This window comes from Granulicella pectinivorans (assembly GCF_900114625.1).
Lineage (GTDB): Bacteria > Acidobacteriota > Terriglobia > Terriglobales > Acidobacteriaceae > Edaphobacter > Edaphobacter pectinivorans.
The window spans coordinates 516509-574179 of sequence record NZ_FOZL01000002.1 but is presented as its reverse complement, the minus strand read 5'-3'; the positions used below and the strand labels follow the sequence as shown (position 1 = coordinate 574179).

48 protein-coding genes, 5 tRNA genes and 3 pseudogenes (1 of these 56 cut by a window edge) are annotated in these 57671 nt (G+C 60.5%); 36 read left to right on the top strand and 20 right to left on the bottom strand.

Annotated features, from left to right (window positions below):
- Nucleotides 1–112: 112 nt before the first annotated feature.
- The 9 genes and pseudogenes from BM400_RS22215 to BM400_RS20200 all read right to left on the bottom strand — a co-directional run bounded on the left by BM400_RS22215 (nt 113) and on the right by BM400_RS20200 (nt 8599).
- Nucleotides 113–979, bottom strand: a complete 867-nt coding sequence (locus BM400_RS22215) for a type II secretion system protein (protein WP_175529168.1) — start codon at nt 977–979, stop codon at nt 113–115.
- Nucleotides 976–1632: a hypothetical protein gene (locus BM400_RS20240; RefSeq protein ID WP_089843321.1), complete on the bottom strand. Its 657-nt coding sequence runs from the start codon at nt 1630–1632 to the stop codon at nt 976–978. Before BM400_RS20240 ends, BM400_RS22215 begins: the two co-directional genes overlap by 4 nt.
- A complete protein-coding gene (locus BM400_RS20235; protein ID WP_175529167.1) occupies nt 1629–2306 on the bottom strand; it encodes a hypothetical protein in 678 nt (225 codons plus the stop codon). The genes BM400_RS20240 and BM400_RS20235 overlap by 4 nt, the downstream gene beginning before the upstream one ends.
- Nucleotides 2303–2986 (bottom strand): fimbrial assembly protein, encoded by a 684-nt coding sequence (locus BM400_RS20230; protein ID WP_089843318.1) that lies wholly within the window; start codon nt 2984–2986, stop codon nt 2303–2305. Before BM400_RS20230 ends, BM400_RS20235 begins: the two co-directional genes overlap by 4 nt.
- Nucleotides 2986–3990 (bottom strand): type IV pilus biogenesis protein PilM, encoded by a 1005-nt coding sequence (locus BM400_RS20225; RefSeq protein ID WP_245782089.1) that lies wholly within the window; start codon nt 3988–3990, stop codon nt 2986–2988. The genes BM400_RS20230 and BM400_RS20225 overlap by 1 nt, the downstream gene beginning before the upstream one ends.
- A 326-nt stretch (nt 3991–4316) precedes the next feature.
- Complete coding sequence (locus BM400_RS20220; protein ID WP_089843313.1) at nt 4317–5945, bottom strand: GspE/PulE family protein; 1629 nt, start codon at nt 5943–5945, stop codon at nt 4317–4319.
- A 224-nt stretch (nt 5946–6169) separates the two neighbouring features.
- Nucleotides 6170–6712 (bottom strand): annotated as a pseudogene (locus tag BM400_RS22310) (BrnT family toxin); the annotation flags it as partial.
- A 48-nt stretch (nt 6713–6760) separates the two neighbouring features.
- Entirely contained in the window at nt 6761–7960 is a 1200-nt protein-coding gene (locus BM400_RS20205) for a type II secretion system F family protein (RefSeq protein ID WP_089843310.1), read from the bottom strand.
- 258 nt (nt 7961–8218) lie between these two features.
- Entirely contained in the window at nt 8219–8599 is a 381-nt protein-coding gene (locus BM400_RS20200; RefSeq protein ID WP_089843307.1) for a HesB/IscA family protein, read from the bottom strand.
- A gap of 298 nt (nt 8600–8897) precedes the next feature.
- Here BM400_RS20200 and BM400_RS20195 point away from each other — a divergent pair, with 298 nt between their 5' ends.
- Nucleotides 8898–9173 carry a hypothetical protein gene (locus tag BM400_RS20195; protein WP_089843304.1) on the top strand — a complete coding sequence of 92 codons (276 nt, stop codon included), beginning with the start codon at nt 8898–8900 and terminating at the stop codon, nt 9171–9173.
- A gap of 312 nt (nt 9174–9485) precedes the next feature.
- Entirely contained in the window at nt 9486–9761 is a 276-nt protein-coding gene (locus tag BM400_RS20190) for a hypothetical protein (protein ID WP_141224022.1), read from the top strand.
- A 98-nt stretch (nt 9762–9859) separates the two neighbouring features.
- On the opposite strand, the gene BM400_RS21805 is transcribed toward BM400_RS20190, so the two are convergent.
- A complete protein-coding gene (locus tag BM400_RS21805; RefSeq protein ID WP_141224021.1) occupies nt 9860–10048 on the bottom strand; it encodes a hypothetical protein in 189 nt (62 codons plus the stop codon).
- Nucleotides 10049–10205: 157 nt separating this feature from the next.
- Here BM400_RS21805 and BM400_RS20185 point away from each other — a divergent pair, with 157 nt between their 5' ends.
- Together BM400_RS20185 and BM400_RS20180 are read left to right on the top strand one after the other, a co-directional pair.
- Nucleotides 10206–10604 carry a hypothetical protein gene (locus tag BM400_RS20185; protein WP_089843299.1) on the top strand — a complete coding sequence of 133 codons (399 nt, stop codon included), beginning with the start codon at nt 10206–10208 and terminating at the stop codon, nt 10602–10604.
- Entirely contained in the window at nt 10588–11265 is a 678-nt protein-coding gene (locus BM400_RS20180; protein ID WP_089843296.1) for a TetR/AcrR family transcriptional regulator, read from the top strand. Before BM400_RS20185 ends, BM400_RS20180 begins: the two co-directional genes overlap by 17 nt.
- A gap of 344 nt (nt 11266–11609) precedes the next feature.
- On the opposite strand, the gene gnd is transcribed toward BM400_RS20180, so the two are convergent.
- The 4 genes from gnd to BM400_RS20160 all read right to left on the bottom strand — a co-directional run bounded on the left by gnd (nt 11610) and on the right by BM400_RS20160 (nt 17163).
- On the bottom strand, nt 11610–13070 hold the full coding sequence (gene gnd, locus BM400_RS20175) for a decarboxylating NADP(+)-dependent phosphogluconate dehydrogenase (protein WP_089843293.1): 1461 nt from the start codon (nt 13068–13070) through the stop codon (nt 11610–11612).
- 324 nt (nt 13071–13394) lie between these two features.
- Nucleotides 13395–14474, bottom strand: a complete 1080-nt coding sequence (locus BM400_RS20170; protein ID WP_089843290.1) for a WD40/YVTN/BNR-like repeat-containing protein — start codon at nt 14472–14474, stop codon at nt 13395–13397.
- 370 nt (nt 14475–14844) lie between these two features.
- Nucleotides 14845–16167, bottom strand: coding sequence for a PQQ-dependent sugar dehydrogenase (locus BM400_RS20165; protein ID WP_089843287.1), 1323 nt, complete (start codon nt 16165–16167; stop codon nt 14845–14847).
- A 297-nt stretch (nt 16168–16464) separates the two neighbouring features.
- Complete coding sequence (locus tag BM400_RS20160) at nt 16465–17163, bottom strand: hypothetical protein (protein ID WP_245782048.1); 699 nt, start codon at nt 17161–17163, stop codon at nt 16465–16467.
- 534 nt (nt 17164–17697) lie between these two features.
- Here BM400_RS20160 and BM400_RS20155 point away from each other — a divergent pair.
- From BM400_RS20155 to rplK, 10 genes are all read left to right on the top strand, one after another.
- Nucleotides 17698–17773, top strand: a tRNA-Thr gene (locus BM400_RS20155).
- 188 nt (nt 17774–17961) lie between these two features.
- Nucleotides 17962–18048, top strand: a tRNA-Tyr gene (locus BM400_RS20150).
- 259 nt (nt 18049–18307) lie between these two features.
- Nucleotides 18308–18382: transfer RNA gene (locus BM400_RS20140), tRNA-Thr, on the top strand.
- A gap of 22 nt (nt 18383–18404) precedes the next feature.
- Nucleotides 18405–18479: transfer RNA gene (locus BM400_RS20135), tRNA-Gly, on the top strand.
- Nucleotides 18480–18508: 29 nt separating this feature from the next.
- A complete protein-coding gene (locus BM400_RS20130; RefSeq protein WP_089843283.1) occupies nt 18509–18826 on the top strand; it encodes a hypothetical protein in 318 nt (105 codons plus the stop codon).
- 78 nt (nt 18827–18904) lie between these two features.
- Nucleotides 18905–20092, top strand: coding sequence for an elongation factor Tu (gene tuf, locus BM400_RS20125; protein WP_089842866.1), 1188 nt, complete (start codon nt 18905–18907; stop codon nt 20090–20092).
- Nucleotides 20093–20266: 174 nt separating this feature from the next.
- Nucleotides 20267–20342: transfer RNA gene (locus BM400_RS20120), tRNA-Trp, on the top strand.
- Between the two features lie 69 nt (nt 20343–20411).
- Entirely contained in the window at nt 20412–20672 is a 261-nt protein-coding gene (secE, locus tag BM400_RS20115; RefSeq protein WP_089843280.1) for a preprotein translocase subunit SecE, read from the top strand.
- Between the two features lie 79 nt (nt 20673–20751).
- Nucleotides 20752–21402, top strand: coding sequence for a transcription termination/antitermination protein NusG (gene nusG, locus BM400_RS20110; RefSeq protein ID WP_089843974.1), 651 nt, complete (start codon nt 20752–20754; stop codon nt 21400–21402).
- A gap of 68 nt (nt 21403–21470) precedes the next feature.
- A complete protein-coding gene (gene rplK / locus BM400_RS20105) occupies nt 21471–21905 on the top strand; it encodes a 50S ribosomal protein L11 (protein WP_089843277.1) in 435 nt (144 codons plus the stop codon).
- 357 nt (nt 21906–22262) lie between these two features.
- Here rplK and BM400_RS20100 read toward each other — a convergent pair whose 3' ends face one another.
- Nucleotides 22263–23357, bottom strand: a complete 1095-nt coding sequence (locus BM400_RS20100; RefSeq protein ID WP_089843274.1) for an SPL family radical SAM protein — start codon at nt 23355–23357, stop codon at nt 22263–22265.
- A gap of 105 nt (nt 23358–23462) precedes the next feature.
- Nucleotides 23463–23606: a hypothetical protein gene (locus tag BM400_RS22210; RefSeq protein WP_175529128.1), complete on the bottom strand. Its 144-nt coding sequence runs from the start codon at nt 23604–23606 to the stop codon at nt 23463–23465.
- Here BM400_RS22210 and BM400_RS23015 point away from each other — a divergent pair.
- Together BM400_RS23015 and BM400_RS22890 are read left to right on the top strand one after the other, a co-directional pair.
- Nucleotides 23587–23850, top strand: a pseudogene (locus BM400_RS23015) (Uma2 family endonuclease); the annotation flags it as partial. The gene BM400_RS22210 and the pseudogene BM400_RS23015 sit on opposite strands and share 20 nt — an antisense overlap.
- Before the next feature lie 76 nt (nt 23851–23926).
- A pseudogene (locus BM400_RS22890) lies at nt 23927–24106 on the top strand (Uma2 family endonuclease); the annotation flags it as partial.
- Here the strand turns inward: BM400_RS22890 and BM400_RS20090 are convergent.
- A complete protein-coding gene (locus BM400_RS20090) occupies nt 24103–25953 on the bottom strand; it encodes a hypothetical protein (protein WP_089843270.1) in 1851 nt (616 codons plus the stop codon). The pseudogene BM400_RS22890 and the gene BM400_RS20090 overlap by 4 nt on opposite strands.
- A 183-nt stretch (nt 25954–26136) precedes the next feature.
- Here BM400_RS20090 and rplA point away from each other — a divergent pair, with 183 nt between their 5' ends.
- From rplA to BM400_RS20060, 7 genes are all read left to right on the top strand, one after another.
- Entirely contained in the window at nt 26137–26847 is a 711-nt protein-coding gene (gene rplA, locus BM400_RS20085; protein WP_089843267.1) for a 50S ribosomal protein L1, read from the top strand.
- Nucleotides 26848–26932: 85 nt separating this feature from the next.
- Nucleotides 26933–27616 carry a 50S ribosomal protein L10 gene (gene rplJ / locus BM400_RS20080; protein ID WP_089843264.1) on the top strand — a complete coding sequence of 228 codons (684 nt, stop codon included), beginning with the start codon at nt 26933–26935 and terminating at the stop codon, nt 27614–27616.
- A gap of 150 nt (nt 27617–27766) precedes the next feature.
- Nucleotides 27767–28141: a 50S ribosomal protein L7/L12 gene (rplL, locus tag BM400_RS20075; RefSeq protein ID WP_089843261.1), complete on the top strand. Its 375-nt coding sequence runs from the start codon at nt 27767–27769 to the stop codon at nt 28139–28141.
- Nucleotides 28142–28862: 721 nt separating this feature from the next.
- Nucleotides 28863–33326, top strand: coding sequence for a DNA-directed RNA polymerase subunit beta (gene rpoB, locus BM400_RS20070; RefSeq protein ID WP_089843258.1), 4464 nt, complete (start codon nt 28863–28865; stop codon nt 33324–33326).
- A gap of 213 nt (nt 33327–33539) precedes the next feature.
- Nucleotides 33540–37730 carry a DNA-directed RNA polymerase subunit beta' gene (rpoC, locus tag BM400_RS20065; protein WP_089843254.1) on the top strand — a complete coding sequence of 1397 codons (4191 nt, stop codon included), beginning with the start codon at nt 33540–33542 and terminating at the stop codon, nt 37728–37730.
- 99 nt (nt 37731–37829) lie between these two features.
- Entirely contained in the window at nt 37830–38489 is a 660-nt protein-coding gene (locus tag BM400_RS21795; protein ID WP_141224018.1) for a hypothetical protein, read from the top strand.
- 146 nt (nt 38490–38635) lie between these two features.
- Complete coding sequence (locus tag BM400_RS20060; protein WP_089843253.1) at nt 38636–39058, top strand: helix-turn-helix domain-containing protein; 423 nt, start codon at nt 38636–38638, stop codon at nt 39056–39058.
- Between the two features lie 62 nt (nt 39059–39120).
- Here the strand turns inward: BM400_RS20060 and BM400_RS20055 are convergent, their stop codons facing one another.
- Nucleotides 39121–41616: a zinc-dependent metalloprotease gene (locus tag BM400_RS20055; RefSeq protein WP_089843250.1), complete on the bottom strand. Its 2496-nt coding sequence runs from the start codon at nt 41614–41616 to the stop codon at nt 39121–39123.
- Nucleotides 41617–41691: 75 nt separating this feature from the next.
- On the opposite strand from BM400_RS20055, the gene BM400_RS20050 reads away from it, so the two are divergent.
- The 7 genes from BM400_RS20050 (at nt 41692) to pyk (ending at nt 47680) form a co-directional block, all read left to right on the top strand.
- Nucleotides 41692–42114 carry a DUF6979 family protein gene (locus BM400_RS20050; protein WP_089843248.1) on the top strand — a complete coding sequence of 141 codons (423 nt, stop codon included), beginning with the start codon at nt 41692–41694 and terminating at the stop codon, nt 42112–42114.
- A 21-nt stretch (nt 42115–42135) separates the two neighbouring features.
- Entirely contained in the window at nt 42136–42324 is a 189-nt protein-coding gene (locus tag BM400_RS20045) for a hypothetical protein (protein WP_089843246.1), read from the top strand.
- Between the two features lie 30 nt (nt 42325–42354).
- Nucleotides 42355–43257: an alpha/beta hydrolase gene (locus tag BM400_RS20040; protein WP_089843243.1), complete on the top strand. Its 903-nt coding sequence runs from the start codon at nt 42355–42357 to the stop codon at nt 43255–43257.
- Between the two features lie 46 nt (nt 43258–43303).
- Entirely contained in the window at nt 43304–44476 is a 1173-nt protein-coding gene (locus tag BM400_RS20035) for a VWA domain-containing protein (RefSeq protein WP_089843240.1), read from the top strand.
- A gap of 80 nt (nt 44477–44556) precedes the next feature.
- Nucleotides 44557–45141, top strand: a complete 585-nt coding sequence (locus tag BM400_RS20030; protein ID WP_089843237.1) for a thioredoxin family protein — start codon at nt 44557–44559, stop codon at nt 45139–45141.
- On the top strand, nt 45129–46052 hold the full coding sequence (locus BM400_RS20025) for a YihY/virulence factor BrkB family protein (RefSeq protein ID WP_089843234.1): 924 nt from the start codon (nt 45129–45131) through the stop codon (nt 46050–46052). The genes BM400_RS20030 and BM400_RS20025 overlap by 13 nt, the downstream gene beginning before the upstream one ends.
- Before the next feature lie 110 nt (nt 46053–46162).
- Nucleotides 46163–47680 (top strand): pyruvate kinase, encoded by a 1518-nt coding sequence (pyk, locus tag BM400_RS20020; RefSeq protein ID WP_089843230.1) that lies wholly within the window; start codon nt 46163–46165, stop codon nt 47678–47680.
- Nucleotides 47681–47915: 235 nt separating this feature from the next.
- On the opposite strand, the gene BM400_RS20015 is transcribed toward pyk, so the two are convergent.
- Entirely contained in the window at nt 47916–49967 is a 2052-nt protein-coding gene (locus tag BM400_RS20015) for a hypothetical protein (RefSeq protein ID WP_089843227.1), read from the bottom strand.
- A gap of 338 nt (nt 49968–50305) precedes the next feature.
- Here BM400_RS20015 and mutL point away from each other — a divergent pair, with 338 nt between their 5' ends.
- From mutL to BM400_RS19985, 6 genes are all read left to right on the top strand, one after another.
- Nucleotides 50306–52330: a DNA mismatch repair endonuclease MutL gene (gene mutL, locus BM400_RS20010; protein WP_089843224.1), complete on the top strand. Its 2025-nt coding sequence runs from the start codon at nt 50306–50308 to the stop codon at nt 52328–52330.
- Nucleotides 52331–52455: 125 nt separating this feature from the next.
- Nucleotides 52456–54570 (top strand): DNA glycosylase AlkZ-like family protein, encoded by a 2115-nt coding sequence (locus BM400_RS20005; protein ID WP_089843221.1) that lies wholly within the window; start codon nt 52456–52458, stop codon nt 54568–54570.
- Between the two features lie 6 nt (nt 54571–54576).
- Nucleotides 54577–55263, top strand: coding sequence for a (d)CMP kinase (gene cmk, locus BM400_RS20000; protein WP_089843217.1), 687 nt, complete (start codon nt 54577–54579; stop codon nt 55261–55263).
- A 174-nt stretch (nt 55264–55437) separates the two neighbouring features.
- Complete coding sequence (locus tag BM400_RS19995; protein ID WP_013581125.1) at nt 55438–55638, top strand: cold-shock protein; 201 nt, start codon at nt 55438–55440, stop codon at nt 55636–55638.
- A gap of 509 nt (nt 55639–56147) precedes the next feature.
- The gene (locus BM400_RS19990; protein ID WP_175529165.1) at nt 56148–56933 is read left to right on the top strand and encodes a hypothetical protein; all 786 of its coding nucleotides are present in this window, start codon (nt 56148–56150) and stop codon (nt 56931–56933) included.
- A gap of 23 nt (nt 56934–56956) precedes the next feature.
- Nucleotides 56957–57370 carry an energy transducer TonB gene (locus BM400_RS19985; protein WP_089843212.1) on the top strand — a complete coding sequence of 138 codons (414 nt, stop codon included), beginning with the start codon at nt 56957–56959 and terminating at the stop codon, nt 57368–57370.
- Between the two features lie 109 nt (nt 57371–57479).
- Here BM400_RS19985 and BM400_RS19980 read toward each other — a convergent pair whose 3' ends face one another.
- Nucleotides 57480–57671, bottom strand: partial view of a hypothetical protein gene (locus tag BM400_RS19980; RefSeq protein WP_089843210.1) — the 3' portion only. Its footprint extends 663 nt past the window's final position; the window shows 192 of its 855 coding nt (coding positions 664–855); its start codon lies off the right edge, out of view; the stop codon is at nt 57480–57482.

Below are 57671 nucleotides of genomic sequence, written 5' to 3'. Positions count from 1 at the left end.
AAGAGGCTTTGTGTTTGCTCTGTGGTTGGTCATGCCCGAACGGAATTTGCTTCTGAATTAGGTCAGGGCTTCAGCCCCTGGGATACGGGTTTTCTCCCGTCCCAGGGGACGCTTACTGCGGCGTCGTCGACCCGGTCGCCCCAGTCGATCCCGTAGCGCCGCCCGATCCAAATCCACCGCCACTTCCAAACCCACCCGTAGCTCCGCCAATGCCTGTACCCGGCGTGCTGAACCCACTCCCCAGCCCACCGCCGCTCCCGCCCGATCCACCAATTCCCCCGCCAAACAGGCTCGACTTCGCCTTCAACTGCTCGATCCGCGGATCGTACAAAAACTCCCAGTCCTCATAGTTCGTCTGCTCGTTCAGCGTCAGAATCGATTCGCCCGTCTTCGAGCTCCCGAACCCCATAATCGGCCCACCGCCGCCCTGAAACGACGTTGCCGACTGGCTCCCGATCCCGCTGTTCCCAGCTCCCGAAGTCCCCCCCACCGTCTGCGACCCGCCCCCCAATGTACTCGACCCGAAGCTCGACCCCGACGAACCCGTCGACCCAAACGCCCCCGGATTGCTCGCCCCCGCAATCGTCTGCGATCCACCCAGCGACGACCCACCCAGCGAAGTCCCAATCCCAGCCAGCGGCTGCCCGAACAGCCCCTTCACCGTCGTCTTGTTCTCACCCGTGTGGATGATCCGCCAGTCCGCCTTCCCCGTCAGCGGATCCTCATACTTCCGCCGCAGAAACCGGATATTGTTCGACTTCTCCAACTGGTCCACCGACGTCGGATAGTGATTGAACTTGCGATAGTAAAGCTGAATCGCACGCACATACTGGTTCGCCCGGTGGACGGCCTCCAGCTCCTTCTCCCGTTGCAGATCCCGCGCCACCAGCGGAGCGGCAACGCTTAGAAACAGCAGCAGCACAAAGATCGCCACGATCAGCACGATCAGCGCAAACCCGTCCTCGCCCCTGCTCCTCACGGAGTCGCCTGCAGCGGAAGCGTCTGCCGGTTGTTATTCGACATATCCTCCACCTGGATCGAGTTCGGGCCAATGTCGACCACGCGATACTTCCTCTGCACAATATCGCCCCTCGACGCCAGGAACACGTCATCCCCATGCAATAGCATCGCCTGCCTGCTCCCGCTCGAACTCGTCACCATCCCAAAGAACTTCAGGTCGATCGGCGGCGGACCCTGCGGCACCGGCGCGTGATAAACCGGGGCGACAGCCGCAACCGGGCCGGTTCGGACCGGCGTCAGCACCTTCGGAATCGGAGCCATGTCGTCTACCTGCCCCGGTCCCGCGAAGATGTTCCGTCCGCTCCCCGTGTAGGTTACCGCTTCGGTCACCAGCATCGCCTGCATATGCAGCGTCGGGTCCAGCGCTCCGGCTGTGCTTCCAATCGTCTTCGCCGGAACGCCAGCCGCGGTTCCCGGTGCCACCGCAGTCTTCACCACCGGAGCGCTCGGAGCAACCGCCGCAACCGGGGCCGGAGTGGCAGGAGACGGCGCGCCCGAATCCGTCCACACGTAATAAAACACCCCAAGCATCAGTACGCCGGCCGCAACCGCAATCAGCTTGTTCCGCCGGTCCTCCGCATTCAGTTGGCTTGTCGTCTTGGAAGCACTCATCGCGCACCTCCCGTCGTGGCCTTCACGGTCGCCGCCTGCTGCTTCACAGCCTCTTTCGCCTCATCCGGGCTCTTGGGTCGCAGATACGTCGTCAGCCGCAGCCGCAGGTTCACCGTGCCGCTCTGCGCCCCGTTCAGCGCAATCGCATTCACCAGGAAGAACATCCGGTCCCGCTCCAGCGCATTGATAAACGTCACCAGCGACCGGTAGTCGCCCGTCAGGTTCGCGTCCATCATCACCTGCGTCAACTCGCCGCTCGACCCCTCCAGCACCGGAGCCTGCCCATACTGCACGCCCGAAAGTTTCACATGACCCTTCGACGAAAGCTCACCCAGCTCCGTCAGCATCTGCGAGTACGCCGAAGGCAACCGCTTCTTGTAAAACGTATCGGCCTCGCCCGTAGCCTCCATCAGCTTCGTATCCAGGCCCTCCAGCGGCAAAGCCCCCAACTGCGCCGTCGTCAGCAACACCTTCTGCTGCGCCACCGCATCGTCGTTCTGGCTATGGGCCTGCTGGTACGAAAGCCCCATATGCACGATCAGGTAAAGATTCACCAGTGCCAGCAAAGCCACGCCCGCAAAGTGCAGGTTCAGCACCGTCACCGCCCTGCGCGCCTGCTCGGCAATCTTCCGCGCGGAAGCCCCCCGCGCCGCCATCTCCAGCGTCACGCTCATGGCTTCACCACCTTTGCTGTCGTCTTGCCCGTCTTACTCGCCGGAACCGCCTCGGTCTCTCCGGCAGCGGCCACGGCAGGCATCGGCAGCGGGTTATACCCGCTCACAATATCGAACTCCACGCCCGACGCCGCATTCGGATCGATCATCCCCCGCGCATTGGTAGCCGTCGAGGCCTTCAGCCGCTCGCCCTTCAGCTCCGACCCCACAAACCGATGCGACAACTCCAGGTTCCTCACCAACTGCACCGCGCGATCGCGATCCCCGGTTACCTTCAACCGGATCGACACCGTGCCATCCTTGGCGATCGCCGGTTCGATGCTCGTCACCTGCAGCCCCGTCGGCAGCACCCGCTCCAGGTCCATCATCACGGAGGTCCAACTGAAACTCTTCTTCGCAAACAGGTCGTTCAGGAACTGAGACCGTGCCAGCACCGCCATATTCTGCGGCTGCCGCATCCTCGACTCGTTCTTCTGCCTCTCCTGCTGGAACGCCAGCGTCTTGCCGCGCAGGTCATCCATGCGCGACTGCGCCGCCTGGGCCTTGATGTTCAGGAAATGAAGCCCGAACCCCAGCCCGATTGCCAGCACCGCCAGCAGCCCCATCGTCAGCCGTAGCCGAAGAAACAGGGGACGCAACTCCACAAAGGGCTTGGTAGCCAGATTGACTGAGATCTGCATTAGCTTCGCAGCGCCCCCCGAACGCCTGCCACCCAGCCCCGTGGAACCGCCGCCGTACTCGCCGGCATCATCGCCGCCTCCACCATCTCACTCACCCTCAGCCCCGCCAGCGACGTATGACCCAGCAGAGCCGTCAGCGCCTGGCAACTCGTCACGCCCGCCACCATGATCCCCGTCGGTGCGCTCTCCAGCGTGTCCTCAAAATAAGCCGCCGCCACGCTCACCGCCTGCACAATCTCGGCCGGAGGCAGATTCACCGGAACCACCTCGTCCACACTCTCCAAAGCGGCGTCCGAAGCTCCCGGATGTTCCGGCAACGGCTCCTGCATCGCCCACTCTGCCGCACTCGCCTCCACATCCACCAGGGGCAGCGACATCGGATTCGCCAGCAGCTCCGACGGAATCTCCGACAGCACCGCCGGCACAAACTCCGGCTTCACCTCCACATGGATGTCGGTCCGCATATCCACCGACCGGTGCAACATCAGAATCCCCCCACGCACAATCGCCGTCGTCACCGCTTCCGGCCCGGCATTCACCACCAGCGCCGAAGTCTCGCTCTCGGCCAGCCCGGCCAGTACCGCGAGCGTGCTCGGCAGCACCGCGCCCGGCTCGAATCCCGCATCCCGCACAATGCCTTCGTACTCCGCCAGCACATCGCTCGGCATCGCCACAGCCATCACCCGCACCATCCCACGCGCGGTCGACATAATCTGATAGCTCACCGCCGCCTCATCCGAATCGAAAGGAAGCAGCTTTCGCAGCCGGAAACGCACCACCGGCAAAGCCTCCGCCTGCTTCGCGGGCAGGGAATCGAAGTCCAGCAGCAACACCCGCACCGAAGCGTCCGGCACCACCAGCGTCGTCTCCCGTCCCTTCTCCATCACCTTCTCAAGCGACTGCCTCACGGCCTCCACCACGGCCCTCCGATCGACAGCGGTGCCCGCCCGCAGCCCCGGCCGAAACGCCCCTTCGCTCAGCCCCACACGCGAGAGCGCGACCATCACGCCCACGGCGCCATCCTCGCACCGAGCGGCAACGACCCCCTCGGGCCGTATCTCGCAAGCCAACCGCGGCCGCGTTCCTAATGTCTTCGGCAGAAATCCCATTCCGTTCAGACTACCTAATCCCTTTCACTTCCGCCGTGCCCAAACCTACGCAAACTCTCGTCATCTCGACCGGAGCGAAGCGGAGTGGAGAGACCCCCGCATTTCGCTTTGCCGTCGTTCTTATTCTTGTTCTTGCCATTGCCTCTTTGGTTGTCATCCCCGAAGGGTATCTGCAGTTGCCATGCCGTTGTTCCTGCACTTGCCACTCCCTGCTCCCTGCCTTACCGCCCCGCCTCAATGAACGTGACCTTATTGATCTCCTTCAACGTCGTAATCCCAGCCCGAACCCGCTGCAACGCCGAGTCCCGCAGGAACAACATCCCCTTCTCCTTCGCCTTCTTGCGAATCTCGCTCCCCGGCTTCTTAGCCAGCAGCATCTCGCGAATCTCATCATCCAGCTCCAGCAGCTCATGAATCGCCGAGCGCCCCCGGAACCCCGTCCCGCCGCACTCCATGCATCCGGGCCCTTCGCGGAACTGGAACCCGGCCCAATCGGCCGGATTCAGCCCATTCTCTACCAGTTCCTCATCCGTATACGTCACAAACCGCGCACAAAAATCGCAAACCTGCCGCACCAGCCGCTGCGCCAGAATGCAGTTCAGCGCCGACACAAAGTTATAAGGCTCCACGCCCATGTTCAGAAAGCGTCCCAGCACATCGACCACGTTGTTCGCGTGGACAGTCGTAAACACCAGGTGACCCGTCAGCGCCGAGTTGATCGCAATCTGCGCCGTCTCCGCATCGCGGATCTCACCGACCAGAATCTTGTCCGGATCATGGCGCAGAATCGACCTGAGTCCACGCGCAAACGTAAGCCCCTTCTTCTCGTTCACCGGAATCTGCGTAATGCCGCGAATCTGGTACTCGACCGGGTCCTCGATCGTGATGATCTTGTCTTCCTCGCTCTTGATCTCGTTCAGCGCGGCATACAGCGTCGTCGTCTTACCCGAACCGGTAGGCCCCGTCACCAGCACCATCCCGTACGGCTCCTTGATGTACCGCCGAAACCGCCGCAGATCCTCCGGATCGAAGCCCACCACGTCCAGCGAAAGCTTCGTAAACTTCTCCGACATCGACTCCTTGTCGAGCACACGAAGCACCGCATTCTCGCCATGCACCGTAGGCATAATCGACACACGAAAATCGATCAGACGCCCCTTGTACCGCACCCGGAAACGTCCATCCTGCGGCACGCGCCGCTCCGCGATATCCAGCTCCGACATCACCTTGATACGCGAAAGAATCGTCTGGTGATGCTCCCGCGCAATCGGAGCCATCGCCTGTTGCAACACACCGTCGATGCGGTACTTCACCTGCAACGAGTCGTCGAACGTCTCCAGGTGAATATCCGAGGCGCGCCGCTCCAGCGCCGTAAAGATCGTCGTATCCACCAGCCGGATGATCGGCGAGATATCCTCATCCGCCGTCAGCTTCTGGATCGAGAGGTTCTCCTCCGCGTTCTCCTCGTTCGACAACACATCGAACGCCAGCCCCTCGCTCGCCTCATCGAGCACCCGCTGCGACTGCTCCGTCTTCTTCAGCAGGTCCGTAATCTGCGACAGCGTCGCAACCCGCGTCACCAGCCTCTGCCCCAGCAGCCCGGAGATCTCGTCCAGCACCATCAGCTTCGAAGGGTCCGAAACCGCAATCGCCAGCCGTCCATCCGCCTGCTCCAGCGGAACGAAGTTGTACCGGAACATCATGTCCACCGGCACGCTCTTGAACAGCTCATGCTGAATCTTGAAGTTCTTCAGGTCCACGAACTCCGCGTGATACCGCCGCGCCAGCGCCCGAGCCCGCTCCCCTTCATCGCCCATCTCCAAAATCGGAACCGCAATCGGTGTCGCCATACCTCTAAGACTCCCTTACTATCTGTCCGTCACCGCAGGAGCTGGCATTCGCAGGCCCCATTCGTACATACGGCTTTCCATTTCGGATCACTTCTACCATGACACCGGTCTGTTCCACTTCATCGAGTAACTGGTCACTTAGCTTTGGAAAGTCTTCATACTGGACTATCGTCATGGCCCGGTAAACCTCTCGCCTGCGGTTTCAAGACCTATCGAAAACGAGATCAAGCATTCTTCCGATGTGTCTCCGCATACTCTCGCAACACCGCATTCATCTTGCTGGGAGACGCATCGCCACTCTCGCGAAATAGCTCAAGCACATCGGCGTCCAGCAGAAGTACCTTGTCCCGAAAAGCCTTGCTTCGTACCTCGTCGAGAGGCAAACCCCACAGCCCAGGACGGATCGCACGATCTAAACTCTGCTCCGGAATATCGCTTAGATCGATATCCTTGTCGTTCATCGCATGCAGACGCGCTTCCTGTTCCGCGGTGAGGGTTGGCGGGTTCATCGGATCAAGGGTGAAGCTAACCATCCCAGTATTTTTTTCGCTCATAAGGTGTCGCCTTTCTCGCAGAAATGATGCGCGTCTTTTTTCGCGGAATGTGAATACAACTGCTATTTCCAACGTTCGAACATAGCCGACGGCCAACCAGCGTTCTTCACCATGATCGACCGTTGCGTCCGGCTCTTCCAGGTGTCTGGGGTCGTTGAACACAAGTGTAGCGAACGCAAACGAAATCCCGTGCTTCCGTTCATTGCTCTCGGCCTTCTCAGGATCCCTTCAAATTCCACGCCCCAAGCTTACTACCGCCCATTAAGTAGTCCCCCCCGAGGTCAGCGAGAAGATCGGCAGATAAAGCGCGATCAAAATAATGATCACCACCACACCCATCACCACCAGAATCGCCGGTTCGATCAGACTCATCGCAGTCGTCAGGTTCGTCTGCACATCCTCTTCAAAAAACTCCGCGACCGAGTTCAGCATCTGCGGCAGCGCACCGGTCGACTCGCCGACCTCGACCATCTCGACCGCCAGCTCCGGAAACACCTTCGTCGCCTGAAAGCTTGCCGAAAGCCCCTTGCCCTCCCGCACCGTCTCCACCGACTGATACACCGCGTTCGAAATCTGCTTGCTGTTGATCGACCGCGCCGCCGTCTCCAGCGAAGGCACAAGCGGCAACCCGCCCTTCAGCAGCGTCGACAGCGTCCTTGCAAACAGCCCCACCTGGTACTTCAGCCAGATCCCGCCCACCACCGGCAACCCAATCCTCACCCGATCCACCAGTGTGGCGCCCGCCTCCGTCTTGATCCAACGGATAAAGAAAAACACCGCCGCCGCCACCACCGCCAGCACATACAACCCATACTTCTGCGCGTTATCCCCCAGCCCCAGCAGAAACACCGTAATCCCCGGAAGCTTCGTCCCTAACTGCGAATACAGCTCTGCAAACCGAGGCACCACAAACGTAATCAGGAAGATAAACAGCCCGATCACCATCACAATCAAAATCGCCGGATACACCAGGCTCGCCTTCAGCTTCTTCGAAAACGTCAACGAAACCCGCTGAAAGTCCAAAAACCGCTGCAGGACCTCTTCCAGGTTTCCCGACCGCTCGCCCGCCAGCAGCGTCGTCGTGTACACCAGCGGAAACCCGCCCTGCGCCTCGAACGCCTGCGAGATCGACTCACCCGTCTTCACTCTTGCCGTCACATCCTCCAACTGTGCCCGAAAGTGCGGAATCTTCTGCCGCTTCGCCAGCAGCTCCAGCGACCCCAGAATCGGCAGCCCCGCCCGGATCAGCGTCAGAAACTGCTGGTTGAAGACCAGAAAGCTCTCCAGCTTCACCTTCTTCTGGTTCCCCTGCCCAGCCAGCACGCCGCGCGCCTTCACCGAGTAGACGTAGTACCCAGCCTGCGTAAACCGCGCGCGCAGCTCCTCCGCCGACGAGGCCGCATGCGTCTGCTCCTGCACCTTACCCCGTTCATCCGCCAGCTTGATGACAAACTCAGCCATAAAAAATCTCAGAACCTATCTAAAAATGCGGGTAAGGAAGCCGTGCCCCACCTTCGAAGCGGCTTCATCGCGGCGAAGGTGGGCTGAACCGCCACAGCCTCGAAAGAGAAATCCACAAGAGCCAGCCCGTCCATTTTAGACGGGCAACACACCCAATCCGCGCTCCCTCGCGCAAAACAAAAGGCCCCGCCCAAAATCGGGCGAAGCCTATGCCGTTCCTTTTCGGGAGCCTTAGGCTCCAGGACCTGAACTCTGCTCTTAGACGCTGAACGAAGATCCGCATCCGCACGTGCTCTTCACCGTGGGATTCTCGAACTTGAAGCCAGCCGCCTCAAGCGTCTCGACGTAATCCACCACGCAGCCATTCAGGTACATCGCCGACGTCGCGTCCACGAACACCTTCAGGTCCTCGAACTTCAGCACCTTGTCCATCATGCCGGCTGCATTCTCAAACGACATCGAGTACTGGAACCCCGAACATCCGCCGCCCACTACGCCAATCCGCAGACCAGCCGGAATCGGCTCCTGCGTCGCCATAATCTCACGCACCTTGCCAATCGCAGCCGGAGTCAGGCTCACGGGCGTCGTCGAGGTTGCGGGAGCATTTACCACTTCAGGGGTTACGGTTGCAGTCGCCATGGGGAACGTTCTCCTTCGAAGATCAAACTACGTGTAAGTGTATGCCCACCAGTCGTGCCGGAGCAAACTCCGACCAAACCAAACGCATATCGCCACTCATACAGATGCGGCACACCCGCCCACGGTCGCACGTTCATTACTTAAGTGTGCCAGGCTTGCGCCAAACCAAGGCTTATCGGCCAAATCGCGGGATACGATCAACCCGTAACCAATCCAATTGTTACCCGCGTAACCAGATTGGTGGCACCTTCCCGGGCTCGCACCACACAATTGTTGCACTTTTCGGAGGAATACGATCATGACCGCTGAAGCAGCGATGCTCACTCTATGGGGAGTCCTCACCGTCGGCTTCCTTGCCCTTCTGGCCTACACCGCCACCCTCACCCGCTATGAAGACGACCAGCTCTTCCTCAGCGGCCACGACCGCGACCGCGAAGTCTTCCAGCAGAAGCTGGTCCGCAACGTCCAGCGCGCCGAACCCATGCTGCGCGTCTTCGGCGGGGCCTCCGTGCTCCTCGGAACCCTGCTCGTCGCCATGTACACCTGGCAGGCCTGGGTCTACCTCCAGTCCTGAACGATGGCATAGCAAAACCGCTTTTGCCGTTGTAGAAAAGTGAGGCTTCAGCCCCACGTACCGGCTCTCCGCTCCAGCATCGGTCCCCCGCCCACCGAACCTGCCAAACTCCTCCCCCGAGGCACCCCATCCCCTGACAAGGATGGGGTTTTCATTCCCAGACAGACCCCACAAAAAAATCCGCCATTTTCTCAAGAAATTCCGTGCAAACCGCTCGAATCGCGGCGTATGATCCACCCGCTCCACCTTGACTCGCTTCTCGCGCAGCCAAAGCTGGGCGCACGCAATGGATTGTTCCGGAGGAACAAGATCATGACCACCGAAATCATCATGCTCGTCATCTGGGGAGCCGTCACTGCCGGATTCCTTGGTCTCCTCGCCTACAACGCCACCCTCACCCGCTACGAAGAGGATCAACTCTTCCTCAACGGCAACAACCACGCCGAGGAGGAGTTCCAGAACAACATCGTCAAGAACGTCAAACGCACGCAGCCCGCGTTGCGAGCCTTTGGAGGAGCCTCTGCGCTGCTCGGAGCCGTCATCGTAGGCATGTACACCTGGCAGGCCTGGCAGCGCCTCCACTTTTAGCCGTTCGCAAAGCCTCGTGTCTCTTCGGGAGCTCTCCCGTTGGTCGAGCATCCAACTCCACGCCGGCCAGCGGGAGGCCCACGCGAAGCAGTCGCACGTCACAAAGTGACCGCCGCCCGCGCAGGGCGCCCGTCCGGCAGGACACTCTTCGAGCCGCCCGTCCCACCATGGCCTCCGTGACCGGCCTCGTTGTGGGGGCCCTCATCGCCAGGGCCGTCCTCAAGAAGACCGGAGCCGAAGACATCGCCTCCTCCAGCGAAAGCCGAAAGAAGAAAAAGAGCAACCATCCACCCGTCCAACCTTCTTCATCGTGGAGCTCTTAAAGACAAGGGCCGCGGAGTTCATCCGCCTGCACTTTTTTTCGAACAAGTTCAAATTTATCTTGACAGCGTGAGGATCAGGCCTAAAGTGATAAATGAACATGTTCGAAAAAGGAGAACCGCCATGCATGTCGCTCTCTGCTACTTCACCTACCTCGCCATCAGCATCACACTCACCATCTGGGTCGCCCGCACCCTCCACAAGAACGGCCGCATCTTCCTGGTCGACGCCTTCCACGGCAACGCCGGCCTGGCCGACTCCATCAACCAGCTCCTCGTCGTCGGCTTCTATCTCATCAACGCCGGCTACATCACCCTCGCACTCAAGACCTCAGACCCCCTCTCCAACCTCCGCCAGATCATCGAACTCGAGAGCACGAAGATTGGGATCGTCCTTTTGATCTTGGGCGGCATGCACTTCTTCAATATGCTGGTCTTTGCCAGGATGCGGCACCGCGGAAGTGCCTTTCCACCGCCGCCCCCTGCCTCCTGGCAGCAAGGACCCTATGACGCAGCCCGCTAAAGCGACGAAGAAATCAGTCGAAACCCGCCATCGCATCCTCGGAGCCGCGCTCGATCTCTTCCGCGAGCACGGCTTCGAGCGCACCACCATGCGCGACGTCGCCGCCCGGGCCGGAGTAGCCACCGGAGCCGCCTACTACTACTTCGAGTCGAAAGACGCCATCGTCCTCGCCTTCTACGCCCAGGCTCAGGACGAGATGCAAACCATCATCGAGACCGCCCTCGACCAGTCCACCACCCTCGAAGAGCGTCTCCGCGCCATCATCCAGGCCAAGTTCGACTACTTCGCTCCCAACCGAGCCCTCCTCGGAGCGCTCTCCGCACACACCGACCCAGAACACCCGCTCTCCCCCTTCTCCGTCTCCACCACCGCCATCCGCGAGCAGGACATCGCCCGCTTCGACCGCGCCGCCAAAGACTCAAAGGTAAAGCTCCCCGCCAACATCGCCCCGTATCTCGCTCGTCTCCTCTGGATGTATCAGATGGGCCTCATCCTCTTCTGGGTATACGACCGCTCCGAAAACCAGCGCCGCACCGGCTATCTCTTCACCCAGACCCTGAAGATGCTCCTCCTTACCCTCAAGCTGGCCGGTCTGCCCTTCCTCAAGCCCATGCACAAGCTGGCCGGCGACCTCCTCAAGGTCATCTACAACGAAGAGTAACCTCCTTCGCGCGATAACCGCACCACAAAGCAGGAAACCGCAAAAAACCATCTTTTGGCCACACGATCCATCCATTAACCCACGTTGTACCGACCCGAAAATCGCAGGTAAATGCCAAAGAAACAGGCATAAAACCCGAAGAAACACCTAAAAATCACCATAAAACCCCACAAATGCCAAAGTTGTTTCTTTTCAATCACTTATGGGTGTGTCGAAACGGCGAAAAGTGTGGTGAGATAACCGCGCTTTACTCATCGGTTACTGACGCGATGCTGCCATTGGTCTGACCTCAGATGCAGAAAGGGCCACGGCGAACCGTGGCCCTTTCTGGTGTCTCTGGCAGTTTATGCGTTGTAGGTGCTCGACGAGACGCGTCCGCCGCGGCCGGTCCAGTTCGTATGGAAGAACTCGCCACGCGGCTTGTCGATGCGCTCGTAGGTGTGCGCACCGAAGAAGTCGCGCTGCGCCTGCAGCAGGTTCGCCGGCAGACGGGCCGTGCGGTAGCCGTCGTAGAAGGCCAGCGCGGTCGAGAACGCGGGCGTCGGAACACCAGCCTCGATGGCCGCGATCAGGGCCTTGCGCCAGCTCGCCTGGTACTTGTTCAGAGCCGACGAGAAAAAGCTGTCGAACAGCAGGTTCTCGAGGTTCGGGTCCTTGTCGTAGGCCTTCTTGATATCGCCCAGGAAGACCGAACGGATGATGCATCCGCCGCGCCACATCAGCGCCACGCCGCCCATGTTCAGCTTCCAGCCCATCTCCTTCTCGGCCGCCCGCAGCAGCATGTAGCCCTGCGCGTAGCTGATCATCTTCGAGCAGTACAGAGCACGCCGTACCTGCTCGATGAACTCCGCCTTGTCCGCGATCGAGAGCTTCGCCGTCGGCCCTTCCAGCACCTTCGACGCCTTCACGCGCTCATCCTTCAGCGCCGACAGGCACCGTGCGAACACGCTCTCGCCGATCAGTGTCACCGGCTGGCCCAGGTCGAGCGCCGAGATCGCGGTCCACTTGCCCGTGCCCTTCTGCCCGGCTGTGTCGAGGATCTTGTCTACCAGCGGGGAACCGTCCTCATCCTTCTTGCCGAAGATGGTCGTCGAAATCTCGATCAGGAAGCTGTCCAGCTCGCCCTTGTTCCACTCCGAGAAGACCGCCTCAAACTCATCGGCGCTCAGGCCGAGCCCGTCCTTCAGCAACTGGTAGGCCTCGCCAATCAACTGCATATCGCCATATTCGATGCCGTTGTGGACCATCTTCACGTAATGGCCCGCACCCCCTTCGCCCACCCAGTCGCAGCACGGCGTACCGTCTTCGACCTTCGCCGAGATGGCCTGGAAGATCTCCTTCACATGCGGCCAGGCCTCGGGGTTGCCGCCCGGCATGATGGACGGACCGAAACGCGCGCCTTCCTCACCGCCCGAGACGCCGGAGCCGACGAAGAGAATGCCCTTTTCCGCGAGTTCCTTGGTGCGGCGATCGGAGTCGGTGTAGAGCGAGTTGCCGCCGTCGATGACGATGTCGCCCTTCTCGAGGTAGGGAAGAAGCGAGTCGATCGTCTTGTCGACAACATCGCCGGCCTTGACCATGATCATCACGCGGCGGGGCAGCTTCAGTGCGGCGCAGAGCTCTTCCGGGCTATGCGTACCGACCACCTGCGTGCCCTTGGCTTCGTCGTTGATGAATTCGTCGACCTTCGAGGTGGTGCGGTTGAAGACCGCGACCTTGTATCCGTGGTCGTTCATGTTCAAGACAAGGTTCTGGCCCATGACTGCCAGGCCGATCAATCCGATGTCGCAACTGCCCTTTTCCATGTTGTTTCTCCGCCTTAAATTGGTAGAACCACTATCCTAGCATCTCCAATCGCCTGAAAAATCAAGCGATTTTCGACTCAAACCATGTCCGCACACTATAACCATCTTTGCTAACGATGGGGAAGACGATGCTTCCAGATCCTTCATTTCCATGTGTGAACATCTCGCATTTTGGCTGGAGCGGGGAGCCAGATATGAGGGTGGCTCGCTCAGTCTGCATCCGCATAAAAACCGCATTCTAGTGGGCACGTACCTTCTACCGGCCTGACTGTGATGCACAGAAGGTGGATTGCATCCTCCTCAAGCGGCTCCGATCCGTATCGACTAAGGCTTCGACGCCCCGGGGCTGAGCTTGCCGATCCGGCCCTTTGCACCTACCAGGTAGGGGAGGGCGATGGCGTTCCAGGCTGCGGGGGGATCGGTGTTTTTGAGCGGTGTCCAGGTGTTGCCTTCATCCTTCGAGATGTCGGCTCCGGTGGTGCCGGCGGCGATCCAGACGCGGTTCTCGCGGTCGTAGGATACGGCGGAACGATAGCCTGCTGGCGGTGTTGCGGATGCGGTCCAGGTCTTGCCTCCGTCGTGCGAGAAGGCTGCGGTGCCTGCGGTTTCCGTGGGTTTGTCGTAGGTTCCGCCTACCGCGACAAGTGTGGTGAAGGCGCGGTTGGCGCGGTCCGCGCTCATGTGGCCGGCGAGGGAGAAGACGCCCGCGGCTGCGTTGTGGGAGGCGAGCGGGAGATCGCTTTTCACCCACTGGACGGGGCAGCTTACGTTCGTCTTGTCCTTGGGACAGTTCGCGAAGGTCCTGTAAACATGCGGGTTATTGGTGCCTCCAGTGCCGAAGTAGAGGGTTGCGCCGATGGAGATGAGCGAGGAGTTGCTGGCGGCGAAGGCTCCGTCGCCCTTGTCGGCGTCGAGGCCGGGGTCGTCGGCGATGGCCCAGGTGTCGCCAGTGTCGGCGGAGAAGAAGACGGCAAACTTGTCCTGGACGGGGTCGCCGAGGACGTAGAACTGGTGCGCGGTGACGCGGCGGATGGCGTCGAAGAAGCCCTCTGGATCGGGGTTCTTGAAGACGAGCTTCCAGGTCTGGCAGCCGTCGGTGGTCTTGTAGATGCGGGAGGCGTCGCCCTTGCCGCTGGACAGGATGACAGCGGTCTTCGCGTCGATGGCCTGAATGCCGCGAAAATCGAGCTTTTCCGCGCCTTTGGGCGTGGCGCAGGTCTGCCAGAGGGCACCTCCGTCCTCAGTGCGGAGGACGGTGCCGCCGGAGCCCGAGGCCCATGCGATACCTTCTCCGGCGGTGTCGATCCCACGCAGGCTGGCGGTGGAGTGCGACTCCTGGAGTTCGATCTGCGCGTGAGCGGGTACGGCCAGAAGGAGGGCGGCGAGGAGGGGTTTCAGGAGCATGGGACGAGAATAGGTGGTCCGTCCATTGTCAGCAACTCGTCAGTAACGCATGAGTTACATGTGCCGACCTCACCACACCTTTTCGCGTCTTTGACACACTTGTATGTGGTTGAAAAGAATCAACTTTGGCATTTGTGGGGTTTTGTGGTGCGTTTTAGGTGTTTCTTAGGGATTTCTGGGTGTTTCTCTGGCATTTACCTGTAATTTTCGGGACGGTAAACCATGGATAAATGGATGGATTCCGTGGCCATGGTGTGGTGTTTGGAGAGTCCAGCACTTCGTGGTGCGGTGATCGCGCAGGGCCCAGGCCTGGGACACCTCGCCCATCTTCGCAACGACCAAACCGTCGCGAAGATGGGCTCCGGGCGGTTTATTTTTTGCCAGTGTAAGTGACGTGCCAGACGGACTTGCTGCCGTCGTCGGTGACGTAGAGGCTTCCGTCGTTGCCGATGGTGACGCCTACGGGACGGCCCCAGACGTCTCCGCCCGGAGTGACAAAGCCGGTGAGGAAGTCCTCGTAGGAGCCGTCGGCCTTGCCGTTGTGGAGGGGGACGTGGATGACCTCGTAGCCGCCACGGTTGGCTCGGTTCCAGGAGCCGTGCTCGGCGGCGAAGATGTCTCCGGCGTAGCTGGGGGGAAAGCTGCCTTTGGCACCGGGGTAGAAGACCATCTCGAGCGAGGCCATGTGGGGCTGGACGAGGACGTCGGGGGTGAGGACCTTGGACTGGAGCTCGGGGTGCTTGCCGATGTGGCGCGGGTCCTGGTGGCCGCCCATGTAGTACCAGGGCCAGCCGTAGAAGCCACCCTCCTGGACGGAGGTGATGTAGTCCGGGACGAGATTGTTGCCGAGGCCGTCGCGCTCGTTGACGGAGCACCAGAGCATGCCGGTGATGGGGTTGATGGCCTCGCCGACGCAGTTGCGGATGCCGTAGGCGTAGACCTTGATGAACTTGCCCTCGGGTGTGTATTCGAGGACGTCGGCACGGTGCTCTTCGTTGGGGTGGGTATCGGGGTCGTCGATGTTGGAGCCGGAGCCGACGGAGACGAGCATGCGCTGGCCGTCTTTGGAGAAGACGATGTCGCGGGTCCAGTGTCCGCCACCGCGAAGCTGGGCGAAGCCGGGGAGCTCGACGAGCTTCTCAGGCGGGCCGGAGGCGGCGGTGTCGCCGGACTTATAAGGGAAGCGGACGACGGTTTTGGTGTTGCCTACGTAAATCCACCTGGGATTGGGGCCGGCGGGATAGAAGGCGATGCCGAAGGGGAGATCGAGGCCGGCGGCGTAGGTGAAGATTTCTTTGGCTTTGCCGTCGGGGGTGATGCCGCGGAGGATGTGAATCTGGTTGCCGTGGGAGTCGGCGACGAAGAGGTCGCCGTTGGGCGCGGTGCGGATGAGGCGAGGCTCGGTGAAGGGGCCCTGGATGGCGGAGGTGCCGGTGCCGGCGTAGAGCTCGACCTTGAAGCCTTCGGGGGCGGAGGGCCAGAGGGACTCGGGGCGGGGGACGATGTGGGCTCCGTTGTCGACGGATTCCACGGGGTTGGGCTCGGGAAGGTCGGCGACGGTGATCCTGCGGTGCGCGCCGGGGACCTGGCTGGCGTAGCTGGCAAAGGCGGCTTTGCCGGTGATGGTGGGGTTCTGTGCGGAGAGGACGGGCGCGATGGCCAGGATCGCGAGGGCGGTGAGACGGCGGTTCATGCGGGGAGGACTCCTGATTGCTGGTATGCGATTGGATGCTGGGAGGGGTTCGGCGGGATTCAAATTGGGGTGGGAGGCGGACCTTTTGATTTGATGGTTTAGAGAGGCATGGGCTGGCGCACGGGGCTGCCTCGGAGGCTCGGGCGACGGGAAAGGCAACTGCAACGGCAACTGCAGATCCCCTCCGGGGATGTCAACCAAAAAGGCAACTCCAGATGCCATGAGCGCAGATCCGCCATGGCGACGCAGATCCCCTTTTTCGCGATGACAACCAGATGGGATCTGCGGAGGGATGGGCTATTTGGCGGCTGAGGTGACCTTGCGGATGGCTTCGAGGGGGACCTTCGCGGTGAGGATGGCGCGGTCGTTCTTCTGCTCGAGTTGGATGGAGGAGACGAGCTCGTTGATCATGACGGCATCGGGTCCGCCGGGCTGGAAGCTCTGCATCTGGTGGAAGAGGGTGAGGAGGGTGTTGAGCTTCTGAACGGAGCGGGCGGCTTCGGCGGGGCTGGCGGCGATCTGCTCGATGCGGAGGTGGAGGCCGGTGGTGTAGCGGAGGCTGGCGACGAGGGGGGTGGTGTCGGGGAGGGGTAGGTGAAGGCCCTGGATGGAGACGTGGCCGTCTTCGGAGAAGGGAAGGCCGATGGCTCCGATGCCCCAGACCGGCGAGAACATGGGGACGTCGGGGTAGAGGCCGGTGAGGAGTGTTGGACCGGAGAAGGGGCTCATGGAGGAGCGGTAACGATCAAGGATGGCGTGGATCTGCTCGGTAGTGGGGGCGTTGGAGGCGGCGATGGTGTCGTCGTTGAGGACAGTGACGCGCAGGAGGCGGGCGGTGCCGGAGCCGACGGGGACGGTGTAGATGTCGTGGCCGTCGTAGGCTTCGCGGGCGGAGGCGATGGAGGCGAGGTAGGTGACGAGGCGCTGCCGGTCGAAGCGGCCGATGAAGACTTCGGAGTAGGCGACGGTGCCGTTGGGTCCGTTGGGGTCGGCCATCTTGTGGAGGCCGAAGGCGACGGAGTTGAGGTCGCGCTCGAAGACGATGCCGGTGGCGTCGATGAACTGCTGGTAGTCGGGGGAGTGCGGGACGGGCTTGGTGTCGAAGTGGGTGGCGAGGCGGATGGGGCGGAGGTTGGCGTAGACGATGCCGTCGGATTCAGGCAGGAGCCGGGCGGCACGGGGGCCGGAGAGCTTGTTGGCGTAGAGAGCCAGGCTCGCGAGGACGAGCAGGAATGCGGTGAGGATGAGGAGATTACGGGTGCGTGGAGTGATTGCGGAATCCTTGGGGTATGGTGTTTTGAGCGTTCGCCACGGAGCGGTGCGCTGTCTCGTTTGATTGCTGCGGGGCTGTTTGGGTTGCGGCGTGTGGGAAACGCCGAATGTGGGCGATTATACCGGCGCCAGGCGGGGCTTTACCCCGGGGTTGGCAGTGTGGTAAAGTCTGATCTTGCGGCGCACTTCTGCGCGGGCAGATTGGCGCGTTGCACATGCGTTGTCTGGCTGGGCCGGGGAGCAATGCAGGCTGTTCAGGCTGGCGTAGCTCAGCTGGTAGAGCATCTGATTTGTAATCAGAGGGTCGGGGGTTCAAATCCCTTCGTCAGCTCCATACTTTTCAGTCGGCCTGAGCAAGAGAACGATGTGGTTTTGAAGGATGTTTTAGCTGTAGCCCACCCGGGTTCGGCGCATGGATCTCCTCCTCAATCCTCACTGGAACTTTGGTCTCGCGAGAGCGGGCGGGTTTTTGGTTGGGGTGTGGCGGGTTCCGGTGAAGGCGAAGGGAATGTTGCAGGACGTGCACAGGTGGCCGAGTGGTTAATGGCAGCAGACTGTAAATCTGCCGCGTTATGCGCTACGGAGGTTCGAATCCTCCCCTGTGCACCATTCAATTTTTGTTGTGTTGAGGAGGTCGTATGGATATGACTCCTCGTGGTGATGGGCGTTTGGTGATTGCCCTTGTGTTGCTTGCTGGACTGGCATTGCTTGTATGGCAGACGATGGATCCGGGTCGGTTTCGGTACGTCGCTTGGTTAATGCTTGGTTTTTCCGCGTTCCGGGTGCTGGTGTTACGGTTCCGTCCGCGATACAGTGGTACAGGCTCAACTTATCGGCGTCTGGAGTAGCCGGGTTGGGTGGTAAGAATGCTGGCGTAGCTCAGTGGTAGAGCACTCCCTTGGTAAGGGAGAGGTCGAGAGTTCAAGCCTCTCCGTCAGCTCCATTTTCGAACGTTGCAGTGCAGGGCGGGAGTAACTCAGTGGTAGAGTCACAGCCTTCCAAGCTGTTGGTCGCGGGTCCGATTCCCGTCTCCCGCTCCAAATTCTAGAGAGTAGCCGTAGGAGTTGGATTGAATCAGGGGTATCAGCAGGCAACGATTCCGGTAGCCGATCCGCAGACGTTTGGTGCGGTTCGCTCGGCTATCGAGACTTCCTTCGCGCAGGCGAAGGTTGCGGATTTTCTCAAGTCGCTCGATCGCGCAAGTTTGCGGATCCGCGACTTTGAGGTCGTTCTCGGCAAGGGAATGCTTGGTCCGCAGGCCAAGGGCGAGTACAACCGCCTGGGCAATGGTGACCAGGGTATGATCCGCGAGCTGTACCTTGCAGCCCTTGAGCATGTCGCTCCGGAGCTGCGTCAAAAGTTCTTCAAGCTGTACGCCTATTACTGAGTTCCGGCTACTGGGTTCCGGCGACGGCACAAAGTAAAAAACTAAAACAAAGCTTTTTTGCTAAGAGGAGTTTTTCAAATGGGTAAGGAAAAGTTTGACCGGTCGAAACCGCACGTCAACATTGGCACCGTTGGTCACATCGATCACGGCAAAACGACGCTGACGGCAGCGATCACGAAGGTTCTTTCGAAGCACAACCCGAACAACACCTTCCGTTCGTTCGACACGATCGACAACGCTCCGGAAGAGCGTGAGCGCGGTATCACGATCGCGACCTCGCACGTGGAGTACGAGACGCCGAACCGTCACTATGCGCACGTCGACTGTCCCGGTCACGCCGATTACATCAAGAACATGATCACCGGTGCGGCACAGATGGACGGCGCGATCCTGGTGGTTGCCGCGACCGACGGTCCGATGCCTCAGACGAAGGAGCACGTTCTGCTCGCTCGCCAGGTTGGCGTTCCGTACATCGTGGTGTTCCTGAACAAGTGCGACGCCGTCGAAGACGAAGAGCTGATTGAGCTGGTCGAGATGGAAGTCCGCGAGCTTCTGGACAAGTATGAGTATCCTGGCGACGACACCCCGATCATCCGTGGTTCGGCTCTGGGCGCGCTGAACGGCGAGCCCCAGTGGGAAGCGAAGATCGACGAGCTGATGGCTGCGGTCGACAAGTACATCCCGCAGCCGGAGCGCGCGGTGGACCTGGCGTTCCTGATGCCGATCGAAGACATCTTCTCGATCTCGGGTCGTGGAACCGTGGTGACGGGCCGTATCGAGCGCGGCAAGATCAAGGTGGGCGAGGCCTGCCAGATCGTTGGATTCCGCGACACGCAGAACACGGTTTGCACCGGCGTCGAGATGTTCAAGAAGCAGCTTGACGAGGGTCTTGCCGGTGATAACGCGGGTCTGTTGCTCCGCGGTATCGCGAAGGAAGACGTGGAGCGCGGCATGGTTCTGGCCAAGCCGAACTCGATCACGCCGCACACCGAGTTCAAGGGTGAGATCTATGTGCTGTCGAAGGAAGAGGGTGGACGTCACACTCCGTTCTTCAACGGCTACCGTCCTCAGTTCTACTTCCGTACCACCGACGTGACGGGTTCGGCGAAGCTGCCGGCCGGTATCGAGATGGTGATGCCGGGCGATAACGTGCAGCTCGAGATTACGCTGCACACGCCGGTTGCGATGGAGAAGGGTCTGCGCTTTGCGATCCGCGAAGGCGGACGCACGGTCGGAGCCGGTACGATCTCCGAGATCATCAAGTAAGTGCAGGGATAAGCGAACAGGGATCAAACTCTGGTCGAGTGCATGAGCGGCCCGGATGTTTCCGGGCCGCTTCGGCGCAAATCGGTTAGGATAGTACATGCGCGTTGTTTTGAGCGTGCATGGTTGTGGCGAAGTTGTGAGCTACCCGGTCGCTGGGGTTTTCCGGCATACCTTGGGGGAGTAAGCTCAACGGTTAAACTGTCGGTCTCCAAAACCGAACTTCTCGGTTCGAATCCGAGCTCCCCCGCCAGTTCTTTGTTTTAAACGTCCCTGAAAAGACGCAGTGTAGATTCCGTTGTACGAAGGTTTGACAGCAGCCATGGCAAAGACGATCGCAGTCGCAGAAACAACCCCAAACAACGGTCTCCAGCAGATGAAGGACACGCCTGCGCGTCTGCGCAGCTTCCTCCATGATGTTCGCAGCGAGATGCGCAAGGTGATTACGCCGACTCGCGATGAGGTCCAGGCGACGACGATCGTGGTGATTGTGACGGTATTTGTATTTGCCGCGTACTTTCTGATCGTGGACTACACCCTGGGTCATGCGATCGAGTGGGTTTTGAAGAAGGCTACACACTAAAGAGCTGCGTTCGAGAGCACTCTCCGGGCCAGTATGCAGGATTAGAAAGAAGTCGATGACGAAGCAAAAGGATGTACTCATGGCGGAAGAAGCACTGAATCCGGAAGACGATTTTACCCCTGGCGGCGATGCGATCGTTCCGCCGGCCGGTGACGCCGAGCAGCTTGCTCCGCCCGTCAACGAGAATTTCAAGTGGTACATCATCCACGCGTACTCGGGTTTCGAGCGCAAGGTTCGGGAGTCGCTGGAGAGCCGGATTCAGGCTTTTGGCTTGGAGAACCGCATCGGGCGGATCATGATTCCGACCGAGCCTGTGACCGAACTGCGGAATGGCAAGAAGTATGTGATCGAGCGCGTGTTTCTGCCAGGGTATGTTCTGGTGGAGATGGAGCTCGACAACGATCTTTGGCATGTGATCAAGAACACGCCGCGGGTTACGGGCTTTCTGGGTACTGGCGATAAGCCGGTTGCACTGTCCGAGGCCGAGGTGAGCTCGATCCTGTTCCGTTCGGATGTCTCGAAGGAGAAGCCGACGATGAAGATCAAGTTCGAGAAGGGCGAGCAGGTCCGGATCAACGAAGGTCCGTTCGCGAACTTCAACGGCGCGGTCGACGATGTGAACGAAGACAAGCAGACGTTGAAGGTGATGGTGAGCATCTTCGGTCGTTCGACTCCGGTCGAGATCGAGTTCTCGAAGGTCGACAAGTTCGACGGGACAGAAGATCAGTAAACAAGTTTAGTACTTCAAGCAAAGCAGCAGGCAGAGTCTGCCGCTCGAAAGCATAAAGAGGAACCGCAATGGCACCGAAGAAGATCAACGGATACGTAAAGCTCCAGATTACGGGTGGCAAGGCTACCCCCGCACCGCCGGTCGGCCCCGCACTGGGTCAGGCTCAGGTCAACATCATGGAGTTCTGCAAGCAGTTCAACGCACGCACCTCCACGCCTGAGATGACGGGCATGACGATTCCGGTCGTCATCACCGTGTACGCGGACAAGACGTTCACGTTCATCACCAAGACGCCTCCGGCGCCGGTTCTCCTGATGAAGGCTGCCGGTATCGCGAAGGGCTCCGGCACTCCGAACAAGGAGAAGATCGGCAAGGTGACTGAGAAGCAGATCCGCGAGATCGCCACGATGAAGATGCCGGACATGAACGCCGCTTCGGTGGAATCCGCTTCGAAGACCATCCGCGGCACCGCCCGCTCGATGGGCATCGAAGTCGTCGCGTAACTTTTGAACGAACGTCTCGGCGGAGCGCCTTCGGGTGCTCCGCCTTTTCGTGTTGGTGCAAGGGAATTGGTCTGCTGTGCACGGGGCGGACGCATTGTGGCTTCTACGTGCTGCGCCTGGGCCTTCGTGGGGCTGACCTGGGAGTTCTTCGCCTGCGCGTTCTTGCGGCTGGCCTGGATTTTGGAGGCGAGCGGAACGTTCGCTTTTTTCGTTGCGGTGGATCTATCGGGATCTGGTTTCGGCTGAAGCAGGCGAGGCTGTGAGATTGTCTCGCCTGCCATCGGGCTCTCATGCGCTCCGAACAAAATACCGGGATTTGTTGGCTTCGCTCAGAGTGACAGAAGTTTGTGGGCGAGCTCATGCAAAGAGCCTCTGCTGGCTGGGTTGGTGGACGGAGGCGGGTGGCTTGCGACCGATGTCGCGGGTGAGGAGGGCATCGGTGGAGCGTTCGGGGAGATGGTGGCGGCGGCAGGCTGCGCGGACGAGCGTTGCCATGCGCTCGCGGTAGGGCTGGGGAGCGAAGTCGGTGGTGCGGAAGTGCTGTTCGTAGCGGGACAGGAGATGGGGGAAGTGCTCGCGGACGAAGCTCAGATAGGTAGGGCGCGAGCACTGTTTCAAGAACAGGGGTGAGGCCGCGAAGAAGCTGGCGCGGGCGTAGGCGGCGCGGGTGGCCATGCGGTCGAGGGCCTCGGCGTTGTCCGTAATGCCGGGGAGGAGCGGCGAGCAGAGGATGCCGGCGGTGAGGCCTGCTTCGCGGAGTTTGGTGACGGCCTGGAAGCGGAGGTCGGGGCGTGGGGCGCGGGGTTCGAGGAGGCGGGCGAGATCGGTGTCGGTGGTGGTGATCGTCAGGTGAAGGACGAGGGTGTTGCGGGCGGCGATCCGGGTGAGGAGATCGATGTCGCGAAGGATGAGGTTGGACTTGGTGATGATGCCGATCCGGTGACCCTGCCTGCGGGCGAAGACTTCGAGGAGGGAGCGGGTAATTCCGGCTTTGCGCTCGATGGGCTGGTAGGGGTCGGTGGCTGTGCCGAGGGCGATTTCTTCGCCGTGAGGGACTTTGTGGAGATCCTGCTCAAGGAGCCAGGCAGCGTGTTGCTTGAGGAAGATCCGCCGCTCGAACGCAGTGGCCCAGCTTTGTGGCTGATGCTCTGCGTTCGAGACGGACGGCTCTGTCGCCCCCGCCGGCTCCAGAAATTCGTGGGTGTAACGTGCGTAGCAGTAGCGGCAGGCGAACTCGCATCCGCGGTAGGGGTTAATGGACCAGGCGAGCGAGAGTTGACGCTTCGAGAGGGACTTGTTCAGGATGGAGCGGGTCTCGAGAGATTTGAACTCGATCTCGTGTCCCGCTCCAGCCGGTTCGGCCTCCGCAGCAAGCCGGGCGAGGCCTGTGGGCAGGGCAGAGGGAAGGATGTGGAAGAGCGTGGGAGCGGTTGTGTCCGGTGCTTTCGCCATATCTTCGCCTCTTGAAGATGAGAGTAGCGAAGGTGCGGTCAGGAGTCAATACTTTTCGCTTTATTTTCGCTTTACGTGGCAGACTGGTCGGCTAGGGGGATGGGATTATGAGCTTTGAGTCGGTGCGGGATTGCCTATCCACTGACGGATGAGGGAGAGGAGTGCGTCGCGGTAGAGGGCGTTGGCACCGAAGGTGGAGAGGGCGTCTTCGTTGAGCGATGAGGAGTTGATGCGGTTCAGTGCGGCCAATGAGACGTTACGCGTGGAGCGGGAAGCGAACGGAGAGATTTTGACTATGTCGCCTTCTGGCAGTCAGACGAGCATCCCGAAGACCCGGCTTGTCCGGCTGCTGGATGAATGGGCCGAAGGGGATGGGCGGGTAGTCGTTTTCGAGTCGAATGGTGGGTTTACTTTGCCCGATGGCTCGGGGCGGGCTGCCGATGCAGCGTGGCTGCAATCGTCGCGCTGGGAGGCGCTGACAGAAGCTCAGCGAGCCAGTTTTGCGCCACTGTGTCCGGATCTTGTGATTGCGCTGCGTTCGCCGAGCGATGTCTTAGGACCTCGCGGAAGAGATGGAGCAGTGGATGTCGAATGGAGCACAGGTGGGCTGGCTGATCGATCCGGTGGAGCGTGCGGTGGCGATCTACCGTCAAGGGGACGAGCCGGAGTTTCTCCGTGATCTGACGTCGATGCAGGGGACTGGGATTGTGGCTGGGTTTGAGTTGGCGATGGGGCGGATCTGGGGTTAGGCGGGTGGCGGGGTGCGTCGCTGCCAGACGGCGTAGCCGTAGCGCATCGGGGTATCGGGGAGTTTGAGCTCGTAGTTGTTGAGTATGTAGTTGCAGAGGGGATTGAGGGTTTCGCCAACGTGCTGGGCGGGGCGGTTGTAGGGCACGAGGAATAAGCTGCGGATCATCGCCCGGTCGCCGAACCGGACGCAGGAGCCTTCGCGGCCGGGGAGGATGAGGAGGGGGCGCTCGGGGTGGGCGGCGATCTCGGCGACCTTGCGCTGCACGCTTGCGTCGTTGATGAGGTTGATGTCTTCGAGGAAGTAGCCCTCGTCGATCTGCGGGGTGTGGGCGGTTCCGAAGCGGCTTGGAGTGAAGCCGAAGGGCGCGAGGAATTGGGTGCCGGCCGGGTATCCGTAGAGGGGGCTGAGATCGGCGGGGAGGTGGCCGGTGGCGAAGGTTTTGTAGTTGTCGAACTTAATGCGGGCGAGGGTGGGGCCGAGCGAGCGCTCCATGCGGCGGAAGACGATGCGGTCGAGGGCGGTTCCGGTGCGATTGCCCTCCCATGCGAAGAGAGAGGGGAGCGCGGCGCGGGAGAACGATCTCGCCAGTGCCGGCGCGCCGATGAGGGTGGGAATGACGAGATAGACGGCGAGGGTCGCGTAGCGGAAGGCCTTTCCGAAGCTGCGGTATTGGTTGGCGATGGCGATGGAGGCGATGGTGAGGCCGAGCGGGTTCATGAAGGTATGGATCTGGTCGCAGCGGCTGAGCGCGCCGACGACTCCGGCGGCGGAGACGGCAAGGAGCATGAGAAGGCCGCTGGGGTGGCGGCGGCAGATCTGACCGGCGGCGTAGATGGATGAGAATCCGAGGGCGAGGAGGAAGAGCAGGATGTGCGGACCGGGGATGATGGGGAAGTTGAGGCCACCGGTGCGGAAGGCGTTCATGGTGTAGAAGTACCCGGCCTGTTGCGCGAGGTGGATGGCAATGCCGATGCCGGACAGGGCGGCGAGATACGCGAGCAGGTTCGGGATCAGGCGCAGATGACCGTAGAGGAGGAGATAGACGGAGATGCCGAGGACGAAGGAGAGTGCTACCTCGGGTGAGACGAGGAAGATGGCGAGGGAGTAGGGGAGAGCGAGCAGGATGACGGGCGGCTGGGTGCGCGGGCGATTGATGGGAGCGAGGCGGCGGTAGAGGTCGAGGCCGAGGAAGCAGGGCAGGATGTAGCGGATGAGACTGTAGTTCAAGCCGGTGGAGGTCGCGGCGAGCAGGCTGAGGCAGACGAGCAGAACGAAGAGGAGACGCCGGCCGGGAGCGGGCGCGTCGATCCACTGGAGAGTCTTGAAGGCCATCCAGACGCCGGTGAGATTGGCGGCGATCCAGAAGAGATTGTAGGCATCTCCGACGGGGAGGTGCAGGCGGCAGAGCCATGCGGGGCCGTAGAGCATAAGGGGTCCGTAGGCGAACTCGAAGTCGCGGTAGATGACCTTGCCTTCGAGCAGGAGCTTGATGCGATCGACGAGGTAGATGGACTCGTTGAAGCCGTCCAGGCGGCGCGTGAGCAGGTACAGGCAGAGGTTGACGAGGAGGGTTGCGGCGAGTGCCTGATGCAGAGCGCTCTTTGGGAGAGGCTGCTCGGTGAGGCCGGTGTAAGGCTGAAGGGGGGCGCGCCAGGCGATGAGAGCGGAGAGGAGGGCTCCCAGGGCGATGATCGCGATGCCGGCGTGATTGTTGAAGCCGAAGATGTAGGACTCGGAGAGGGATGGCTGGACCGGGATGCGGTAGGGGAGCCAGAGGAGGAGGAGAACGGTGGCTGTGGCGGTGGCGGCGAGGGCGGCCAGACGTCTCCTGGAAAAGACAAGCATGAACGATGGTCCCTTTCGCGTGCTTTGTCCAACCTAGCACACGGATTTTCCCTTCCGTGCTTGACGTTTTGCGCACTTCTCCCGCATACTGGTAAGGTTGCCTCGGCCCCAAGCCAGGCAGTCGCACCACGCCGCTGCGGATTTATGCAGATGTGGGTGGTAGATAAAGGATAACGACTTTTCATGGCAAAGAAGATCTCCAAGAATTTGGCGAAGGCGCGCGCGTTGGTTGAGCCGCGTCCGTATACGCTCGTTGATGCTGTTCCCCTTCTGCAGAAGGCCAAGTACGCGAAGTTCGACGAGACCGTCGACCTGACGCTGCGTCTTGGCGTGGATCCGCGTCACGCGGACCAGATGGTGCGCGGTACGGTTGTTCTTCCTCACGGTCTGGGTAAGTCGAAGACGGTTGCCGTTATCGCCTCGGGCGAAAAGCTGAAGGAAGCGGAAGCGGCCGGCGCTGAGTTTGTGGGCGGCGAAGAGATGGTGGAGCGCATTCAGAAAGAGGGCTGGACGGCCTTCGACGCTCTGATCGCGACCCCCGACATGATGCGTTCGGTTGGACGTCTGGGTAAGGTTCTCGGACCGCGCGGCCTGATGCCGAACCCGAAGACCGGAACCGTGACGACCGATGTGGCCGGTGCGATTCGCGAGATCAAGGCCGGTAAGGTCGAGTTCCGCACGGACAAGACGGCTCTGGTTCACGTTCCCGTGGGCAAGCTGTCGTTCGATCCGCAGAAGCTGGTCGACAACGCGATGACGATCGTGTCGGCGGTGTTGAAGGCGAAGCCTTCGGCAGCGAAGGGCAAGTACGTCAAGGGCATCACGCTGAGCTCCTCGATGGGACCTGGCATTGCGCTTGAGACGACGACCGCGGAAGCTTCGAGCAGGAACTAAGCTCGGCAAAAGATCTGGCCTCCTGGGTGTCTGGCGCGTGATGCGAAGAGCCTGGGGAGCGAACTGAGATAGGAAGAGGATTTATATGGCATTGTCCAGGGCAAAAAAGACGGAGAAGGTGAAGCAGCTCGCTACCGAGCTCGAGCACTCGACCTCCGCCATCATCGGTACCTTCAAGGCGATGACCGCTTCGAAGGATTTTGATCTTCGCAAGGTCGTTCGCGGCGCAGGCGGAAGCTATCACGTCGTCAAGAACAAGCTGGCCGCCAAGGCGAGCGCGGGCACCAAGATTGAGGCTGCGCTGCAGGGTCTCAAGGGTGTTTCGTCTGTGGCGTACACTTCGGGCGACCCGGTTGCTCTTGCCAAGGCTCTTTCGGCCTGGGTGAAGGACAACTCGGAGTTCACCTTCAAGCTGGGCATCATCGACGGCAAGGTGATCACGGTTGCCGAAGTGAACGAGCTGGCGACGATGCCGGGCAAGGAAGAGCTGTATGCCAAGCTGCTTTGGCTTATTCAGTCTCCTGCGCAGCGTCTGGCTACGGTCGTCAATGCTACCGGCCGCGATCTGGCTGTGGTGATCAATCAGGGCGTCGAGAAGGAGAAGTTCTCTGGTTCGGCTGCTCCGGCTGCTGTCGCCGCTCCCGTGGTCGAAGATGGCGCGAAGGTCGAAGAGGCTCATGTGGTGGAGGCTGCGGCCGAGACCCAGCCCGAGAACGGCACGGCGTCGCAGGCTGGAGAAGCCGCGGCTTCGGATCCGGTCGAAGGCTAACCCCAAGTTCGCTCAGCCCTCCGTGGGTGCGCCAGTCTGGGCGCAACGGAAACCCTGGGGGACGTTGAGCTAGTCGAAGCGCTGTCCGAGAGGTTTCCGGGCGGTACAAGATCATCAATTTTTAGCAACATTTAGATAAAACGGAGAAATATCATGGACATTCAACAGATTGAAGATTCGATCGTAAACCTTAGCCTGCTTGAGGCTTCCGCTCTCGTGAAGGCTCTCGAGACCCGCCTGGGCGTTTCGGCTGCTGCTGCTGCCGTTGCTGCTCCTGCTGCTGGCGGCGGCGCTGCCGCTGCTGCGGTGGAAGAGAAGACCGAGTTCACCGTGATCCTGAAGGATGCCGGCGCGAACAAGATCTCGACCATCAAGGCTGTGCGCGAAGTGACGTCGCTTGGTCTGAAGGAAGCGAAGGACCTGGTTGACGCTGCTCCGAAGCCCCTGAAGGAGAACGTCTCGAAGGAAGATGCGGCTGCCATCGCGAAGAAGTTCGACGGCATCGCGACTGTCGAAATCAAGTAGTTTCAGCCTGCCCCTTGCACGTCGAAGCGGAACGCGGTATTCTCTTGAGTGGAGAGTACCCCGTTCTGCTTCGGCGTGCAGTCGGCAAAGCTCATGGCGTTCTTGATTCGGCAGTATCCCCTATCTTCCGTAGTACCCCGGCTCATCCTGGAGTGTTCAGGCTAAGGAACCGGCCATTCAGTTCTCTCGAGCGGCGGGGAGGCTGGGTGAAATGCAGTCCAGCGAGCGGCGAACTTGGGGCAGGGCGAGCCTCAAAGAGTGGCAAGCATTTCTATCACGATGAAGTTTGAAATCTGTGAGTCGTTTCTGCGCTCGTGGGCATGTTCCCATACGGGCGCATTGTCGTCTCTTCTATCCCATCGGCCGGGATCCCCGAGAGGAATCGCGACGTAGCGCTCGGCGTTACGGTAGCAATACGGCAGAAAACAGACCAGATGCAACTCGTTATAGCAGCAAAGTCAGCAGGAAAGAAAGTAAAAGTTTAGGTTTTACCCCCTCCGGCTAGAGGCCGGAGTGAAGAGTATGTGCCGGGATTGACGTAATCGAGGACGGAAGATCCCGAAGGTCTGAAGAAGGTTGATTCGCTTCAGCAGCACATCGAGCAGTACGTAACCCGGAGGCGTTTTCCAGCGTTTCCACCCTTTCAAAGGTTTCATCCGCATCCCTGTGATGCCGCGGATGGCTTTCGAGAGGCCTCGAATGTCCAGTATCAGGAGAGAGCATGCCCAGCGAAATGCGCGCGATCCGCAGCCGTCTCGATTTTTCCAAGATCCCCACTTCCATCCAGATCCCCAACCTCATTGAGGTGCAGCGCCGTTCGTACGAGCGCTTCCTCCAGATGGATAAGTTACCGCAGGAACGTGAGGATAACGGGCTCCAGTCCGTCTTCACGAGCGTATTTCCGATTACCGACTTCCGCAACGTTTCCGAGCTCGAGTTTGTCGACTTTTCGATCGGCAACTGGGAGTGCAAGTGCGGCTACCTTAAGGGTCTGAACCACCTGCGTACGGCCTGCACGACGTGCGGCCACATGGTGATCACCGACCCCTTCCACCCTGGCGATGTGCTTTGCAACTTCTGCGGCACGTACAACAAGAACACCCCCGACTTCTGCACCAAGTGCGGCGATCCGGTGGGTCTGCAGTTGAAGTACGACCAGGCCGAGTGCGAAGAGCGCGGCATGACGTATTCGGCTCCGCTGAAGGTCACGATCCGTCTGAAGATCTACGACAAGGATCCTGAGACCGGCGTGAAGAGCCTGCGGGACATGAAGGAGCAGGAAGTCTTCTTCGGCGATATCCCGTTGATGAGCCAGAACGGCACGTTCATCGTGAACGGCACGGAGCGCGTGATCGTTTCGCAGCTTCACCGTTCGCCTGGTGTGTTCTTCGAGACGGCGAACAACCGCACGTACTTCCTGGGCAAGATCATTCCGTACCGCGGTTCGTGGGTGGAGTTCGAGTACGACCAGAAGAACACGCTGTATGTGCGTATCGATCGCAAGCGCAAGTTCCTGGGCACGATCTTCCTGCGCGCGCTCGGTCTGCGTACGGACGAGGAGATCCTCAAGACCTTCTACACCGTGGATACGATCCAGGTGGTGGACGGGAAGCTGAAGTGGAACGTGACACCGGAAGGCACGCTGACGAACCTGCAGGGTACGCGTTCGGCGAATGCGATCGGCGACATCGTTGTGGCCGGCCGCAAGATCTCGGCTTCGGTGCTGAAGGGCCTGCGCGCTGCCGGTACGGTTTCGGTCGACGTGGAGACGAGCGAGTTCGATGGCGCGATGAGCGCTTCGGACATCGTCGACATGAGCACGGGCGAGCTGCTGTATGAGGCGAACGCAGAGCTGACGGCGGACAAGCTGCACAAGATCATCCAGAGCGGCGTGACGACCTTCGAGGTCTTCTTCCCGGAGCGCGACGACGTGGGCAACATCATCACGAACACGCTGCGCCGCGACTCCGTGCGCAAGCCGGAAGAGGCTCTGATCGAGATCTACCGCAAGCTGCGTCCGGGCGACCCACCGACGCTGGATACGGCGACGGCTCTGTTCGAGGGCATGTTCTTCGATCCTCGCAAGTACGACTTCTCGCGCGTTGGCCGTTTGAAGTTCAATATCAAGCTGTATGAGGACCAGGATCCTGCTGGCCTCGACAAGCGGACGCTGACGCCTGAGGACTTCTACGGGACGATCCGCTACCTGCTGAAGCTGCGCAAGAACATCGGCGTGGTGGACGATATCGATCACCTTGGCAACCGCCGCGTCCGCGCCGTGGGCGAACTGATGGAGAATCAGTTCCGCATCGGCCTGGTCCGCATGGAGCGTGCGATCAAGGAAAAGATGAGCGTGTATCAGGAGATGTCGACGGCGATGCCGCACGACCTGATCAACGCGAAGCCGGTGATGGCCGCGATCCGCGAGTTCTTCGGTTCGTCGCAGCTCTCGCAGTTCATGGATCAGACGAATCCCCTGTCGGAGATCACGCACAAGCGCCGCCTGTCGGCCCTTGGGCCTGGTGGTCTTTCGCGTGAGCGCGCGGGCTTTGAAGTGCGCGACGTACACCCGACTCACTATGGACGTATCTGCCCGATCGAGACGCCGGAAGGTCCGAACATCGGTCTGATCTCTTCGCTGTCGTGCTTTGCACGCATCAACGAGTACGGCTTCATTGAGAGCCCGTACCGTCGCGTGAAGGATGGCGTTGTGCTGGATTACGTGGCGGTTTCGAACGCCGGTGAGTCCGGCCTGCGCCAGGGCGACTACCTTGAGATTGCCGAGTCGAAGGCTTTGAATGCGAAGCTGAAGGCTGAAGGCAAGCGTACGATGGATCTCGAGCCGTTCTCGTTCTATTTGTCGGCATGGGAAGAAGATCGTCACACGATCGCACAGGCGAACATCCAGCTCGATGAGAAGTTGAACATTGTGCAGGACATCGTCGATGCGCGTCGTCAGGGCAACTTCGTCCTGGTGAACAAGTCGGATGTGGACTACGTGGACGTTTCGCCGAAGCAGCTTGTTTCAGTGGCGGCTTCGCTGGTTCCGTTCCTTGAGCATGATGACGCGAACCGCGCGCTGATGGGCGCCAACATGCAGCGCCAGTCGGTGCCGCTGCTGGTGGCCGAGGCTCCGTTCGTCGGTACGGGGATGGAAGGCGTGACCGCTCGTGACTCGGGCGCCGTCATTCTGGCCAAGCGTAACGGCATTGTGGATTCGGTCGACTCGGAGCGCATCATCATCCGGGTCGAGGGCGAGCATCACCCGACGCAGTTGTCGCGTGAGGTTGGTTCGGATATCTATCAGCTCACGAAGTTCAAGCGCTCGAACCAGAACACGTGCATCAACCAGAAGCCGATCGTGCGCAAGAACGATCGCGTGATCAAGGGCCAGGTGATTGCGGACGGTCCATGCACGGAGCAGGGCGAGCTGGGTCTTGGACGTAACGTGCTGGTGGCCTTCATGCCGTGGCGCGGTTACAACTTCGAGGACGCGATCCTGATCTCGGAGAAGCTGGTCCGCGAGGACTACTACACCTCGATTCACATCGAGGAGTTCGAGATCGAAGCGCGCGACACGAAGCTTGGACCGGAAGAGATCACGCGCGATATCCCGAACGTGTCGGAGCATGCTCTGCGCGATCTGGACGAGAGCGGCATCATCCGCATCGGCGCGAAGATCGGTCATAACGACATCCTGGTCGGCAAGGTGACGCCCAAGGGCGAGACCCAGTTGACGCCGGAAGAGAAGCTGCTGCGCGCCATCTTCGGTGAGAAGGCCGGCGATGTCCGCGATGCTTCGCTGACGTGCCCTCCGGGTATCGAAGGCACGGTTGTCGATGTCCGCATCTTCTCCCGCAAGGGACAGGAGAAGGACGAGCGCGCCAAGCAGATCGAGCAGGAGATGGTCGAGAAGCTGGAGCGCAATCTGGCTGACGAGATCCGCATTCTGACGGACGAGCGGTTGAAGCGTCTCGAGGCGATTCTGGGCGCGAAGGAAGTGCTGGCTGATCTTCACGATGAGCGCACCAACAAGCGTCTTCTGTCGAAGGGCGATGTGCTGGATCGCGACATGATCGAACTGATCTCCACGCGTAACTTGAAGCGCATTCGCTACGCGGACAAGGATCCTCGCGTGAACGAGCAGATCGACGAGATCGAAGAGATGACCTCGCGCCAGATCGACGTGCTGCGCAAGATCACGAACGAGAAGATCGGCAAGATGCAGAAGGGCGATGAGCTTTCGCCGGGCGTCATCAAGATGGTCAAGGTGTACATCGCCATGAAGCGCAAGCTTTCGGTTGGTGACAAGATGGCCGGACGCCACGGTAACAAGGGTGTGATCGCACGCATTCTGCCTGAGGAGGATATGCCTTACCTCCCGGATGGAACGCCGGTCGAGATCGTTCTGAACCCGCTTGGTGTGCCTTCGCGTATGAACGTCGGACAGATCCTGGAGACGCATCTTGGCTGGGCCGCGCATGAGCTTGGTGCGCAGGTTGCTGCTGCTGCTGCGGAGATGGAGTCTGCCAACGAGGTGCGTGAGCTGTTCAAGGCGCGCTTCCACGGTACGGCTGCTTTGAGCCAGCTTCTGAACCTGGATGATGAGCAGACGATGCGGGTTGCGGCTGGTATGAAGCGCGGCATCTGGTTCGGCACGGCCGTGTTCGACGGCGCGCAGGAGACCGAGATTAAGGCTCTTCTGAAGGCCGCTGGACTGCCCAGCTCGGGTAAGACGCACCTGCACGACGGTATGCTCGGCGAAGAGTTCGAGCAGCCGGCGACGGTTGGCTACATCTACATGCTGAAGCTGTCGCACCTTGTGGACGACAAGATTCACGCACGTTCGATCGGGCCATACTCGCTGATCACGCAGCAGCCGCTGGGTGGTAAGGCGCAGTTCGGCGGACAGAGGTTCGGTGAGATGGAAGTGTGGGCGCTTGAAGCGTATGGCGCGGCTTACATCCTGCAGGAGCTCCTGACGGCGAAGTCGGATGACGTGTTCGGTCGTACGAAGATTTACGAGGCGATCGTAAAGGGCGAGGCGGCGATCGAGCCGGGTGTTCCGGAGTCGTTCAACGTTCTCATCCGCGAGTTGCAGTCGCTCTGCCTCGATGTCGAACTGATCAAGCAGGCTGACCAGAAGAAGGTTCCGCTGCCGACGATCGCTGCTGCCGCCGATTGATCTTAAGCCCCGACGGCGGAGCATGTTGCTTCGCCGTCGGGCAGTCTATCGAGTGAGTAACAAAAAAAATTACGAATTATGCAACACCACAATTGAAGACAAAAGATACCAGTACTAGAACCACCGGCAACGCGATACGCCGAAAGTCATCGCAGAACACACAACCGCAGCCAACCCGCTGCTCTGCTTCTGCAGAAACCGGAGACGCAAACTATGTTCCGCTCCAGCCCTTTTGAACTGACCGGCCCCATCGCCGACTTCGACGCGATCAAGATTCAGCTCGCCTCCCCCGAGAAGATTCGCTCGTGGTCGCATGGCGAAGTGACGAAGCCCGAAACCATCAACTACCGCACGTTCAAGCCTGAGCGTGACGGCCTCTTCTGCGCGCGGATCTTTGGACCGATCACGGACTGGGAGTGCCTCTGCGGTAAGTACAAGCGCATGAAGCACCGCGGCGTGATCTGCGACAAGTGCGGCGTGGAAGTGACACTCTCGAAGGTTCGTCGTGAGCGCCTTGGCCACATCGAGCTGGCTTCGCCCTGCTCGCATGTGTGGTTCTTCAAGGGACTGCCCTCGCGTATTGGACATCTCCTCGACATCTCGCTGCGCGAGCTCGAGGCTGTGCTGTACTTCGAGTCGTACGTTGTCGTCGATCCAGGTGATGCGCCCGTGAAGGAGCGCGAGGTCATCAAGGACGAGACCAAGTTCCGCGAGCTCGACCAGCAGTATCGCCCGTCCGGTTTCAAGGCCATGATGGGTGCGGAAGCGATCAAGGAACTGCTGAAGCGCGTTGAGATCCAGGAGCTTTCGGTTGAACTGCGCGAGCGCATGAAGACCGAGACCTCGCTGCAGAAGAAGCTGAAGTACTCCAAGCGCTTGAAGATTGTCGAGGCGTTCCGCAAGTCGGATAACCTGCCGCAGTGGATGATTCTCGACGTGATCCCCGTGATCCCGCCTGAGCTTCGCCCGCTTGTGCCGCTGGATGGTGGTCGCTTCGCGACATCGGATCTTAACGATCTGTATCGCCGCGTGATCAACCGTAACAACCGTCTGAAGAAGCTCATGGACCTCCATGCGCCTGAAGTGATTGTGCGTAACGAAAAGCGCATGCTGCAGGAGGCTGTCGACGCGCTGTTCGATAACGGCCGCCGTGGCCGTGTGCTGCGTGGCGCGAACAACCGTCCGCTGAAGTCGCTCTCCGACACCCTCAAGGGCAAGCAGGGCCGCTTCCGCCAGAACCTTCTCGGTAAGCGCGTGGACTACTCGGGCCGTTCGGTCATCGTGGTTGGTCCCGAGCTGAAGCTGCACCAGTGCGGTCTGCCGAAGAAGATGGCGCTCGAACTGTTCAAGCCGTTCATCTATCACCGTCTGGAGCAGACGGGCCACTGCACGACCATCAAGCAGGCCAAGGAGATGGTTGAGATGCAGGAGCCCATCGTGTGGGACATCCTGGAAGAGGTCATCAAGGATCATCCGGTTCTGCTGAACCGCGCTCCTACGCTTCACCGTCTGGGCATTCAGGCTTTCGAGCCGGTGCTGGTGGAAGGTAAGGCGATCAAGATTCATCCGCTCGTCTGCACGGCGTTCAATGCCGACTTCGACGGTGACCAGATGGCTGTGCACATTCCGCTGAGCCCTGAAGCGCAGATTGAAGCTTCGGTGCTGATGCTGGCTTCGCACAACATTCTGTCGCCCGCGTCGGGTCAGCCGATCACGGTTCCGACGCAGGATCTCGTGCTTGGTCTCTACTACCTGACGAAGGCCAAGGTTGGCGCGAAGGGTGAAGGCCGCGTGTTCGCGAACATCGAAGAGGTGTTCATGGCGCTCGAAGCGAAGGCTGTCGAGACGCTGACGCCGATTCGTCTTCGCTATACCGGCAAGGTGCTGGACATGACCACCGCGTACGACGATCAGGATCTGACGCACACCGAGGCTGTCGAGTTCAACAAGCAGTTCATCTCGACGACCGTGGGCCGCGCGATTCTGAACGATTCGCTGCCTGAAGGCATGCCTTATGTGAATGGCCTGCTGAAGAAGAAGGGCATCGGACAGCTCATCAACTACCTCTACCTGAACCTTGGGCTTGAGGTGACGGTGCATGCTCTGGATCGCATCAAGGATCTTGGCTTCCGCTATGCGACCAAGTCGGGTCTATCGGTTGGACTGGATGACATGGTCATTCCGGATTCGAAGTACACCGTGGTTTCGGATGCAGAGAAGCAGGTCATCAACGTGCAGCAGCAGTACCTTGACGGTGCGATCACCAACGGTGAGCGTAACAACAAGGTCATCCAACTGTGGTCGACGGTGACCGAGCGCGTGGCCGATGAGATGTTCAACAACATGAAGCAGGCCGACAAGGACGGCGCCATGAATCCGATTTACATCATGGCCGACTCCGGTGCGCGTGGTTCGAAGCAGCAGATTCGTCAGCTTTCGGGTATGCGTGGTTTGATGGCGAAGCCCTCGGGCGAAATCATCGAAACACCGATCACCGCGAACTTCCGCGAAGGTCTCACCGTTCTGCAGTACTTCATCTCGACGCACGGTGCTCGTAAGGGTCTGGCGGATACGGCGTTGAAGACGGCTGACTCGGGTTACCTCACGCGTCGTCTGGTTGACGTGGCGCAGGACGTCATCATTTCGGATTACGATTGCGGCACCGTTGAAGGCATCTATGTGATGCCGATCATCGAAGCCGGCGAGACCATCGAGCCGCTGCGCGACCGCATCATTGGCCGCGTGTCGCTTGAGAAGCTCAAGGACTTCGAGGGCAAGACGATCGTCGAGATCAACGAAGAGATCGATGAGGACAAGGCAAGCGCGGTTCAGGCGGCCGGTATCGAGAAGGTGAAGATCCGCTCGGTGCTGACGTGCGAATCGAAGCGCGGATGCTGCATCCTTTGCTACGGCCGTAACCTTGGCTCGGGCAAGATGGTCGAGATGGGCGAGGCTGTTGGCGTAATCGCGGCGCAGTCGATCGGCGAGCCGGGTACCCAGCTCACGATGCGTACCTTCCACATCGGCGGAACGGCTTCGCGTGTTTCGGATGCTTCGCACCTTGAAGCCAAGAACGCCGGTTCGGTTCGCTTCATCAACCTGGTGACGGTTCGTTCGAACACCGGTGGTCTGGTGGCCTTCAACCGTAACGGTTCCATCGCCGTCATCGACGACAAGGGCCGTGAGAAGGAGCGTTATGCGATCGTGTACGGCGCGAAGCTGCGGGTCGAAGATGGCGCGCAGGTTCAGCAGGGCACGGTGCTCGGCGAGTGGGATCCGTACACGTTCTCGGTGTTGACCGAGATTGCGGGTACGGTCCAGTTCAAGGACCTGCAGGAAGGCGTGACGCTGAACGAAGAGGTCGATGAGGTGACGGGTCTTTCGCGTCTCGTTGTGACCGATTCGTCCGACGAAAAGCGTCAGCCGGCGATCATCATCAAGTCGGCATCGGGCAACAAGCGTTACCTCATGCCTTCGCGTGCTCACCTTATGGTGCAGGATGGCGACGAGCTGTTCCCGGGCGATGTGCTGGCGAAGATTCCTCGCGAGACGACTCGTACCAAGGACATCACGGGCGGTCTGCCGCGCGTCGTCGAGTTGTTCGAGGCACGCAAGCCGCGTGATCCGGCGATCATCTCGAAGATCGACGGTGTGGTTCGCTTCGGAGAAGTGTCGAAGGGACAGCGCAAGGTATACGTCACGGCGGACAACGGGCAGGAAGAAGAGTACTCGGTGCCGCGTGGTGTGTATGTCAACGTCCAGGAAGGCGAGCGTCTGCGTGCAGGCGATCCGCTGATCGATGGACCGCGCAGCCCGCATGATGTGCTCGAAGTGCTTGGCGAGCGCGCCGTGCAGATGTACCTGGTGAACGAGATCCAGGAAGTCTACCGGTTGCAGGGCGTAACGATCTCGGATAAGCATATCGAGACGATCGTCCGGCAGATGCTGCGCTGGGTGAAGATCGAGGATGTCGGCGACACGGCGTTCCTGGTCGATCAGCAGACGGATCGCTTCCGCTTCAACGCGGAGAACCAGAAGACGCTGATGGCTGGCGGACGTCCGGCGATTGGCCGCTCGTTGCTGCTCGGTATCACGAAGGCTTCGCTCTCGACCGACAGCTTCATCTCGGCTGCTTCGTTCCAGGAGACGACTCGTGTGCTCACGGAAGCTTCGATCAATGGTTCGATCGATACGCTGCGTGGACTCAAGGAGAACGTCATCGTGGGTCGTCTGATTCCGGCTGGAACGGGCATGGAGTACTACCGCAATGTTCAGCTCTCTCCGGAGCTGGAAGAAGCGGCTGCCCAGGTTCAGCAGGAGGTCACTGCGGCCATCGAAGCGGAAGAGCGCGAGCTGGAGCAGATGCGGATGGAAGGCGAGCAGGAAGAGCTGGCCGCGGAGTAACTTCGCGTTACGGCGGATCGCTCGAAGGCAACAAGAAAACGGGCAAGCTCGAGAGAGCTTGCCCGTTTTCTTCAGTTTAGAGTGTAGATTTAATGTTCAATGACTTCACGTAAAAAACAGGTTCCGCCGAGCAAGGGTCTCGGGGACATCGTCGCCGCCTCCAGTAAGTGGATACTTCTCTGGCTCTTGGGCTATGTGCTCGGTATTATCTCTCCAAGAAGCTGGATCATTACTAAGCTAACCAGTGCTCCAAACGTGCAAGCTATATCTTCGATATCTCAAAATAAGAACTGCACCGTATATCAGGCACAGTTTGGCACACAAAGTGAGGCACTTGATGAAGTGAATATTGAGATTGAATTACCCTCAACTATTGTCGATCATCGTGTGGTCGTCGGGGGAGACGATGTCGGAGGTGTCCTTCGTATAACTGGTATCTCCCTTTTAGATGACACGACTTGTCTTTTCGAGGGGATCGGAAGCGAAGTAGATCAGATTCCGACTATAACTAGCGGGATTCACGGTTTGACCCATAGTCTCTTTGTACTTCATGCAGCACCACTCGTTAAATCAACACCGATTACGATGATTTTTACGATGAAGAACGGGGCTCCACCACGACGGCTTTTCGGCACCTATACGTATCAGCGATTTGAAGTTCCAATTAAGCATGATCTTAACTTCATCTTGAAGCCTCTACTACAGCTCAATCCCGTGGGACCTGGCAAGCACACAATTACGATTACTGCACACTCTTGATCCTTAGCTCCACCAATATAGCCGGGTTGGCATCGAGCGAAGGAAGGAGATAGGCGCAGAACACAAGGGCACATCTATATCCGGTCTTTTCTGACGCATAAGCAATACGACAGCCGTCGAAACTGGGATAGGGAGTTTGGAAGCCAATGAGCACAACACTTGCGAATCCGGCGAAGCTGATCAAGATGGGCGCTCCGCACGTCATCCATTCCGACGAGCAGTTGGCTCAGTACACCGATGCGCTCTTTCATCTCACGGGCAAAGAAGACCTGACAGACGAAGAGGAGAAGGCGATTGAACTTCTGAGTTTTCTAGTGGAGCGGTATGAGAGTGAGCGGCATCCGATTCCGGAGGCCTCTCCGGTGGATGTACTGCGGTTTCTGCTCGATCAGAATGGACTTCAGCAGCGGGATATTGCTGGTGAGCTTGGGAGCGAGAGTACGGTTTCTTTGGTACTCGCCGGCAAGCGACCGCTCACCTTGGGACATATTGAGAAGCTGAGTGCGCGCTTCCATGTGCCGGGGGCTGTGTTTCTGCGGCAAGGCGTTGGGCACAGCAAGACGGCTTGAGATCAGCAGTATTGCAAATGAATGCGGGGCGATAGAGAAGTTCTCTATCGCCCCGTTTCTCTTTACATACTCTCGTCGTCGCCGATGGGCATGCCGGGTGGGGCTTCCTGGGGCTTGGTGGGGGTGAACTTGGTGGGGTCTTTTTGGTATTGGGCTATGCGAGTCATCATGGCGGTGCGGTGGATGGCTTCGGCGGTGTCGGTGAGTGGGGCGGCGGTGGTGAAGGCCTTGTAGACGTCGTTAATGTGGGACTGGGCGATGGCTCGGGCCTGGGTGCTGGCGGTGGGGTCTTCGGCTAGTTTGAACATGGCTTCTAGGGCTCGGAACTCGACCGCGCGCTCGACCTCGGAGGACATGGTGTGGCCGCCCTCGGGGCGCTCGGCGGTGGTTTTGCTGATGGACTCGAGGAGACCGCGGAGGGATGGGGCTTTGGGCTCGCGCATGTGGTACTGGACTAACCGGGAGGCTCGGGCGGGGTCCAGGAGGACTTCCAATGTGAGGTCGGCGGCGGACTCGGCGGTGGCGATGGGGTCGAAGGTGAGGCCGGTTTCGGAGGGGAAGGACTCCTGGGTGCGGGGGAAGCCGGGCGGGACGGGCGGGAGGACTTTCAGGAGGGACTCGGGCAGGGTGAGGAAGTCGGGGGTGAGGGTTTTGAGGACGGCGGTGATGGCCTTTTGCTGGACGGCGGGGTCGACGATCTGCGGGTTGGGCTGGCCGTCGCCGCGGAGGTTGTAGCGGTAATCGAGGCCGCCGATCTGTTTGATGGCGGCTTCGGTCTGGTAGCGGTGCAGGAGGTAGAGGACGACGAGGGTGTCGGAGAGCTCGGACATGGGGGTGCCGGGCTTGATGGCGTTCTCGTTGAAGCGCGCGAGGGCGGCGGTGCGGACGCCGATGATTCTGTTCAGCTCTTCGGATGGGTCAGTCCCGTTGTCCCAGAGGTGAGCGTTGGGGTGGGCGCCGGAGAAGGGGCGGGCGTCTTCGTCGGTGATGAACTGGAGGCCGGTTTTGGCGCTGGCGGTGAGGATCTGGTTGAGGGCTTCTTTTTCATCGGTTTTGGCGGGGAATGCGCGGTAGCCGTAGTCGATCGCTACCTTGTCCCAGAGGCCGATGTTGACGCCGTAGGCGTGGGAGAGGTCGGGGATGCCGTTGGGGCCGAGGGTGATGTAGGGGTGGGGGTAGTCCATGACGGAGACGGACTCGGTGGGGACGTGGGGGAAGGCGCTGGCGGCGAAGTTGTGGGCGAGGCCGAGGGTGTGGCCGATCTCGTGGGCGGAGAGCTGGCGGATGCGTTGGAGGACCATGGCCAGCATGGGGTCGTTTGCTGGGGTGATCTGGCGGCCGGAGACGTACGGGGACAGGAGGGCTTCGGCGATGCGGTAGTCCTGGCGGCCGCGCAGGGAGCCGAGGGTTACGTTGCCTTTGATGATTTCGCCGGTGCGCGGGTCTGCGATGGCCTCGCCGTAGCTCCAGCCGCGGGTGTAGCGGTGGACCCACTGGACGATGTTGTAGCGGATGTCCATGGGGTCGGCGTCGGCGGGGAGGATGTCGGCGCGGAAGGTTCCGGGGGCCCAGCCGGCGGCCTGGAAGGCCTGATCCCACCAGCGGGCTCCGTCGAGGAGGGCGGTGCGGATGGGCTCGGGTGCGCCGCGGTCGATGTAGTACTGGATGGGGGTGACGGCTTCGCAGGATTTGGTGCAGGCGGGGTTCTTCTTGATGAGGCGGTGACGGAGGATGAAGCGCTGGTCGAGTGCGTCGCCGAGCGGGGCGGAGTAGTCGCGGTAGGAGGACGGGAAGTATCCGGCGCGGGGGTCGAAGCGGCGCGGGGTGAAGCCGGGGCCGGGGAGCTCGATGAAGGACTGGTGCTCGTGGAGGGTGAGGGCGTGGGGGTCAGGGGTGACGTCGCGGACGAAGCGGCCTTTGGGGGGGCCTTCGGTGGTGAAGGTGAGGATGGCTTCGACCTCGGTGTTGCGGGGGAAGGCTTTGGTGCTGGTGAGGTCGATGGTGGAGCGGGCGGGGTCTACCTTGTAGGAGCCTTGTTGGGCGCGGGTGAGGGACTCGGTGACCTGATGGGCGTCGCGGAGGAAGAAGTCGGTGGCGTCGAGGAGGACGGCGCCATCGGGGTCTTCGGCGGCTACCTTGAAGCCGGCGAGGATGGAGGAGGGAAAGGACTGTCGGACGGCGAGCTGCTCGGCGGGGTCGGCGGAGGAGGTGCGGAAGTCCTGGTTGGGCTGGACGAGGAGGACCTTGGGGCCGACGCGCTCGAAGTGGACGATGATGCCTTCGGCGGTCTGGCCGCGGTCGAGCCCGAGGTCGTTGGAGCCGGTGCCGTAGGGGAGGGAGTGGGTGTAGAGAAGGTCGGGGGAGTGGCCGCGAGCGTCGAAGTGGGGGATTTCAAGGTACAGGGTGCCGGATTTTGCGTCCCAATCGAGGGGGAGGAGGCCGGGCATGTGCTGCATGGGTTTGGTCTTCTCGGCGAGGGTGGGGGCGGGGGAGTCGGGCTTGGGGGATTGGGCTGCGGCGGGGAGAGATAGGAGGAGAAGGAAGAGTGCGGGGCGCATGGGATTGTTGTAGCACGTAGGTACGGGCAGGCGCTGTTGCGGTCGCCTATACTTGAGGTTTACGCGAGGAGATGTATGGCGAACAGGTATGGTGAGGCGGCTTTGATGGCGGTGCGGATGGAGACCTACGGCAAGCAGATTACGCCGGGGGAGCGGTGGGCGCAGGCTACGAAGACGCTCTATCCGACGAGTGAGAAGGCGCAGAGGAAGACGGCTCCCAAGGGAGCATTTCTGGGGCTTTGCGATGCGGGGCTGGTGAAGGGAATTCCGGCGGGCAAATATGGGGCTACGCGGGACAATGCGAACTATGCGATTGCGGCGTCGGCTTTGCTGGTGGCGGGAACGCACACTTCGGTCTCATCGCTGTGGGCGGCGGTGACGAATGGCGATGGAACGGAGCACCAGAGCCAGATGGATGTGGTGATGGCGCTTTGGAAGAATGGCCTGATCGTGAAGCCCGCTACAACTCCTAAGGTGACGCCGGACTCTAAGGAATAAGAACGAGAGAAGAGGCGACCCATGTCCGAGTCCGAGCAGAAGCATCCAGCAGGCGCACCCGGTGTGTGGAAGCACCCCAACTTCAAGGCGATCGTCATCGGATCGGCCGTTTTTGTTCTCGTGCTGCTGGGTGCCTCGCTTCTGTTGGTGAGGACAGAGGGCGGTCACCTTGTGATGCGGACGAAGGTGACCCACGCCAGCCAAAACTGATCGGCTCGAGTGGAGTATGCTGGCGGGGCCATGAAAACTCTCCTTTCACTCCTCTTTCTGGTTGCCGCTGCTTCTGCCCAGACGCCTCATGTGACTCCTCCTCCGGTAGGGTTCAGCAGGGTGGTCACGCTTTGGCCCAACGGGGCTCCCGGCGCGCATGGCACGGCGGATGGCGATGTTCCCAAACTGTATGTTTATCCTGCCAAGGCGAATCCTACGGGGACTGCGGTGATCGTGATGCCCGGTGGTGGGTATACGGCGCTGGTGACGGAGAAGGAAGGCGGGGTGGAGGCGCGGTGGCTGAGTGAGCACGGCGTGACTGCGTTTGTGCTGCAGTACCGGCTGGGACCGGAGTATGAGTTTCCGGCACCGATGCTGGACGGGGCGCGGGCTGTGCGGTGGGTGAGGAGTCAGGCGGCATCGTTGGGGATCAATCCGGGCAAGGTTGGGGTGTGGGGATTCTCGGCGGGAGGACATCTGGCGGGCTATATGGCTTCGATCCACGATGGAGGCGATGCCTCTGCGCAAGATCCGATCGACCGTCTGGGAGACAGGCCGGACTTTGCGATTCTCTCGTATGGGCGGCTTTCGATGGACAAGGGATTTACACCAGAACCTGTGATGCCGGGGCTTTTGGGAGCGCATGCGACCCAGATGCAGATCGACGCGATTTCTCCGGTACTGCATGTGACGAAAGACAATTCGCCTTCGTTTATCTACTCGACCACGGCGGATCAGAAGGTGAACTCTCGGAACGCAACGGCGTTCTACGACGTCTTGCAGCAGACGGGGATTCCGGTGGAGTTGCACATCTTCGAGCTTGGCGTCCATGGGACGGGAATGGGGCAGGGGATCAAGGATGCGGCAGAGGTCTCGGTCTTTCCCATTTTGCTGCAGCACTGGATGCAGTTGCACGGATGGATGGGCGAGTAGGGCGATCCAGGAGAAACTCCGGCCGCAAAAACGCGTCTATCGCAACATGCGATTTCTTTCTGTGGTGAGTTTGGTCCTGGTCAGTGTATGCGGTCTGCAGGCGCAGACGGCGGAGACTCCACAGGCTACTACGGCTACGCTTTCGGTTGCGGCGAAGCTGGTGAATGTGCCGGTGGTGGTGAGGGACAAGAAGGGCGCACTGATCCAGAATCTGGTGAAGGACGACTTTACCCTGACGGTGGATGGGAAGCCGCAGGCGATCCGGTACTTCGACCAGGACAAGGATATTCCGCTGATTCTAGGGCTGATGGTCGACACGAGCCAGAGCCAGCGCGAGGTGCTGGATGAGGAGCGGACAGCGAGCACGACGTTTCTGGAGCAGATGCTGACCGGAACGAAGGATAAGGCGTTCGTCATTCAGTTTGCGCGGCAGACGGATCTTTTGCAGGATCTGACGAGCTCCAAGCCGAAGCTGCAGGCGGCCCTGAAGCAGATCGACTCGGCCAACACGGGCGGCGGAGGGCAGGGCACAAACGACCCGAATAACACCGGGAGTTCGAACGATCCAAATGACCAGAGTAGCGGGCAGGGGCGGCGTGGAGGACGCGGCGGTGGGGCTGGACACGGCGGAACCACTCTGTACGATGCGCTGTTTCTTGCTTCGGATGAGATTACGGGCAAGCAGAAGGGCCGGAAGGCTGTGATCATTCTTTCGGATGGCGTGGATAACGGGAGCAAGGAGAGTTTGACGAAGAGCCTGGAGGCAGCGCAGAGAGCCGACACGATCGTCTATGCGATCTACTTTAAGGGCAAGGAGAGCGGTGGTGGCGGTGGAAACCGAGGGTTTGGCTTCCCGGGAGGACGCGGAGGCGGTTTTCCAGGGGGCGGCGGTGGACGTGGCGGGGGAGGTTATCCCGGTGGTGGCGGCGGCCAGCGCGGGGGCGGCGGCGGCGGAAACCGTGAGGTCGATGGCAAGAAGATCCTGCAGCGGATGGCCGACGAGACGGGGGGACGCCTGTTTGAGATCTCGAAGAAGCAGACAGTCGAGCAGATCTATACGCAGATTGGCCAGGAGCTGAGGGCGCAGTACCGGCTTGGATTTACGCCGGACCAGGAGACGGCTGCGGATGGCTATCACCAGATCACGCTGGCGTTGAAGGACGCAGAGAAGAAGAAGCTTGCGGTGCAGACGCGGGACGGGTATTACACGGGCAACTAGGCCTCGATGGCGGGGATTGACCTGCCTCCCGGAGGCGAGTTTTGGGGCACCGGGTTCATTGGCGGTATAAAATTCGGGGCATGGCATCTCGTTCGAAACCAGCTCCTCGTAAAGGCAATCCGCTGCCTTGGATTGTCGTCCTGGCCTTTGTGGCTGCGGCTGCTACGTTCTTCTTCTTGCATAAGAGCGGCACGGCCGCTGTTGACGCTCCGTCGACTGCTCCAGTCGCTGCGCCGCAGGCTGAAGCTCCGGCCCCTCGTGTGTTGCCGAGGAACCATATCTACGACGAGAGCGCGGACCCGAGGGTGGATATCGCGGCTGCGCTGAAGAAGGCGAAGGCCGAGCATAAGCGGGTGATCGTCGACTTTGGCGGGGACTGGTGCGGCGACTGCCAGGTGCTCGATCTCTATTTTCACCAGGCCCCGAACGACGCTCTGCTGGCAGAGAACTTCGTGCTGGTTCATGTGTTTGTCACTCACGCGATGGAGGACAACCACGATGTCGCGGTGAAGTATGAGGTGCCGCTGAAGAAGGGCGTTCCGGCGCTCGCGGTTCTGGATGCACAGGGAAAGCTGATTCATTCACAGACGGCGGGCGAGTTTGAGAATATGCGGAATATGGAATCGGCCTCGGTGACGGACTTTTTGAACCGATGGAAGGCCTGAAGAACCCTCTACCGGTCGGCGTGCGGTGGCTTCGGCTGTCGGTCAGCACGGTCAGGGCCTGGCGCGTGCGGCATATCCTGTGGCTGGGATCGGTGGTGCGCCGGACGACGATGAAGTCGGTCGAGCATGACGTTTTGAATGTGGCGCAATCGGCTGCCTACTCGGCGATGATTGCGCTTTTTCCTGCGTTGATTGTCGCCGCGGCGGTGGTGCAGTTGCTGCCGTATAGTGCGCCGTTGCGGTATCAGTTGGCTCACTTTTTCGAGCGCGTGCTGCCGTCGGATGTCATTCCTCTGTTGCAGACCTACTTTGCGACGGATCCTAAGAGCGCGCAGTCGACACGGGCGATTCTGCTGGCGGCCCTGGTGTCGGTGACGGGAGCGTCGAGCGTGATTGCGACGCTGATGGAAGGTTTTCGGCGTGCGTACGACCTTCCGATGGACTGTTGGGGATTCTGGCAGAGGCGGTGGAGGGCGTTTTCGCTGGTCCCCCTTTCCCTGGTGCCGCTGAGTGTCGCGAGCCTGCTCGTGGTGTTTGGACATTTCTTCACGATGTGGTTGGTGGGCTTTCTGGCTCCTTCGGTGCGGACCCCTGTGTATGGTGTAGCTCTCATGATTCGGTGGGCGATCGCCCTGCTGGGCAGCACGGGGGTGATTGCCACAATCTATCACCTGGGGACACCGATCAAGCAGACATGGCACAGAACCCTGCCGGGCGCGGCGATGGCGACGGGGATGTGGTTTCTGACGACACTGTTCTTCGGGTTGTATGTGACGCGGTATGCGAACTATGGGCAGGTGTACGGGTCGCTGGGGGCGGGAATCGCTCTTCTGTTCTGGCTCTACATCATCTCGTTGAGCGTGCTGTGCGGGGCAGAGTTCAACGCGCAGTTTTTCACGGATAAAACATAGCAGTGGCGATTCCTATTCGGCAATGAGGGGTTGGGCTTGTAGAATGACTCGACGGCAAACTATTGGTTAGACCATCGCGAGATGGCTGGAAAGATTGGCAGCGAGCTCTTATGGGTACTTTTACGGTAGATGGATCTCTGGTCGGTTCGGAACGTGCGCGTCGCGCGAAGATTGTGGCAACGCTTGGACCTTCGTGCAGCAGCATCGGAGTGTTTCGTGAGCTGGTACGGGCTGGTTTGGACGTCGCCCGATTGAACTTCTCGCATGGAACGCATGCGCAGAAGGCCGAGCTGATCAAGATGGTGCGGACGGTGGCGAAGGAAGAGAAGAAGCCCATCTGCATCCTGGCCGATTTGCAGGGTCCGAAGATCCGCACGGGCAAGCTGAAGGACCACCAGCCCGTACAGCTTGTTCAAGGGAAGAGGCTGACCATTACGCCGCGAGAGATCGCCGGTACCGCCTCGGAGGTGGGGACCACCTTCCTCACGCTGGCCGAGAACCTTGAGCCGGGCGCGCGGATTCTGCTTTCGGACGGACTCATCGAGTTGCGGGTAGACCGTGTGAGCGGGCTGGACGTGATCTGCGAGATCATCAATGGCGGCACGCTGGGCGAGAACAAGGGCATCAATCTTCCGGGGATTCCTGTTCGTGTCCCGTCGCTGACGGAGAAGGACGAGGAAGATCTGATCTTCGCGATCGGGCAAGGCGTGGATACGGTTGCGGTCTCGTTCGTGCGGACCGCGCACGATGTGCGGCATGTGAAGGCGCGAATCGCGGCGTGCAATTCGGATGCATGGGTGATCGCGAAGCTCGAGAAGCCACAGGCGATCGAGCATCTGGATTCTATTCTGGAAGTTGCGGACGCGATCATGGTTGCGCGTGGTGATCTGGGTGTGGAGGTTCCTCCGGAGAAGGTGCCGGCGATCCAGAAGCACATCATTCGCCGGGCGGCGGAGTATCGCAAGCCCGTGATCACGGCGACGCAGATGCTGGAGTCGATGATCGACAATCCGCGGCCCACGCGCGCGGAGGCTTCGGACGTGGCGAATGCGATCTATGACGGCACGGATGCAGTCATGCTCTCGGGCGAGACGGCGGCGGGCAAGTACCCCGTGCATGCGGTGGCCATGATGGCGAAGATCGTGACGGAGACGGAGGAGCAGATTCGGATCGACCCCATGCCGAAGCACCCAAGGCCCAGAGGCGCGAAGCTCTCGGTGGCGGAGACGATCTGCGAGTGCATGGCGCACTCGGCGGAGGATCTGGATGTGTCGGCGATTGCCATTTTTACGGAGTCGGGAAGCACCGCCAGGCTGCTGTCGAAGTACAGGCCGGAGCCGCCGATCTATGCGCTTTCCCCCTACGAGAAGGTGATCAACCGCTCGATGCTGCTGTGGGGGACGTATCCGATTCTATGCGACCGCTTCAAGGATACCGACAAGCTGGTGAGCATGGCGGAGCAGATTCTGGAAGAGCTCGGCTACGTGCAGAAGAGACAGGTTGTCGGGATTGTGGCGGGAACGCGGACGAGATCGGGCGCGACGAACTTCATGCGCCTGCATATGGTTGGGGATCGCGATACGGACAACGATAAGCCGAAGAAGGCCAAGGCAAAGAAGAAGGCTTAGGTACGTTGCGGGTGGATGGGGCGGATCGGGTTCTAACCCGATCCGCCCCATTTGTTTTTGTGGGGAGGGGGGGAACTTCCTTCCGGGGTGATGACGTAAAGATTCGCTTGGTGGTGCTTCGGATTATGGGGTGAAGCAACCAGGCTTGTGAAGCGTCCATGGGGCAAAAGAAGAGGGCCGGGCGTGAGGAGAATCCCTCGGCGCCCGGCCCGTCTGGTTTGTGCTGCGGTCTGGTTTACGGGAGCTGACCGAGCGATCCGGTCGAGGTCGCCTTCGAGAGCGGCACGATGGTGGGAGCCGCGTAGCCGATGACCTGGGTCAGGGTTCCGTTGACGCTGTTGGTGACCCAGACGTTGCCGGACGCATCGGAAGCCGCTGCACCGGGGCCGTCGAAGCCAGCGATCTGAGCGCCATAGTTGGCTCCGGAACCGCCGGTGTTGGGAGCTCCCGTTGCCGAGAGGCGAAGAAGGTTGTCGGGAGCGGTGCTCCCGCTACCGCCTGCTGCGCAACCGAGGCGGCAGTTGGGGATGAGAACCTGACCTGCGCCATCTGTGGCGAGGAGCTGGGCCTGATAGAGACCGACAGCAGAGAGGGGGCTGCCGCTGGCGTTGGCACCGTTGTAGCCGTAGATGTGGCTCAGGGTGTTGTTGTTCTCGGTGATCCAGAGCTCGTTGCCGCCGTTGATCGCAAGGCCAAGAGGAGTGCTGAAGCCGGTGGGCGTGTACTTGGTGGTGAAGGTGCCTGCGGTGCCGGTACCGTTGAACTTGAGCAGCGAGTTGTTGCCCGAACCGAGGACCCAGACGTTGCCGGAGTTATCGGTTGCGACGGCAGCAGGGCCCGCAGCGGACAGGTTGGAGGCAGAGTAGGTGGCCTGGTTGAAGGGCGATCCGGTCTGCTCGGTTCCGCTGGTGTTCATGTCGATGACCGTACCGCCTATCTGGGTATTTCCGCCGCCGGGGTTGTACATCCCGCTGACGGCGGTGATCCAGATGTTACCGGGCTGATCGAAGGTGATGCCCTGGACAGAGTTGGTTCCGAAGTGCGGGTTGGCAATCGGGGTTCCAGGCGTACCGGTGGAGCTGACAGCGATCAGCTCATCGGCAGGGTGCAGGGTGGTGGTCTGGTTGAGGGTGTACAGGTTGGAGCTGGTGCTATCGAGTGCGATGCCGCGGAGGAAGTGAAGCACACCGGCGCCATAGCTGCCGATAAAGCTGCCATCGGGACCGAACTTGACCACGGTGTCAATCGGGGTTGCCGGGGGGGTGGTGAGGCAGGACTGGCAGCTCGTGAAGTAGACGTTTCCGCTGCCGTCGACGACAACCGGACCGGGCTGTGTGATGGTGGTGGCAACGGGCGAGTAGGTGATGCCGAGGGTGAAGTCATTCGGCTGTGTGGTGAGCGCGGGCTGGAAGGGAGCCGTTGCCGCTGCCTGGGTGTAGAGGTTGTTGACGTTGGCTGCCGGGAAGGCTCCGATGTTGAGAGCGGCCGTGAACACGTTGGTCGGCACGGAGGAACCGGTGGGGGTGGTGGCGCTGTACAGTGCCTGGCAGGTCGAGCTTGCTCCCGAGCCGGAGTTGACGCAGGGGGCAATGATGTTGGCCAGTGTGTTCAGCGTCGCCTGAGGAGCGATGCCGTTGCCGGCGGGGGTGGTGGCCAGCGCGGTTCCGGTGGTGGGGTCAACCAGGTTGGCGATGGTCTTGAAGGCGTTGACCAGACCGGTGGCGTTGGTGGCGGTGGTACCCAGGTGCGTGCCATCCACCATGAACTGCTGCAGCGTGGAGGCCATGGCGGCCGTCGTCACTTCGTTAATGCTGGTAAAGGTGGTGGAGCCAATGGTGGCGCAGTCGCCGAGAGCAGCCGTGAGTACGATCGCGCCGTTCACCGCGCCGCCTACGAGGCCGGTGGGATTACCGCCGGTGGCGAGCAGGTAGACCTGGGTTCCAGGTGTGCAGGTGGCGGTGGTGCCGCCGTAGTTGAAATCACCGTTGACACCGGTCGTGACGTACGTTCCGACGGTATCGGTTGCGGTTCCGGGATCGCCGGCGTGCAGCAGTGAGGTGGATGCACTGCCGTAACCACCCGTGAGGTTGGCAGCCATCAGGTAAACGTGGGCGCCGAGGATCGGCTGCTGTCCACCATGCACCGAGCCCGCGGGGATCGTGGTGGTCAGGCTGCTGGGGACGGCCGTTCCAGAGATGCCTGCGCATCCGGAAAGGCAGACGATTGCCGCTGCAGACGCGGTAAGGGCAGCGTGCCGGAGAGCGAACTTCGGGGAAAATCGATACATGGGAACTCCTGGAATGTAAAGCGGGGATATCGAAAGTTGTGATGCCCAGATGATACGTTGGGCTGCCTAGAGCGCCAAAAAAAAATTCTTTCGTAAGTTACCGATGCATCCACTATAACTTCGAAACGGGGGAAAGCCGCAGAATAAAAATTCACGATCTTTGCGTATTCCTTCAGAAAAGGATCGTTCCTGGGGTGGAGCGATGCGCGGTACGGGGCGGGGGCGAGGGGGGCTTTTCAGGGGACCGGGAGCGAGCCGCAGTCTGATGGTGAACGCTCTAGGATGACCGCCATCGATGGGTCGTGTCACTGCCCGGGCAAAAACGTAGAATACGAACTATGGGACGCATTCGCATTCTTTCCGACCAGGTCGCGAATCAGATCGCAGCCGGTGAGGTGGTGGAGAGACCGGCGTCGGTGGTGAAGGAGTTGCTGGAGAACTCGCTGGATGCGGGCGCGACGCGAATTCGGGTGGAGATCGAAGGCGGCGGGAGGAAGCTGATCCGGATCGTCGACAACGGGCACGGCATGGTGGCAGATGACGCGCTGCTGGCGTTTGAGCGGCATGCGACCTCGAAGTTGCGAACGTCGGACGATCTGCTTTCGATCGCGACGCTGGGGTTTCGCGGGGAGGCTCTGCCGAGTATCGCTTCGGTATCGCGGCTCTTGCTGGAGACGCGGGCGGAGGGCGATGAGGCGGGGACCGCAGTGGAGATTGCGGGGGGGGCGATCGTGCGGGTGTCCGAGATGGGGATGCCGCCGGGGACGACGATCGCGGTGAAGGACCTTTTCTTCAATACGCCGGCTCGGCGGAAGTTCTTGAAGACGGAGCAGACGGAGTTATCGCATATTGCGGCGCTGGTGACGCATTATGCGCTGGCGCATCCGGAGAAGCACTTTGAGCTGCATTCGGCGACGCAGGCTTTGCTGGTGGCTCCGGGCGTGGCGAGCGCGGGGGAGCGGCTTTACCAGATCTTCGGGCGGGAGACCTCGGGGCTGATGCTGCCGACTGCGGCGGAGATGGACTTTATGCGAGCCGGGCTGCCGGAGCCTCCTCCGTGGAAGCGGAACGAGGATTATGTTCCTGCGGCTCCGGGTTATATGCGGTTGTCAGGCTTTGTGTCGAAGCCGGAGTTGCAGAAGCTGAATCGTAATTCCGTCTATGTCTTTGTCAATCGAAGACTGATCCGGGACCGGTTGGTGCTGCATGCGCTGACGGAGGCGTACCGGAATATCATTCCGCCGACTTCATTTCCGGTGGTGCTGCTTTTTCTGGAGATGCCTCCCGAAGAGGTGGACGTGAACGTGCATCCGGCGAAGACCGAGGTGCGGTTCCGTCAGCCCAGCTTTGTCCACAACTTTGTGAGGGACACGGTCAGGACGACGTTGATGGAGGCTCGTCCCGCGGCCAGTTTCATGGCGGCACTGGACCCGGTGAGTCCGGCGAGTCATTCGCTGCTTCTGGATGTGAGCCCGCTGCCGGGTGGGCCGGAGGATGGACTGCTTGGACCGAACCGGCCAGAGTCCGAAGGGGATCCGAGTGCGGGGGATGTGGACTACTTTTTGAGGCCGCGCGAGGTTCCTGCTTCGCCGGGGCGTCTGGAGTTTGCCGGAAGGCCGCTGACGGTGGGGGCGGAGGAACATATTTCGGCCGTGGATCCGCTGCTTGGGCTGCGCAGGCCGGATGGTTACGTCGAGGTGCAGGCGGAACGGGGGCCGGAGAAGTGGCATGAGGGTTCGAAGCCGATGGTTGCACCGGTCGCTCCGGAGCCGAATCTCTCCGAGCTTGGGAGTCTGCGGTCGCTGGGACAGATTAAAGACTCGTTCATCCTGGCGGTGAATGAGGATGGGCTTTGGATTGTCGACCAGCATGTGGCGCATGAGCGGATTCTGTTTGAGCGGGTACTGCGCGAGCGGGAGACGGAGCAGGTGCAGAGACAGAGGCTGCTGATGCCGCTGCTGGTGGATCTGCTGCCGGCGCAGATGGTGGCGTTCGCAGAGATTGCGAAGGAACTGGAGGCGAACGGGTTCGAAGTGGAACCGTTTGGGCCTCGGACGCTGGCGGTGAAGGCCGCGCCTGTGGGATTGGAAGGCAGGGAGCTGGAGCAGATGCTGGAGGAGGTTCTGGCGGTTCCGGACCGGGAGCAGCAGACGGAGAATGCGGATACGCGGAGGCGGAGGATCGCGGCGAGTATCGCGTGTCATGCGGCGGTGAAGATCAATATGCCGCTCGATTCCCAAAAGATCGACTGGTTATTACAGGAATTGGCAAAAACGGAGTATCCGACGAGCTGTCCGCACGGCAGACCGATCGCATTGCGGTATTCTCATAAAGACATACAACGTGCGTTCCAGCGGATTTGAAACCACTTCCCCCGCCGCTTCGCCCAGGCCGTTTTGGTCTCCTACTTTGAAATAGAACTGTCCTTGCGCTTGAGAGCGAAGGAATGCTGTTGCGGTGGTCTCGCTCCAGCAGGAAGGCAACACCTGTGAGCACTTCGAATATTCCGTCGGCTGAACAACTCGCCGGCATCCGCAGCACCCTTTGGCATCAGGACGAAACTCCGCTGCTGACGCTCGACTCTCTTCGTTCGTGGATCCACAAGACTGGCCTGGTGCTGTTTACGCCGCGGGCGTCGCAGCTTCCGGCTCCGGCACCCTCGATTGTGGAGGGTGTGCTGGGCAAGGCGAACGCGGCTCCCACGCTGGCCGAGACGGCCGAGGCGAAGACGCTGCTGGCGCGGCTGATCGCCGAGGGGAACGCGGTTCCTCTGAACTTGCTGGGAACGCCTGGCGATACGCCGGACTTTGTGGTTTCGCCGGCAGTGTTCTCGTATGTGTTTACGCTGCGGGGCGATAAGGCCTGGAAGCTGCCTCCGGCGACGACCGGCGCGGTGAAGGTTTCGCCGCTGGCGCTGGCGGCGTATGAGGCTCTGGCGCGGCGCGTGACGCTTTCCGTGCCCGAGCTGGTGAATGAGCTGGGCAAGGAAGTGACGGATTCGGCGGTGCTGCGTGCGCTTTCGGAGCTGTGGTCGCATCTGCGCGTGATTCCCGTGCCGCAGGCGGACGGCGACACGATGTGGGAGTTGATGAGCACGCGGTTTACCAAGCAGATCAAGGCCGGTGCGAACGCCGGGCAGCCGAAGGCGATGTCGGCGCTGATCTCGCTCTATCTGCAGTCGGCCCTGCTTGCGACCGAGGAAGAGATTGAGACGATCCTTTCCCCGCTGTCTCCCCGGTCGCGGATTCGCGATGTGGTGCATGCGCTGATGGGGGCGCGCGAGCTGGAGACGATCGCTGTGGATGGACGGACCGTGGTCTACATCTCCGGCGAGCTGCCGCAGTTTGGTGGGACCGAGGCTGTTACTGCATCGGACGACGAGGCGGGTGAGATCGTCGAGGTCGACGTGCTTGGCGAGGCTCCTGTGATCGAGGGCGAGGGCGCGATCAAGAAGTTCGTTCCGAAGCCGGCGAAGAGCGGGACGGGGTTTGCAAAGAAGTTTACGCCGCGGCCTTTCGGGGGGAGTTCCGAGGGCGGGGATCGCGAACGGCGCCCGTTCAAGAAGCCGTTTGGGGACAAACCGAGCTTTACGAAGCCGTGGGATGAGAATCGTCCGGCGCGTCCGGCTGCGGATGGCGATGCTCCGCGGTCGTTCGATCGCTCCGACAGGCCGGCTCGTCCGAGCTTTGACCGGAAGCCTTCGTTTGGGTCGAAGCCGTACGGGGCGAAGCCTGCGTTTGGTTCGCGTCCTGCGTTTGGCGACAAGCCGCGTTACGGGTCGGGCGATGGTGGGACGCGTCCTTCGTTCCGCCGCGATGACTCAGCGCCGCGCCGTGAGTGGACGCCGCGTCCTGCTGCCGATGGTGGTGGTGAGGGAACGTTCGCTCCGCGCAAGACGTTCTCTAAGCCGGGGACGTTTGGACGGAAGCGCGAGGGTGGATTCTCGCCACGGCCTTCGTTCGGAGGTGGGGAAGGCCGTCCGCCGCGCCGCGAGTTTACGCCCCGCGAGGGTGGAGCGGCTTCGGATCGTCCGCGCCGTGAGTTCGCTCCGCGTGAGGAGCGTCGGCCCGGATCGTATACGCCTCGTCCAACGGGTGGGGACCGCAAGCCTTATTCGCCGCGTCCTGAGGGGGGTGGTTTTGCTCCGCGCAAGCCGTTCACGCCGGGTGGCAAGCCTGGCGGATTCTCTCCGCGGGATGGTGGCGCTGAGGGGGAGCGTCCGCGCTTCCGCAAGTTCGATGCTCCGAAGTTTGACAGGCCGAAGCGTTCGTTCAACCCGGATAGCCCGGCTCGTTCGTTCTCGGACCGCCCGGCGCGTCCTTTCTCTTCGGATCGTCCGGCGAGGCCGTTCTCGAGCGACCGTCCGGCACGTCCTTATTCCGGCGACCGTCCGGCGTCGGGTGGCGGCTTCTCGAAGCCGAGCACGTATCCGGCGAAGAAGCCCTTCTCAAAGCCGACGGGAGCGGGTGCTTACCGCGGACCCAAGCCTCCGGGGACGTTTGCGAAGTTTGCGGATGGCAACAAGCCGTTCCGCAAGCCGGGTCCTGGCGGCAAGAAGTTTGGCGGGCCGAAGCCCAACTACCGCAAGCGGGAAGAGGAGTAGGCCCGCATGGCGGAGGGGATGAAGCGGCGTCCGGTGGTGGCGATCGATGGGCCGGCGGGAGCGGGAAAGAGCACGCTCGCCGCTCATCTCGCCCGGACCTTCGGGTTTGTGAACCTGGAGACGGGCGCGATGTACAGGGCGCTGGCGCTGAAGGCGATCGAAAGCGACCTGGACTTCGATGAAGAAGGACCTCTGCTCGCGCTGGTTGGCGATACGAGGATTGGGCTGGAACCGCAGCGGGACGGAAACCGGGTGATGCTGGATGGCATGGATGTTTCGCGGCGGATTCGCGACACGGATGTGACGCAGGCAGCCTCGCGGATCTCGGTGCATCCTCATCTGCGGGCCTGGATGGTGGATCTGCAGAGAGCGATGGGAAGCCAGGGCGGCGTGGTGATGGAAGGCCGCGATATTGGAACGGCGGTGTTTCCGGACGCCGAGGTGAAGATCTTTCTGGATGCGGATCCGGCAGTGCGTGGGAACCGGCGTTACCGGCAGGCGACGCCTTCGCCGACGATTACGGAAGAGGCGATTCTGAAGGAATTGAAGGAGCGGGACCAGAGGGATCGGAACCGCGCGGAGTCACCGCTGCGTCCGGCCGAGGATGCGGTGATTCTGGATTCGACGGCGCTGACACTGGACGAGGTTCTGGCGAAGGCGGAGGAGATTGTGCGGACGCATCTGCCCGGGTAGGGTAAGCGGCGATTCATAATCTTTGGAAAAATTATTTACTCTTTTTGCACACATTTCTTGTATCTCGTGCTAACCTTCAGACATCGTTTGAAACAGATTGGTTTCAGCAAGGTACTACCAGCCGAACCCCCGATCTAGATCTAGCGTCAAATCATACTAAGGAAATACCGAACAATGGAACAGGGAACAGTGAAGTGGTTTAACGATGCCAAGGGGTTTGGCTTCATCAGCCGTCAGAATGGTGAGGATGTATTCGTACATTACTCCGCGATCAACTCGAACGGCTTCAAGAGCCTCCAGGAAGGCCAGGCTGTTCAGTTCAACGTGGTCAAGGGACCCAAGGGCTGGCAGGCATCGGACGTGCAGCCTCTCTAAGGCTTGCGTTCGTACTCTTGAGGCTTGCCTCCAGAGTGCTTGTTGAAACAATCTATGGACGGTGTTTTGCGCCTTTTTGGCGTAGAATGTCTTCTACCTAAGTTTTGCGGGAGGGACGGCTATGGCTGTCCCTTTTCGCCGTTAAGATCGATACTCTTTGAGCGATATTTCCGCTGGTTTCGTTCGATGACCCCAGGGGCGCCTGGCCGCAATTGGGTGCTTTCAGGCAGCCGGTGGCGGACTGGTGCTTCGTCTGAATGTCGGCGAGGTCGCCGTGCTTTGTACCACTGAGGGTGAGTTTGTATCCATTGCCCGCAAACAGGAGTGAGCCATTATTTGCATCGAATATCCACACCGGGCAATTTGACTTGCCGCAGAGCCGATGTCCACCACAAACCAGCAGATCGGGTTTTCGGCTCGATGCCTTGGTTGAGGAGTGAATCTTTTTTGAAAACTTGAGATTCTAGCTGAGATCTTTTCGCGCTATGCTCTCAGCGGGGGGTCGGGAGATGATGGCTGGTCGCGTACTGTTGCCGGTGTTCTTTCTTGTTGTCCTAGGATCGGCGTTCGGCCAGGAGCCTTCCGGGAGTGCAGTGCCGGGGACGGGGAATCCATTCGGTCAATCGCTTCCGCCCATGTATCGCGGTGTGGAAACGCGCATTCCGGGAATTTATGTGACACCGGTTCCGAATGCTCCGTTCACGGCTGACGTGCAGATTGTCTCACAGGAGCAGTTACCAGACGGGTCTACCAGGATTCGCAAGATGGTCAATCATATTGCGCGGCAGTCTTCGGGCCGCATCTATAACGAACGGCGTCTGCTGGTTCCTCCCACGTATCAGGCCGAGCCGAGGCTGCTGTCCGCGCATATCTATGATCCAAACACGCGTCTGAGTACGTATCTGAACCCCATGACACATATTGCGCAGGATATTGTGCTCAAGCGGCCGCCTGTGGCTCCGCAAAATTCCGTGCCGCCGAAGAGTCCGCAGAAGGACTCACTTCTCAAAGAAGAGGAGTTAGGTGAACAGCCACTTGGATCAGTCACGCTGCGTGGGATCAGACTCTCGCGGACTGTGCCTGCGGCAGTGAGCGGGACGGGCAAGGATGTGGTGATTGTGGATGAGTATTGGTACTCCGCTGATCTGTCCATCTACATGATCATCAAGCACAAAGATCCTAGGACCGGGGAACAGATTGTGGCGGTATCCGACGTGGCGCGGCACGAGCCCAATGCAATGCAGTTCGACGTTCCTGCGAATTACAAGAGGGTGGATGAGACACCGGTTGACTAGACTGAATAATTAGCTGTTTTATTATGAGTGAGGATATGGAGATCAGGAAGCGCATCGGGATATGCTTGCTGGGCTTTATTCTCTTGGCAGTCGGTTGCAGGCGTAGTCATCCCGACACAGACAATCTGGAATCGAATGGTCCTGCTCTCAAGGGCATTCCTATCTTGACCGGTAGCATCCTTCAGAAGGTATCGCCTGTGTACCCGCCGGTCGCTAAAGCCGCGGGAGTGGAAGGTACAGTCATTCTCCACGCAATCATTGCGGCGGATGGTTCGGTTGAAAGCCTGGATGTAATCAGTGGGCCGTTGATGCTCCGGGGAGCGGCTGTCGATGCGGTCAAACAGTGGGTTTACGCTCCGTATATGCTCAATGGCGTTCCGCGTCGAGTCGATACGACGGTAACTGTGAACTTCCGGTTCAACAATAGTTCCAAGTGAAGATCGCTGATTTGCCATGGTAGTTCTGACCGACCTCAGGAGCAACGGCAAGGGCAACCTCTGGGAGCTGATGGCGCGAGGCCCCTACCCTATCCGACGATAAGAGCGTCTACTTGGGATCGGGCGCGGGGTCGGTGGTGGGTGGGGTTTCCACTTCCTGGATCCCGGGCATGATGGTGGCTCCGGATTTGAACTTGCGGTAGTTGGAGTTGTTTCCGCTGGCCTTGCCGTGGAGATTGTAGAAGAGCATGGCGCGGACCGAGCCCTGGCCGGAGAAGGCGGCAGGGAGCCATACTTCGTC

What these genes read in the sequence shown, in the direction of transcription:
- BM400_RS20240 (WP_089843321.1), bottom strand. Translation starts at nt 1,632, where the DNA reads ATGAGTGCTTCCAAGACGACAAGCCAACTGAATGCGGAGGACCGGCGG.
- BM400_RS20235 (WP_175529167.1), bottom strand. Translation starts at nt 2,306, where the DNA reads ATGAGCGTGACGCTGGAGATGGCGGCGCGGGGGGCTTCCGCGCGGAAG.
- BM400_RS20230 (WP_089843318.1), bottom strand. Translation starts at nt 2,986, where the DNA reads ATGCAGATCTCAGTCAATCTGGCTACCAAGCCCTTTGTGGAGTTGCGT.
- BM400_RS20225 (WP_245782089.1), bottom strand. Translation starts at nt 3,990, where the DNA reads ATGGTCGCGCTCTCGCGTGTGGGGCTGAGCGAAGGGGCGTTTCGGCCG.
- BM400_RS20220 (WP_089843313.1), bottom strand. Translation starts at nt 5,945, where the DNA reads ATGGCGACACCGATTGCGGTTCCGATTTTGGAGATGGGCGATGAAGGG.
- BM400_RS20205 (WP_089843310.1), bottom strand. Translation starts at nt 7,960, where the DNA reads ATGGCTGAGTTTGTCATCAAGCTGGCGGATGAACGGGGTAAGGTGCAG.
- BM400_RS20200 (WP_089843307.1), bottom strand. Translation starts at nt 8,599, where the DNA reads ATGGCGACTGCAACCGTAACCCCTGAAGTGGTAAATGCTCCCGCAACC.
- BM400_RS20195 (WP_089843304.1), top strand. Translation starts at nt 8,898, where the DNA reads ATGACCGCTGAAGCAGCGATGCTCACTCTATGGGGAGTCCTCACCGTC.
- BM400_RS20190 (WP_141224022.1), top strand. Translation starts at nt 9,486, where the DNA reads ATGACCACCGAAATCATCATGCTCGTCATCTGGGGAGCCGTCACTGCC.
- BM400_RS21805 (WP_141224021.1), bottom strand. Translation starts at nt 10,048, where the DNA reads ATGGTTGCTCTTTTTCTTCTTTCGGCTTTCGCTGGAGGAGGCGATGTC.
- BM400_RS20185 (WP_089843299.1), top strand. Translation starts at nt 10,206, where the DNA reads ATGCATGTCGCTCTCTGCTACTTCACCTACCTCGCCATCAGCATCACA.
- BM400_RS20180 (WP_089843296.1), top strand. Translation starts at nt 10,588, where the DNA reads ATGACGCAGCCCGCTAAAGCGACGAAGAAATCAGTCGAAACCCGCCAT.
- gnd (WP_089843293.1), bottom strand. Translation starts at nt 13,070, where the DNA reads ATGGAAAAGGGCAGTTGCGACATCGGATTGATCGGCCTGGCAGTCATG.
- BM400_RS20170 (WP_089843290.1), bottom strand. Translation starts at nt 14,474, where the DNA reads ATGCTCCTGAAACCCCTCCTCGCCGCCCTCCTTCTGGCCGTACCCGCT.
- BM400_RS20165 (WP_089843287.1), bottom strand. Translation starts at nt 16,167, where the DNA reads ATGAACCGCCGTCTCACCGCCCTCGCGATCCTGGCCATCGCGCCCGTC.
- BM400_RS20160 (WP_245782048.1), bottom strand. Translation starts at nt 17,163, where the DNA reads ATGGCCGACCCCAACGGACCCAACGGCACCGTCGCCTACTCCGAAGTC.
- tuf (WP_089842866.1), top strand. Translation starts at nt 18,905, where the DNA reads ATGGGTAAGGAAAAGTTTGACCGGTCGAAACCGCACGTCAACATTGGC.
- secE (WP_089843280.1), top strand. Translation starts at nt 20,412, where the DNA reads ATGGCAAAGACGATCGCAGTCGCAGAAACAACCCCAAACAACGGTCTC.
- nusG (WP_089843974.1), top strand. Translation starts at nt 20,752, where the DNA reads ATGGCGGAAGAAGCACTGAATCCGGAAGACGATTTTACCCCTGGCGGC.
- rplK (WP_089843277.1), top strand. Translation starts at nt 21,471, where the DNA reads ATGGCACCGAAGAAGATCAACGGATACGTAAAGCTCCAGATTACGGGT.
- BM400_RS20100 (WP_089843274.1), bottom strand. Translation starts at nt 23,357, where the DNA reads ATGGCGAAAGCACCGGACACAACCGCTCCCACGCTCTTCCACATCCTT.
- BM400_RS20090 (WP_089843270.1), bottom strand. Translation starts at nt 25,953, where the DNA reads ATGCTTGTCTTTTCCAGGAGACGTCTGGCCGCCCTCGCCGCCACCGCC.
- rplA (WP_089843267.1), top strand. Translation starts at nt 26,137, where the DNA reads ATGGCAAAGAAGATCTCCAAGAATTTGGCGAAGGCGCGCGCGTTGGTT.
- rplJ (WP_089843264.1), top strand. Translation starts at nt 26,933, where the DNA reads ATGGCATTGTCCAGGGCAAAAAAGACGGAGAAGGTGAAGCAGCTCGCT.
- rpoB (WP_089843258.1), top strand. Translation starts at nt 28,863, where the DNA reads ATGCCCAGCGAAATGCGCGCGATCCGCAGCCGTCTCGATTTTTCCAAG.
- rpoC (WP_089843254.1), top strand. Translation starts at nt 33,540, where the DNA reads ATGTTCCGCTCCAGCCCTTTTGAACTGACCGGCCCCATCGCCGACTTC.
- BM400_RS21795 (WP_141224018.1), top strand. Translation starts at nt 37,830, where the DNA reads ATGACTTCACGTAAAAAACAGGTTCCGCCGAGCAAGGGTCTCGGGGAC.
- BM400_RS20060 (WP_089843253.1), top strand. Translation starts at nt 38,636, where the DNA reads ATGAGCACAACACTTGCGAATCCGGCGAAGCTGATCAAGATGGGCGCT.
- BM400_RS20055 (WP_089843250.1), bottom strand. Translation starts at nt 41,616, where the DNA reads ATGCGCCCCGCACTCTTCCTTCTCCTCCTATCTCTCCCCGCCGCAGCC.
- BM400_RS20050 (WP_089843248.1), top strand. Translation starts at nt 41,692, where the DNA reads ATGGCGAACAGGTATGGTGAGGCGGCTTTGATGGCGGTGCGGATGGAG.
- BM400_RS20045 (WP_089843246.1), top strand. Translation starts at nt 42,136, where the DNA reads ATGTCCGAGTCCGAGCAGAAGCATCCAGCAGGCGCACCCGGTGTGTGG.
- BM400_RS20040 (WP_089843243.1), top strand. Translation starts at nt 42,355, where the DNA reads ATGAAAACTCTCCTTTCACTCCTCTTTCTGGTTGCCGCTGCTTCTGCC.
- BM400_RS20035 (WP_089843240.1), top strand. Translation starts at nt 43,304, where the DNA reads ATGCGATTTCTTTCTGTGGTGAGTTTGGTCCTGGTCAGTGTATGCGGT.
- BM400_RS20030 (WP_089843237.1), top strand. Translation starts at nt 44,557, where the DNA reads ATGGCATCTCGTTCGAAACCAGCTCCTCGTAAAGGCAATCCGCTGCCT.
- BM400_RS20025 (WP_089843234.1), top strand. Translation starts at nt 45,129, where the DNA reads ATGGAAGGCCTGAAGAACCCTCTACCGGTCGGCGTGCGGTGGCTTCGG.
- pyk (WP_089843230.1), top strand. Translation starts at nt 46,163, where the DNA reads ATGGGTACTTTTACGGTAGATGGATCTCTGGTCGGTTCGGAACGTGCG.
- BM400_RS20015 (WP_089843227.1), bottom strand. Translation starts at nt 49,967, where the DNA reads ATGTATCGATTTTCCCCGAAGTTCGCTCTCCGGCACGCTGCCCTTACC.
- mutL (WP_089843224.1), top strand. Translation starts at nt 50,306, where the DNA reads ATGGGACGCATTCGCATTCTTTCCGACCAGGTCGCGAATCAGATCGCA.
- cmk (WP_089843217.1), top strand. Translation starts at nt 54,577, where the DNA reads ATGGCGGAGGGGATGAAGCGGCGTCCGGTGGTGGCGATCGATGGGCCG.
- BM400_RS19995 (WP_013581125.1), top strand. Translation starts at nt 55,438, where the DNA reads ATGGAACAGGGAACAGTGAAGTGGTTTAACGATGCCAAGGGGTTTGGC.
- BM400_RS19990 (WP_175529165.1), top strand. Translation starts at nt 56,148, where the DNA reads ATGATGGCTGGTCGCGTACTGTTGCCGGTGTTCTTTCTTGTTGTCCTA.
- BM400_RS19985 (WP_089843212.1), top strand. Translation starts at nt 56,957, where the DNA reads ATGAGTGAGGATATGGAGATCAGGAAGCGCATCGGGATATGCTTGCTG.